This is a genomic window from Methylomonas sp. 2BW1-5-20 (genome assembly GCF_052474515.1).
This window is the reverse complement of sequence record NZ_CP184127.1, coordinates 4765921-4823591: the sequence shown is the minus strand read 5'-3', so window position 1 is coordinate 4823591 and position 57671 is coordinate 4765921. Positions and strand designations below refer to the sequence as shown.

General features: G+C 51.9%; 59 protein-coding genes and 1 tRNA gene (2 of these 60 only partly in view). 37 read left to right on the top strand and 23 right to left on the bottom strand.

The window, feature by feature from the left end:
- Positions 1-2098 carry the 5' portion of a hypothetical protein gene (locus ACH50O_RS22180; RefSeq protein ID WP_446809925.1) on the bottom strand. Its footprint begins 1379 nt before the window's first position, so the window shows 2098 of its 3477 coding nt (coding positions 1-2098); the start codon lies at positions 2096-2098; its stop codon lies beyond the left edge, outside the window.
- 563 nt (positions 2099-2661) lie between these two features.
- On the opposite strand from ACH50O_RS22180, the gene ACH50O_RS22175 reads away from it, so the two are divergent.
- From ACH50O_RS22175 to ACH50O_RS22145, 7 genes are all read left to right on the top strand, one after another.
- The gene (locus tag ACH50O_RS22175; RefSeq protein WP_446809924.1) at positions 2662-3336 is read left to right on the top strand and encodes a thiopurine S-methyltransferase; all 675 of its coding nucleotides are present in this window, start codon (positions 2662-2664) and stop codon (positions 3334-3336) included.
- Positions 3337-3799: 463 nt separating this feature from the next.
- A complete protein-coding gene (locus ACH50O_RS22170) occupies positions 3800-4315 on the top strand; it encodes an RNA polymerase sigma factor (RefSeq protein ID WP_446809923.1) in 516 nt (171 codons plus the stop codon).
- Between the two features lie 12 nt (positions 4316-4327).
- A complete protein-coding gene (locus ACH50O_RS22165; RefSeq protein ID WP_446809922.1) occupies positions 4328-5284 on the top strand; it encodes a FecR family protein in 957 nt (318 codons plus the stop codon).
- 126 nt (positions 5285-5410) lie between these two features.
- Positions 5411-7753, top strand: a complete 2343-nt coding sequence (locus ACH50O_RS22160; RefSeq protein WP_446809921.1) for a TonB-dependent receptor domain-containing protein — start codon at positions 5411-5413, stop codon at positions 7751-7753.
- A 12-nt stretch (positions 7754-7765) separates the two neighbouring features.
- A complete protein-coding gene (locus ACH50O_RS22155) occupies positions 7766-8968 on the top strand; it encodes a PepSY-associated TM helix domain-containing protein (protein WP_446809920.1) in 1203 nt (400 codons plus the stop codon).
- A 118-nt stretch (positions 8969-9086) separates the two neighbouring features.
- Positions 9087-9989, top strand: a complete 903-nt coding sequence (locus tag ACH50O_RS22150; RefSeq protein WP_446809919.1) for a cation diffusion facilitator family transporter — start codon at positions 9087-9089, stop codon at positions 9987-9989.
- A 48-nt stretch (positions 9990-10037) separates the two neighbouring features.
- Positions 10038-11363 (top strand): D-alanyl-D-alanine carboxypeptidase family protein, encoded by a 1326-nt coding sequence (locus ACH50O_RS22145; RefSeq protein ID WP_446809918.1) that lies wholly within the window; start codon positions 10038-10040, stop codon positions 11361-11363.
- Positions 11364-11371: 8 nt separating this feature from the next.
- On the opposite strand, the gene ACH50O_RS22140 is transcribed toward ACH50O_RS22145, so the two are convergent.
- Positions 11372-11578 (bottom strand): SlyX family protein, encoded by a 207-nt coding sequence (locus tag ACH50O_RS22140; RefSeq protein WP_446809917.1) that lies wholly within the window; start codon positions 11576-11578, stop codon positions 11372-11374.
- A 131-nt stretch (positions 11579-11709) separates the two neighbouring features.
- Between ACH50O_RS22140 and ACH50O_RS22135 the strand changes: the two genes are divergently transcribed.
- From ACH50O_RS22135 to ACH50O_RS22120, 4 genes are read left to right on the top strand one after another with little or no spacing between them, the layout of a single operon-like run.
- The gene (locus ACH50O_RS22135) at positions 11710-12012 is read left to right on the top strand and encodes a DUF6763 family protein (protein ID WP_446809916.1); all 303 of its coding nucleotides are present in this window, start codon (positions 11710-11712) and stop codon (positions 12010-12012) included.
- An 8-nt stretch (positions 12013-12020) separates the two neighbouring features.
- Positions 12021-12869, top strand: coding sequence for an ATPase (locus tag ACH50O_RS22130; protein ID WP_446809915.1), 849 nt, complete (start codon positions 12021-12023; stop codon positions 12867-12869).
- A 13-nt stretch (positions 12870-12882) separates the two neighbouring features.
- Positions 12883-13947, top strand: a complete 1065-nt coding sequence (gene metA / locus ACH50O_RS22125) for a homoserine O-succinyltransferase MetA (RefSeq protein WP_446809914.1) — start codon at positions 12883-12885, stop codon at positions 13945-13947.
- On the top strand, positions 13947-14411 hold the full coding sequence (locus ACH50O_RS22120) for a nucleoside deaminase (RefSeq protein ID WP_446809913.1): 465 nt from the start codon (positions 13947-13949) through the stop codon (positions 14409-14411). Before metA ends, ACH50O_RS22120 begins: the two co-directional genes overlap by 1 nt.
- On the opposite strand, the gene ACH50O_RS22115 is transcribed toward ACH50O_RS22120, so the two are convergent.
- The gene (locus ACH50O_RS22115; protein ID WP_446809912.1) at positions 14405-14851 is read right to left on the bottom strand and encodes a hypothetical protein; all 447 of its coding nucleotides are present in this window, start codon (positions 14849-14851) and stop codon (positions 14405-14407) included. The two genes, ACH50O_RS22120 and ACH50O_RS22115, sit on opposite strands and share 7 nt — an antisense overlap.
- 206 nt (positions 14852-15057) lie before the next feature.
- Between ACH50O_RS22115 and hslV the strand changes: the two genes are divergently transcribed.
- The 10 genes from hslV to ACH50O_RS22065 all read left to right on the top strand — a co-directional run bounded on the left by hslV (position 15058) and on the right by ACH50O_RS22065 (position 25693).
- Positions 15058-15618, top strand: coding sequence for an ATP-dependent protease subunit HslV (hslV, locus tag ACH50O_RS22110; protein ID WP_020483114.1), 561 nt, complete (start codon positions 15058-15060; stop codon positions 15616-15618).
- A 4-nt stretch (positions 15619-15622) separates the two neighbouring features.
- The gene (hslU, locus tag ACH50O_RS22105; protein WP_446809911.1) at positions 15623-16942 is read left to right on the top strand and encodes an ATP-dependent protease ATPase subunit HslU; all 1320 of its coding nucleotides are present in this window, start codon (positions 15623-15625) and stop codon (positions 16940-16942) included.
- Between the two features lies 1 nt (position 16943).
- Complete coding sequence (locus tag ACH50O_RS22100; protein WP_446809910.1) at positions 16944-17333, top strand: gamma-butyrobetaine hydroxylase-like domain-containing protein; 390 nt, start codon at positions 16944-16946, stop codon at positions 17331-17333.
- Between the two features lie 8 nt (positions 17334-17341).
- Positions 17342-18091, top strand: a complete 750-nt coding sequence (ubiE, locus tag ACH50O_RS22095) for a bifunctional demethylmenaquinone methyltransferase/2-methoxy-6-polyprenyl-1,4-benzoquinol methylase UbiE (protein WP_446809909.1) — start codon at positions 17342-17344, stop codon at positions 18089-18091.
- Positions 18092-18101: 10 nt separating this feature from the next.
- Complete coding sequence (locus tag ACH50O_RS22090; RefSeq protein WP_446809908.1) at positions 18102-18728, top strand: ubiquinone biosynthesis accessory factor UbiJ; 627 nt, start codon at positions 18102-18104, stop codon at positions 18726-18728.
- A gap of 14 nt (positions 18729-18742) precedes the next feature.
- Positions 18743-20311 carry a ubiquinone biosynthesis regulatory protein kinase UbiB gene (gene ubiB / locus ACH50O_RS22085; protein ID WP_446809907.1) on the top strand — a complete coding sequence of 523 codons (1569 nt, stop codon included), beginning with the start codon at positions 18743-18745 and terminating at the stop codon, positions 20309-20311.
- A gap of 546 nt (positions 20312-20857) precedes the next feature.
- A complete protein-coding gene (locus ACH50O_RS22080) occupies positions 20858-21037 on the top strand; it encodes a hypothetical protein (protein WP_446809906.1) in 180 nt (59 codons plus the stop codon).
- A 223-nt stretch (positions 21038-21260) separates the two neighbouring features.
- Positions 21261-23054 carry a hypothetical protein gene (locus tag ACH50O_RS22075; protein ID WP_446809905.1) on the top strand — a complete coding sequence of 598 codons (1794 nt, stop codon included), beginning with the start codon at positions 21261-21263 and terminating at the stop codon, positions 23052-23054.
- Between the two features lie 250 nt (positions 23055-23304).
- Positions 23305-24891 carry an AAA family ATPase gene (locus ACH50O_RS22070; RefSeq protein WP_446812178.1) on the top strand — a complete coding sequence of 529 codons (1587 nt, stop codon included), beginning with the start codon at positions 23305-23307 and terminating at the stop codon, positions 24889-24891.
- 10 nt (positions 24892-24901) lie between these two features.
- On the top strand, positions 24902-25693 hold the full coding sequence (locus ACH50O_RS22065) for a general secretion pathway protein GspB (protein WP_446809904.1): 792 nt from the start codon (positions 24902-24904) through the stop codon (positions 25691-25693).
- Positions 25694-25708: 15 nt separating this feature from the next.
- Here ACH50O_RS22065 and ACH50O_RS22060 read toward each other — a convergent pair whose 3' ends face one another.
- Together ACH50O_RS22060 and ACH50O_RS22055 are read right to left on the bottom strand one after the other, a co-directional pair.
- A complete protein-coding gene (locus ACH50O_RS22060; RefSeq protein WP_446809903.1) occupies positions 25709-27205 on the bottom strand; it encodes a DcaP family trimeric outer membrane transporter in 1497 nt (498 codons plus the stop codon).
- A 3-nt stretch (positions 27206-27208) separates the two neighbouring features.
- Complete coding sequence (locus ACH50O_RS22055) at positions 27209-27685, bottom strand: cytochrome c (protein ID WP_446809902.1); 477 nt, start codon at positions 27683-27685, stop codon at positions 27209-27211.
- A 176-nt stretch (positions 27686-27861) separates the two neighbouring features.
- Here ACH50O_RS22055 and glnE point away from each other — a divergent pair, with 176 nt between their 5' ends.
- The 4 genes from glnE to ACH50O_RS22035 all read left to right on the top strand — a co-directional run bounded on the left by glnE (position 27862) and on the right by ACH50O_RS22035 (position 34164).
- Positions 27862-30732 (top strand): bifunctional [glutamate--ammonia ligase]-adenylyl-L-tyrosine phosphorylase/[glutamate--ammonia-ligase] adenylyltransferase, encoded by a 2871-nt coding sequence (gene glnE, locus ACH50O_RS22050; RefSeq protein WP_446809901.1) that lies wholly within the window; start codon positions 27862-27864, stop codon positions 30730-30732.
- Between the two features lie 73 nt (positions 30733-30805).
- Positions 30806-31438: a ribonuclease T2 family protein gene (locus tag ACH50O_RS22045; protein WP_446809900.1), complete on the top strand. Its 633-nt coding sequence runs from the start codon at positions 30806-30808 to the stop codon at positions 31436-31438.
- 319 nt (positions 31439-31757) lie between these two features.
- On the top strand, positions 31758-33287 hold the full coding sequence (locus tag ACH50O_RS22040) for a hypothetical protein (RefSeq protein WP_446809899.1): 1530 nt from the start codon (positions 31758-31760) through the stop codon (positions 33285-33287).
- Between the two features lie 448 nt (positions 33288-33735).
- A complete protein-coding gene (locus ACH50O_RS22035) occupies positions 33736-34164 on the top strand; it encodes a hypothetical protein (protein ID WP_446809898.1) in 429 nt (142 codons plus the stop codon).
- A 444-nt stretch (positions 34165-34608) separates the two neighbouring features.
- Here the strand turns inward: ACH50O_RS22035 and ACH50O_RS22030 are convergent, their stop codons facing one another.
- The 10 genes from ACH50O_RS22030 to ACH50O_RS21985 all read right to left on the bottom strand — a co-directional run bounded on the left by ACH50O_RS22030 (position 34609) and on the right by ACH50O_RS21985 (position 43435).
- Positions 34609-35571, bottom strand: coding sequence for a hypothetical protein (locus ACH50O_RS22030; protein ID WP_446809897.1), 963 nt, complete (start codon positions 35569-35571; stop codon positions 34609-34611).
- Positions 35564-36328 (bottom strand): 4Fe4S-binding leucine-rich repeat protein, encoded by a 765-nt coding sequence (locus ACH50O_RS22025; protein WP_446809896.1) that lies wholly within the window; start codon positions 36326-36328, stop codon positions 35564-35566. The genes ACH50O_RS22030 and ACH50O_RS22025 overlap by 8 nt, the downstream gene beginning before the upstream one ends.
- Before the next feature lie 9 nt (positions 36329-36337).
- Positions 36338-36604: a DUF6129 family protein gene (locus ACH50O_RS22020; protein WP_446809895.1), complete on the bottom strand. Its 267-nt coding sequence runs from the start codon at positions 36602-36604 to the stop codon at positions 36338-36340.
- 2 nt (positions 36605-36606) lie between these two features.
- Complete coding sequence (gene nifX, locus ACH50O_RS22015) at positions 36607-37299, bottom strand: nitrogen fixation protein NifX (RefSeq protein ID WP_446809894.1); 693 nt, start codon at positions 37297-37299, stop codon at positions 36607-36609.
- A 4-nt stretch (positions 37300-37303) separates the two neighbouring features.
- Positions 37304-37504 (bottom strand): 4Fe-4S binding protein, encoded by a 201-nt coding sequence (locus tag ACH50O_RS22010; protein ID WP_020483289.1) that lies wholly within the window; start codon positions 37502-37504, stop codon positions 37304-37306.
- A gap of 3 nt (positions 37505-37507) precedes the next feature.
- Entirely contained in the window at positions 37508-37729 is a 222-nt protein-coding gene (gene nifT / locus ACH50O_RS22005; protein WP_446809893.1) for a putative nitrogen fixation protein NifT, read from the bottom strand.
- A gap of 113 nt (positions 37730-37842) precedes the next feature.
- On the bottom strand, positions 37843-39414 hold the full coding sequence (gene nifK / locus ACH50O_RS22000) for a nitrogenase molybdenum-iron protein subunit beta (RefSeq protein ID WP_446809892.1): 1572 nt from the start codon (positions 39412-39414) through the stop codon (positions 37843-37845).
- A 148-nt stretch (positions 39415-39562) separates the two neighbouring features.
- A complete protein-coding gene (gene nifD / locus ACH50O_RS21995; protein WP_446809891.1) occupies positions 39563-41044 on the bottom strand; it encodes a nitrogenase molybdenum-iron protein alpha chain in 1482 nt (493 codons plus the stop codon).
- Positions 41045-41146: 102 nt separating this feature from the next.
- Positions 41147-42031: a nitrogenase iron protein gene (gene nifH / locus ACH50O_RS21990; protein ID WP_446809890.1), complete on the bottom strand. Its 885-nt coding sequence runs from the start codon at positions 42029-42031 to the stop codon at positions 41147-41149.
- A gap of 244 nt (positions 42032-42275) precedes the next feature.
- Positions 42276-43435 (bottom strand): IS3 family transposase gene (locus ACH50O_RS21985; RefSeq protein ID WP_446807918.1). Its coding sequence is split into 2 segments (ribosomal slippage): positions 42276-43162 and positions 43162-43435, totalling 1161 coding nucleotides; the frame shifts between segments, so codons are not numbered across the junction.
- A gap of 158 nt (positions 43436-43593) precedes the next feature.
- On the opposite strand from ACH50O_RS21985, the gene ACH50O_RS21980 reads away from it, so the two are divergent.
- Together ACH50O_RS21980 and ACH50O_RS21975 are read left to right on the top strand one after the other, a co-directional pair.
- Entirely contained in the window at positions 43594-44019 is a 426-nt protein-coding gene (locus ACH50O_RS21980) for a hypothetical protein (protein ID WP_446809889.1), read from the top strand.
- 616 nt (positions 44020-44635) lie between these two features.
- Positions 44636-45292, top strand: coding sequence for a hypothetical protein (locus tag ACH50O_RS21975; protein ID WP_446809888.1), 657 nt, complete (start codon positions 44636-44638; stop codon positions 45290-45292).
- 368 nt (positions 45293-45660) lie between these two features.
- On the opposite strand, the gene ACH50O_RS21970 is transcribed toward ACH50O_RS21975, so the two are convergent.
- Genes ACH50O_RS21970 through ACH50O_RS21960 form a run of 3 tightly spaced genes read right to left on the bottom strand, consistent with a single transcriptional unit; the run spans position 45661 to position 47053 of the window.
- The gene (locus ACH50O_RS21970) at positions 45661-45951 is read right to left on the bottom strand and encodes a hypothetical protein (protein ID WP_446809887.1); all 291 of its coding nucleotides are present in this window, start codon (positions 45949-45951) and stop codon (positions 45661-45663) included.
- Positions 45933-46577 (bottom strand): helix-turn-helix transcriptional regulator, encoded by a 645-nt coding sequence (locus tag ACH50O_RS21965; RefSeq protein WP_446809886.1) that lies wholly within the window; start codon positions 46575-46577, stop codon positions 45933-45935. Before ACH50O_RS21965 ends, ACH50O_RS21970 begins: the two co-directional genes overlap by 19 nt.
- Complete coding sequence (locus tag ACH50O_RS21960; protein WP_446809885.1) at positions 46559-47053, bottom strand: hypothetical protein; 495 nt, start codon at positions 47051-47053, stop codon at positions 46559-46561. Before ACH50O_RS21960 ends, ACH50O_RS21965 begins: the two co-directional genes overlap by 19 nt.
- 374 nt (positions 47054-47427) lie before the next feature.
- Here ACH50O_RS21960 and ACH50O_RS21955 point away from each other — a divergent pair, with 374 nt between their 5' ends.
- The 4 genes from ACH50O_RS21955 to ACH50O_RS21940 all read left to right on the top strand — a co-directional run bounded on the left by ACH50O_RS21955 (position 47428) and on the right by ACH50O_RS21940 (position 50905).
- Positions 47428-47826 carry a hypothetical protein gene (locus tag ACH50O_RS21955; protein ID WP_446809884.1) on the top strand — a complete coding sequence of 133 codons (399 nt, stop codon included), beginning with the start codon at positions 47428-47430 and terminating at the stop codon, positions 47824-47826.
- Positions 47826-48899 (top strand): phage/plasmid replication domain-containing protein, encoded by a 1074-nt coding sequence (locus ACH50O_RS21950; RefSeq protein WP_446809883.1) that lies wholly within the window; start codon positions 47826-47828, stop codon positions 48897-48899. The genes ACH50O_RS21955 and ACH50O_RS21950 overlap by 1 nt, the downstream gene beginning before the upstream one ends.
- Positions 48899-49105 carry a hypothetical protein gene (locus tag ACH50O_RS21945; protein WP_446809882.1) on the top strand — a complete coding sequence of 69 codons (207 nt, stop codon included), beginning with the start codon at positions 48899-48901 and terminating at the stop codon, positions 49103-49105. Before ACH50O_RS21950 ends, ACH50O_RS21945 begins: the two co-directional genes overlap by 1 nt.
- Positions 49106-49288: 183 nt before the next feature.
- On the top strand, positions 49289-50905 hold the full coding sequence (locus tag ACH50O_RS21940; RefSeq protein WP_446812177.1) for a recombinase family protein: 1617 nt from the start codon (positions 49289-49291) through the stop codon (positions 50903-50905).
- Here the strand turns inward: ACH50O_RS21940 and ACH50O_RS21935 are convergent.
- The 5 genes from ACH50O_RS21935 to flgA form a co-directional block, all read right to left on the bottom strand.
- Positions 50864-50940, bottom strand: a tRNA-Arg gene (locus tag ACH50O_RS21935). The two genes, ACH50O_RS21940 and ACH50O_RS21935, sit on opposite strands and share 42 nt — an antisense overlap.
- 32 nt (positions 50941-50972) lie before the next feature.
- Positions 50973-51623, bottom strand: coding sequence for a flagellar brake protein (locus tag ACH50O_RS21930; protein WP_446809881.1), 651 nt, complete (start codon positions 51621-51623; stop codon positions 50973-50975).
- A 162-nt stretch (positions 51624-51785) separates the two neighbouring features.
- Positions 51786-52280 (bottom strand): flagella synthesis protein FlgN, encoded by a 495-nt coding sequence (locus ACH50O_RS21925; protein ID WP_446809880.1) that lies wholly within the window; start codon positions 52278-52280, stop codon positions 51786-51788.
- A gap of 4 nt (positions 52281-52284) precedes the next feature.
- On the bottom strand, positions 52285-52590 hold the full coding sequence (gene flgM / locus ACH50O_RS21920; RefSeq protein WP_446809879.1) for a flagellar biosynthesis anti-sigma factor FlgM: 306 nt from the start codon (positions 52588-52590) through the stop codon (positions 52285-52287).
- A 69-nt stretch (positions 52591-52659) separates the two neighbouring features.
- Entirely contained in the window at positions 52660-53349 is a 690-nt protein-coding gene (flgA, locus tag ACH50O_RS21915; RefSeq protein WP_446809878.1) for a flagellar basal body P-ring formation chaperone FlgA, read from the bottom strand.
- A 118-nt stretch (positions 53350-53467) separates the two neighbouring features.
- Between flgA and ACH50O_RS21910 the strand changes: the two genes are divergently transcribed.
- The 6 genes from ACH50O_RS21910 to flgE all read left to right on the top strand — a co-directional run.
- Positions 53468-54400 (top strand): chemotaxis protein CheV, encoded by a 933-nt coding sequence (locus ACH50O_RS21910; protein ID WP_446809877.1) that lies wholly within the window; start codon positions 53468-53470, stop codon positions 54398-54400.
- 38 nt (positions 54401-54438) lie between these two features.
- Positions 54439-55305, top strand: a complete 867-nt coding sequence (locus ACH50O_RS21905) for a CheR family methyltransferase (RefSeq protein WP_446809876.1) — start codon at positions 54439-54441, stop codon at positions 55303-55305.
- Positions 55306-55481: 176 nt separating this feature from the next.
- Positions 55482-55877 (top strand): flagellar basal body rod protein FlgB, encoded by a 396-nt coding sequence (flgB, locus tag ACH50O_RS21900; RefSeq protein WP_446809875.1) that lies wholly within the window; start codon positions 55482-55484, stop codon positions 55875-55877.
- Positions 55878-55879: 2 nt separating this feature from the next.
- Positions 55880-56296 carry a flagellar basal body rod protein FlgC gene (gene flgC / locus ACH50O_RS21895; protein ID WP_446809874.1) on the top strand — a complete coding sequence of 139 codons (417 nt, stop codon included), beginning with the start codon at positions 55880-55882 and terminating at the stop codon, positions 56294-56296.
- A 7-nt stretch (positions 56297-56303) separates the two neighbouring features.
- Positions 56304-56984, top strand: a complete 681-nt coding sequence (locus ACH50O_RS21890) for a flagellar hook assembly protein FlgD (RefSeq protein WP_446809873.1) — start codon at positions 56304-56306, stop codon at positions 56982-56984.
- Positions 56985-56995: 11 nt separating this feature from the next.
- On the top strand, positions 56996-57671 hold the 5' portion of the coding sequence (gene flgE / locus ACH50O_RS21885; RefSeq protein WP_446809872.1) for a flagellar hook protein FlgE. 650 nt of this gene lie beyond the right edge of the window; 676 of the gene's 1326 nt are visible here — the first part of the coding sequence; the start codon lies at positions 56996-56998; the stop codon falls past the right edge of the window.

Sequence of the window (57671 nt, the reverse complement as noted above, 5' to 3'; positions counted from 1 at the left end):
GGAATAGCCGATATTCGCAGTTGCTGACCAGCTTCAGGCTCATTTCATAACCGTCGTCCGGTAGCCAGGCGCGTACCGCCGCCATAGGCACCACGACCGAGGCGCTGATATCGTCTTCCATCTGCACTTTCTCGCAGGCGATATAGTCTTGCCTCACCTTGAAAGTCCGCCAGCCGCCATCCAGATCGAAACCTACCCGTAGATACGTCGCAACAATCTTACGCTGATTCAATTTCAACTCATGGCCCGGCGCGCCGTCGATCACGTCCACCGATAAATTGTCGCGCCAGTTATTACCCCATTCCGGGCGGTAAAAGCGTTTGATCAAAAACACCAAAGCCAGAATGCTGGGTGGAATGGAGCGCAACCAATCGTTAAACTCTTTGGTGTGATTCGGAGAAGGCGTCAACAACTTGATCACCGAACCCAGACTGCGCTCCGAACTCAACACAGTCCGGCTGGGGCCGCGATCCTCGCGCTCAAAACCCGGCAAGAAGCGGCCGGTATAATCTTTATCGAAAATCGCCTGCACCCGATCCAGATCGTGCTGCAAATCGTCCACGAACAGCGGGCCGTAGATAGCAGCATCCTCGATGGATTTGGAAATTTCGGATTTACCACCGCCGGATACCGTGCAGGGCTTGTGGCAAAAAGTGCCTTCCGCGACGGTACCGATCAAGCGCCAGGATGGCGCGCCGGGATGCTTGCACATCTCAATTTTATAGCCGTTGGGCTGCACGTAAATTTTGCCTGGCTGCAAGCGAATGCTGTGGCTTTGACCGTTTCTGATCCAGGTAATTTTCTGTGTCGCCAGACTCATCCGCAGATCCTGCGGCACGTAGATAATTTCCGGAAAATGCCTATCCACCGCGTAACCTTCCGGATGCACGTCCATGATCGCGCCATAGTGATAGGTCATCTCGTCGAAATCGTAGCCCGGTTCACGGGTCAGGCTACCGATACCGAACTCATCGCCATGATTGATACGGCGAAACGCCAACGCGCCGCCGGCATGCTCCTCTTCCGCCAAGCCGAACAAATTCGCGGCATAGCTGATCTGGGTTTTCACTTCCTTTTTGCAATAGCCATAATAATTGTCGGCCAGCAAGGTGACGATCACGCCGCTACGGTCTCGGGCGGTCAGTTTGAAGGCCTGGCCTTCGTTATACAGTTCAGCCGGATCTTGCCAGCACATGCCGTCCGCGCGCTGGCGTTCGCTGGCTTCATCCCAATGCGGCAGACCCAGTTGTTTTTTGGTGAGTTTACTTAAATGCGGCGCCAGTATCACGCACCCGCTGTGACCGGACCAATGCTCCACATCCAGGGCCGCATCGCATTCCGGCAGAGCTGGATTGCCGCCGTTGCCAAAGATACTCTCGACGAAATCCAGATTGCTGACCAGATTGCCCGGCGCGAAGAAGCGAATTTCCATGGACTTTTCGGCGGCGACACCCGGAATTTCCGGACAAACCACCGGCCGCAGCAACAGCGACGCAAACATCCGCGCCGGTTTGGGCTGATGAGCGGTAAACGGTAGAATCATCAAATCGTCGGGCGGGTTCAAAGCCTCACCCAACATCAAGGCAAAAGTCAGTTTGGGCACCTGCTTCTTGTCGCCGGGAACAGGCAGCCCGCCTTCGGCAACATGAAATGAGCCTTGCGTAGTGCGCCGGTCGCTGGCCGGATTGTGCAAAATACCCTGCTTGACCCGGAAGCTGGAAACGATTTCGGACCGAAATTCGTCCTCTCCCAACGGCAGCGACAATTCGCGCGCCACCCCATGTTTATCCAGCTCGAAGGTCATGGTCGGTAAACTGGGGATTTTGGCAAAGCCGAGGTCGGCGCAATAGCGCTCCAGGAAGTCTTGAATACGTCTGTCGGCAGGGTAGAGGGAGGAACTGGCCAGCAACCGGCTTTTTTCCAGATAGCTGTTGAGCAAGTCCTGGGCGGTATCCATAAACTGCGCCGATGCGGTATCGATACACGTCGGCTGTCCGCATGAAGCCAGTTTCAAATTGATATAAAGATGCAACTGTTGCTTAACAGCTTGTTCGTCTTGCCCTTCCGGCCCGAGACCCAACGCCCTTAGCTTATCCATAACCCTCCCCCTCTAGTTTGAAGACACGATGCTTGCATAATATAGCAAACCCGTTATTTGGGGCAGCAGCGATGCTGGGCCCTCGCTTGAAACCGGCAAAAAGCCTCTATAACAACTTGATTTACAACATATTCAAATAGACAAAACTTTATTCCGGCGCAGTTTATCGCCGGTCACGACGATTCGCTTGCATTAGATACATCTTCCGTTATCGCTGATTTTCCCGCACTTGACTAACCTCCGTTTACGCCGGGGAATATGTCTGTTCATCGGAAAGGTTCGTCGGCGCAAGCAGCCGATTCGACTAAGGCGCAACGGTATTTAGATAGCGTTAAGTTATGCGGCCTCGGCAAGCGCTCTCTTTCTTGGATGCCGCCACGTCTGACGTGTTACTCTCTTCAATCGCGCCCAGCAAACCCAAACTTGGGGCGGCTGTCCCGCGACTGCCTTTTCGGCCTGCATAGCCTTTCCCTGGAAGTTTTGTACCCGACTTCAGTGTATACAGCGAACTCTATTCGGATCGCTATCTCACCTTTTAGCCGGATATAACAACAGGAGTAATCATGCGCAATCGAGACAATATACTGTGGCTGCAATGCTGGCGCGACCAACAAATCGATTTTCACCAGCAAACCGTCAATCGTTTTCTGACCCGCTTCTGGCCCACTCTCAATTTAGCTTTAGGTAGCCGAGTGTTTGTACCATTGTGCGGCAAAAGCCTGGACATGATCTGGCTTGCGGAACAGGGCCATCGAGTCGTCGGTGTGGAATTAAGTCAAATTGCGGTAGCGGCATTTTTCCGTGAGAACGGTTTAAAGCCCAATCGCCGGCAAGCCGGTCAATTTACGCTATGGCAACACGGTAGAATCAGCATTTTCTGCGGGGATTATTTCGCGCTGAGAGCATCCGACCTGGATGATATCGAGACGGTATATGACAGGGCTGCACTCACCGCACTGCCGGAAGACATACGCCAAGGCTACGTATCGCATTTACGAAAGATCACCGCGGAGAGTAGCCAAATATTTCTATTGACCACCGAGGATGCCGTGAAACACGAAACGCTGCTCCAATCGCAGGGTGTTAGCGAAGAGATTAAATCGCTTTACGCAAAGAATTTCCGAATCGACCTGACCCACATCGAAAGCGTATTGGAGCTCGATCCCGACGCGCCCGATCAACCGCCCGAACGAGCCGAATACAAACTATACCGCTTGTCCAACCGGTCGGCAGCTTAATAACCGGAAAATGCGTGCCGCCTGCCAATCCAGGCTTATGCCTAGGGAGTTTTCCCCAGCAGCTGACAGAGCCAGCCCAATCCGACGGCAAACAATTTACATGCAAAATTTAAACATCCCCTTCCACTGCCAAATTAAAAGCCATATCGGATTTTAAAATTGCTGGGACCATTGATCGATAAAGCCCGTGGCCTCCTCGGTATTCAATTCGTCTGGCAAGAGTTTTAGAACAGTTTCCCTCAACTCCTGCCATACCAATCTTCTTTAGAGAACGCACAATAGGCTAATTGCCCTATTGGCTGCGGCATATAACACAGTTTCCACGGAATAACGCGTCCCTTTCCTGCCGTTGAAACCTGCCTCGTGCCAGCAATAACGCAACTTCCACAACAGTACCCTAGCCATTGGCATATAGATTGCGGACGATTCCTACTTCCGACCCAGTAAACCCGGAGCTCGCCGTTTGTCAGCCATCGCCATTCATCACGATCAGATTGCCGAATTATTCCGCGAACATAAGGAATCCATCGTCAACTTTCTATTACAAAAGGTAAAGTGCCCTGATACCGCCCAGGATCTAAGTCAGGAAACGTATCTGCGCCTGTTGCGCAAGGACGATCTGGCACATACCGACAATCTTAGCGGCTATCTGTTCCGCACCGCCGAACGCTTGTCGATAGACTTTATCCGCCAGCATCAGCGCACCGCCGCAAAGTCGCAAATGCTAGACGACGAACTACTTTGTCCGCGTATCCAACCGGAAGACTTTGCCATTCTCAGCCAGCAGTGCGAACGTCTACTACATGCCATCGCCGGCCTACCCAGCCAATGTCGGCACATTTTACTGCTGCGTAAAATAGACGAACTAAGTTATACGGAGATTGCTGGGCAACTCGGCATTTCCGAGAAAACCGTGCAACGCCAATTAGTCAAAGCCATGTTGCACTGCCATCAGATGCTAATCGATCCGCAATCCTGAGCTGGCGAGCCAATGAAGACGTCAGACCTACCGCAACGGCAACAGATTCTAAAACAGGCTGCTCAATGGTTTGTGGAATTGCAATCCGAATACTGCGACAACAAAAGGCGTCAAGCATTCGAACTATGGCTCTCGCGGAATCCGGCGCATAGTCAGGCTTACGATGAAGTGGCGGGCCTATGGGGCAATCTGGACACGCTAAAAACCCGTAAGGTCCCAGGCCTGGAGGCTGCGCGCTCGGCTCGGCCCCGCACCTGGCGAAACGGCAAAACCGTCGTTGGCAGCCTCCTGCTGATTGCAATTACGGCTGGCATCTGGCTGGACTACAGTGCAACGAGCGCGGTTTACCGAACCGGCATGGGCGAGCGGCAAACCGTGCTGCTTGCCGATGGCTCGCAACTGCAATTGAACACCGCGACGCAACTGAGCGTACGTCTATCCTGGTGGCGCCGCTCTGTCGAACTGCGACAAGGCGAAGCCATGTTCAACGTTGTTCACCAGGCTTGGCGGCCTTTTATCGTGCAAGCCGGCAATTTACAAATCGAAGACGTCGGCACCGTATTCAACGTACGCCACCAAGCCAGCGGCACCGCCGTATCGGTATTGGAAGGCGAAGTCGCCTTGTATACCGACCGAAGCTGGTTCGGGGAGAATTTGTTGGCCGGCTTTAGCCGTAAAATAGATCAAGACGGCCACTGGCAAAAACCGGAAAGCACCAACGCCGAACAAGTGGCGGCCTGGACCAACGGTCATCTGCTTTTCAATCACACCCCATTGGCTGAAGTGGTCACGGAATTAGAGCGCTACCACGCCGTGCGTTTTGTCTTCGCGGACCCGACGCTGGCCGGCCAAACCCTAAGCGGTAGTTTCAATACCGCCGACCTCAAGCCGTTTCTGCAGGCCTTGGAAAAAATCCTGCCGATCCGCGTGCAACGCCAACAGCAGACCATCGTGCTGTACGCCCGTTAATCCTTCGCTGCCTGCTCTGCTGTTAAAAAAATATGCAACAACATTGTCCAGTTTGACCGCCCTGTTTCGTTATTGGGGTATGGCTAGAGAAAAAACCTTGCCACCCACGACTAACCGGAGATAACCATGGATTGCAAACTCAAAACCACCCCCTTGAAAAAGCAGCGCCGGCATTTGCCGCTACTGGCTTTTGCCCTGACCGCTTCGCTCGACGCTTTGGCGACCGATACGACCGCGAGCATCGACCTTCCCGCACAAGCGCTGGCAACCACCCTGGACAACTTAGCCAAGTCCACCAACACTAAGCTGATTTATGCCGACTCGGTAGTGCAAGGCTTACAGGCCGAGGCATTGAAAGGCAACTTCACCGTGCAGCAGGCCTTGGAAAAAGTGCTTAACCGGAACGGCTTGCAATACGAACAAGTCGGCGAAGGCGTCATTGCGGTGAAAAAAGCGCCCGCCCCCAAGCCAAAAGCCGTTAAGGACGATTCGATTTTCGAATTGGGCGCGGTTACCGTCAGCGATCAAGCCGAGAGTGTTAAATTAACCGGCAAGGACATCGCCACTTCGGTAGACATCATGTACGCAGACAAGATCGCCGACCAAAACGTGTTGACGGCCTACGACTTGTTCCACCGCATGCCCGGCGTCCAGGTTACTCAATTCGGCCAAGGCATCACCACCGGAAAAATGTCGTTTCGCGGCTTCAATGGCGAAGGCAGGGTAAACGCGGTCAAATTATTGATAGACGGCGTGCCCAGCAACACCAACAGCGGCGACACCTATTTCATCGACTCGCTGTTTCCGCTGGACATCGAGTCGATTGAAGTGGTGCGAGGTACCAACGACGCCCGCTACGGCCTGCACTCCTTCGCCGGCAACATCAGCATGAACACCACCACCGGCGGCAATTACGTCAAGGGCCGGGTCGGTTACGGCAGCTTCAATACCCACGACATCCAATCCGGACTGGGCTACGAAAAAGACGGTTTCTCACAAAACTATCAAATATCCTACCGTGCCAGCGACGGTTACCGCGACCACAGCGACACCGACAAAAACAGCTTTTCCGGCAAATGGTTTTATACGCCGGACGACCAACAGTACAAAATAGGTTTAATCGCCCGCTGGAGCGAAGCCGGCGCCCAAGAACCGGGCTATATGACTTACCAGGAACAGTTACTTAATCAAACCCAAACCTTCGCCCGAAATGCCACAGACGGCGGCAAACGTACCGTTGGCCAAGTCAGCACCCATTTAGACGTCAACGTTAGCAAGACTTTATTCTGGTCGTCCAAAGTTTACGGCAACTTGTTCGACGACCAACGTTACGTGACTTACGGGCCCAACGCGGCACAGCAAGAACGCGACCGCGACGAAATCCAGTACGGGGCGATGACCTCGCTCACCTACCATCCGGTCGTCAGTTGGCTGGACGACTTTTCAGTGGAAACCGGATTCGACTTCCAACAACAGCAAAACAAGTACCTGCGTTATTTGAGCGATAGCAGGGTTCGCCGTAGCAGCGGTTTGCGTAACGACGAGAAGTGGGACTTCTTGAACTACGGTGGCTACATCCAGGCCGTGATCAAGCCCTTCAAATGGCTGAAACTGACACCGGGTTACCGTGCCGACATCATCGACGGCAGCTTCTTCAACTACCGCCCGGGCGCGACCTTCGGCTCTTATCCGTTGAACGATTACGGTACGGTTTCGCAGCCGAAAATCGGTGCGGTGATTACGCCGATCGAAGGCTACAGTCTTTACGGCAACTGGGGCCGCACCTTCCAGGTCGGCCTGGGTCAGGCGACCTTTATCGGCCGCAACCAAGCGAATATCGGTCCGTCCTTGAACGATGGCTGGGAGGTTGGGGTGAAGCTGAAACCGGTGGATTGGGCCGAAGGCCGGATCGCTTATTGGGCGCAAGACGCCAGCAACGAAATCAGCCGCAACCTAGCCAGCGTCGATTCGACGATGATCGGTGCCACCCAGCGCCAGGGTGTGGACATTGAAGTCAAGGTCTACCCGACTGACAAAGTCGGCGTTTGGGCCTCTTATTCCTTGCAGGAGGCTAAAGTCAGCAATCCTCCGGCAATCGCGGCCGGCACGATGGAGTACACCGCCGGCAATCAGGTAGTCAATACCCCAAATTACTTGTTCTCGGCCGGCATCGACTACCAAATCCTGCCACAATTGCGTTCGTCGCTATGGACCAGCGGCCAGGGCGACTACTTTGTCGATCAAGCCAACCAACGCGGCAAATACGGGGAATACGCCCTGCTCAACCTCGATTTAGGCTATCAGGTGACCAAGGAAGTGGAATTGCAATTTCAGGCCAAAAACCTGACCGATGCTCGCCGGGAATATGTTTGGTACGACGAAACCTTCGGCGCCACCGCCCAACCTTTCTTCTCGCCAGGCGACGGCATCGCGTTCTACGGCGCCGTCAACGTCAAGTTCGACTACTAAGCCCGCATCACCATGAAATCGACGGCCAGCAAAAAACCGGCTAGACGCCAATTTTGGCTGGCCGCACATCTGTATCTAGGCTTATCGTTGGGACTGGTCATCGCGGTGGTCGGTCTGACCGGCAGCCTGCTGGTGTTTTATATCGATCTGGACGAGTGGCTTAATCCGCAGCTGATCATTTCCGAACCAAGCGCCCAACGGCTAAGCTACGAGGATATTTTCCAGGCCTTACGCCGAGCCGAACCCGCACGGCAACGCGGCTGGCGCCTGGAAATTCCCGACGATCCAAGGCGCGCAATCACCGCCCGCTACTATAAACCGCAAGAAACAGAACATCACGGCTTTGCGCCGCTGATGGTATCCGTCGATCCATATTCGGGTGCTGTACTCGCCGACCGTTTCTGGGGCAAGTTTGCGATGACCTGGCTCTACGATTTGCATTACAAATTGTTGCTGGACGAAACCGGTAAGATTTTGCTGGCTATCGTTGGCGGTTTGTTGCTGATTTCCTTGGTCACCGGCGTTTATCTGTGGTGGCCGCCGTTGCACAAATTGAAAAATGCCCTGAGCCTAAAACGCCATGCCAGCCGCGAACGCTTGAATTACGATTTACATAAACTGGCTGGCATCTACAGCTTGATCGTGATGTTGGTTTTGGCCCTAACCGGGATTGCGTTGGAGATTCCGCAATACGTTAATCCACTGCTGGGTCATTTCTCGCCATTGCAGGCATCGCCCAAACCACTATCCGTCCCTCCCCAAACCCATCAAGCCCGCATCAGCCTAGATCAAGCCGTGGCAGCCGGCCAAGCCGTCTTTCCGCTAGCGCGCTTGTGCTGGATCGAAACGCCGGATGGCACCGGCGGCAGCTACCGCATCAATCTGCGCCAAGCCGGCGAACCCAGCCAGCGCTTCCCCAAAACCAATGTCTGGGTGGATCAATATTCCGGCCAGGTGTTGGCGGTCAGTAATCCCGATGAGCTTGGCGGCTCGGACACTGTCATCAACTGGCTGCACCCGCTGCACACCGGCGAAGCCTTAGGCTTGACCGGCCGGTTGCTGGTTTTGTTTTCCGGATTGCTCTGCCCGGTATTGTTTATCACCGGCGTCATACGCTGGCTGCAAAAACGCCGCGGCCGGGAAATGCGTCATCGGTGGCAAACGCAACTTAGCGCCAAAAATCCACAACCATCGCCTAATCTGTTGAAGCGCTAAGTATTTGCGGCAAATCCAGCCGGCTAATCTAGAATTGGCATAGTGATCAAGTCTGTTTGCGGCAGAATTTTCCGCAAACGGACCCTCCCTTGTGTTCAATTTATTCGGCGCCATACTCATGTCCCATAGCAATTCCACCTCAGCAATTATTTACGCATTCGCCGCCAATCTGGGCATCGCTTTAACAAAAAGTGGCGCGGCGGTCTGGACCGGTTCCGGCTCGCTGCTGGCGGAAGCCATTCACTCCTTTGCCGATTGCGGCAATCAGGTGTTGCTGTTTATCGGCATGAAACGCTCGGCCCGGACAGCAACCCAACGCCACCCAATGGGCTACGGCCGGGAGTCGTATATCTGGTCGATGATGGTGGCGATAACGCTGTTCTCGGTAGGCGGTCTGTTTTCGATACATGAAGGTTGGTTGCGCTATCACGAACCGCAAGCCGTGGAAAACGCCGGCATCGCTTTAGCGATATTGGCTATAGCCGTGGTTTTGGAGGGTTTTTCGTTGCGCGCGGCTTTGGGGGCAATGACAAGCGAACGCGGCGAAGGCGGACTCTGGCAATGGTTTAAAGAAACCCAGTCCAGCGAATTGATGGTGGTGATAGGGGAAGATTTGGCCGCGCTGCTTGGCCTAATGATAGCCGCGGCGATGCTGGGTTTGACTATGCTTACCGGCAATTCGCTTTACGACGCAATGGGTTCGATGTTGATCGGCGCATTTTTGGTGGTCGTAGCGGTGTTAATCGGCCGCGAAGTACATTCCTTGCTGCTCGGCGAAGCCGATATCCGGATTAGCGACGCGGTTCAAAGTTACCTGGAAGATCAAGGCTGTGTCAGCCGCGTATTGAATATTTGGGCTGTTAGCCATGGAAACCAAGTGATGCTGGCAATTAAAGCCGAATTACTGGCGGACTTAAGCGTCGGCGAAGCTGTTGAATTAATTAATGGAATGGAAAAACAGATCAAAATCGATCATCCCCGCGTCAATTGGGTCTTTTTCGAAATCGATAATTCTGATTAAATAATACAGTCAAATGTTTAGGCCACATATCTGGAGCAAAGTACTAACTTGAGCACCCTACCGAAAATCCGTTTAGCGCTACTTTCTCTAGCCTGCCTGATGTTGCAAAGCCCCTCGGCAACCGCGCGGTACGCCGCGATTGTAATCGATGCCGACACCGGCCGCGTGGTCCACGAAACCGAATCGACCCAACGCTGGTATCCGGCGTCATTGACCAAGGTCATGACCATCTACCTGACGCTTTCCGCATTGGAAAATGGCCGCCTTCGACTGACAGACACCTTGTTCGCGTCTAAACACGCGGCTTCGCAACCGCCGTCCAAACTGGGTTTGCGCACCGGCCAGAGCCTGACGGTGGAACAAGCCATCATGGCGGTGACCACCCGCTCCGCCAATGATGCCGCAGTAGTATTGGCGGAAAAACTGGGCGGTTCGGAAAGCAATTTTGCGACGATGATGACCCAGCAAGCCCGTACTTTGGGCATGTATAACAGTTCGTTCGAGAACGCCAGCGGCCTGCCGGACGACGGTCAAATCAGCAGTGCCCGCGACCTGGCCTTATTATCGGCTGCCTTGATTCGCGACTTTCCGCAACACTATCATTATTTCTCGGCGACGGAATTTAACTACAAAGGTCGGGTAATGCCCAACACCAACCGCATCCTGAAAAGCTATCCGGATGCCGATGGTCTGAAAACCGGTTTTACCTGCGGCTCCGGCTACAACCTGATCGCCTCGGCCAAACGCAACGGTCACCGCTTGATCGGTGTGTTATTGGGGGCGCACAGCAGTGGCGAACGTTTCGAGCAAATGGGCAACCTATTAGACATGGGCTTTGCCAATAGCGAAAAAGGCCTGTTCGGGGAACATATTTCGCAATTGAAGGATTACAGCGCCCTGCCGCCGCCGTTTCAATTGTCATCCAACCGCTGCGCCGGCAGCGCTGAGCAAATGGGTGCGGACTCCGGCAGCAGCCGTTACGAACCGATTAGAATCAATGCGCCTTATAACAGCCGGCGTGAAAAGCTGACGCAGTTGGCGCAAGCCAAACCGCAAAACCGCGCTAACGCATGGACGGTCAGCATGGGTAGTTATCCGCGAAAAATCGACGCGGACGTTAATTTACAGCGCGCACGTAACGCTCTCGGCGCGTTAGCTAAAACCGGACGTGCCGGCATCGTCAAAACCAAGACTAAAGGCAGCACGGCTTGGCGCGCGCAATGGAGCGGTTTGCAACAGGACGACAGCGAGGATTTTTGCCGCCGCCTGCGCGCCAAACATATGGATTGCAGCGCATCGCCGCAACCCCGGCAAACCTTGGCGTCCGCCAGCCCATCCAAGCCTTTACGCCGCAACAGCCACCGCAAATCGTAAGTTTCAAATCAGTAATGGGGCGGCCGTTCTTCGACGGCCCCAATTTGGCGATCATCCAGCGCCAGACTTTTGATTTTATCGTGCAGTAATTTACAGGTTTCTTCCAGTTTGCCGATTTGCTTTTGCTGGTCGGCCACCACCTGATTCAAGGCCTGAATTAAATCCTCCTGATAGGCTTGTTTAATCTCCAATTCGATAAATCTGTCTTCGCTCATAACCCCGGCCGGATAATATTCAAATTTGCCATTCTAATCGAAAATTCCGGTAGTTTTGCCCCCATGTACTCGCACAGCTTCTATAAACTCGCTATCATTGCCGAGTACATCAACATAGCGAGGATGCAACGATGACCACTATTGCAGACCCAGTCATAGGCCGCTGGTATAAAGACCTGGAAAGTAATCTCACCTTTAAAGTTGTCGCGATCGAAGGCAACGACGAATCGGTGGAAGTTCAGTTCGCCAACGGTGATCTGGGCGAATACGACAACGAATCCTGGTACAGCTCCACTATCGATTACATCGAAGATCCGGAGGATTGGAGCGCGCCGTTCGACGAGCTGGAAGCCGACGATCTGGGCTATACGGACCCTGATCGCCATGCCCGCCCGGACGCGGAAGATTTGGACATTAGCGATTTGTTGGACTGAGATTTTTTATGAAAATGACCCCGCAACAATTTCTGGACTGGGAATCCAAAAGCATCACCCTGCTGGCCATGTCCGGCGCAGGCAAAACCACTCTCTCGGCCAAACTGCCCAGGGATAAATGGTTTCATTACTCCGGCGACTATCGCATAGGCACCAAATACCTGGAAGAACCGATTCTGGACAACATCAAGCAGCAAGCCATGGGCGTACCGTTTTTACGCGACTTGCTGAAATCCGACTCGATCTATATTTGCAGCAATATCACGGTAGAGAATCTGGCGCCGGTATCCAGCTTTCTCGGCAAAATCGGCGATCCGGCCAAGGGCGGCCTTTCGCTAAACGAATTCAAACGCCGCCAGGCGCTACATCATCAAGCGGAAATCGCCGCGATGAACGACGTGCCGGACTTCATCCACAAAGCCGAAGACATATACGGCTACAAGCATTTCATTAACGACGCCGGCGGTAGCGTTTGTGAACTGGATTGCCCAGAGGTGCTGGAAAACCTGGCTAAACACACGCTGATCGTCTACATCAAAATTCCACCCGCCTTGGAACAGACCATTATCGACCGCGCCAAGAAAGACCCGAAACCCTTATATTACCGGCCGGAATTCGTCGATGAAAAACTGACGCAATTCATGCGCGCGCGAGGTTACGGCTCGACCGACCAAATTCCACCGGACGAGTTTGTCAGCTGGGTGTTTCCGGAATTGTTCAAAGCACGGGTACCGCGCTACGAAGCGATTGCCGCCCAATACGGCTATACCATCAATGCCGACGAAACCGCCAAAGTTAATAATGAAGACGACTTTATGCGTCTGATTGCCGAGGCGATTGCCCGGCAACAACCTTGAGACCGTTCTTGCAATGCCGCTAGTTGCTCATACCGCTTTACCCACTTTTCAGCGCCTGCGCGAAGAAGGCGAGGAAATTCTCAGCCCGGACCGCGCCAGCCATCAATCGATCAGAGAATTACACATCGGCTTGCTGAACATCATGCCGGATGCTGCGCTGGAAGCCACGGAGCGTCAGTTTTTCCGGCTGGTCGGCGCCTGCAACCAGATCGCGCAATTCCATGTGCATCCGTTTACGATAGAAGGTCTGGAAAGAAGTCCGGAGGCCTGGGCGCATATTCACCAATATTACGAATCGTTCGAGCAAATCAAGCAAGACGGCCTGGATGCATTGATTATCAGCGGCGCCAACGTCACCCACGATCATTTGCAGGAAGAGGATTTTTGGTTGCCCTTGACCGAAGTGTTCGAATGGGCCACGCAAAACGTCACCTCGGTGCTGTGCTCATGCCTCGCTACGCATGCCTTAATTCAACATTGTTACGGGGTGGAGCGCACTCGCCTGCCCGCCAAACGTTGGGGCGTGTTTTCGCACAGAGTCGTCGACAGACAGCACCCTCTGGTATCGGAAATCAATACCCGCTTCGACGTGCCGCATTCGCGTTTCAACGAAGTATTTCAGCGCGATATGGAAAAACACGGATTGAAAGTATTGGTGGTCAGCGAAACTGCCGGCGTGCATCTCGCAGTCAGTCCGGATGGTTTTCGCATCGTGTTCTTCCAGGGCCATCCGGAATACGACGACATTAGCCTGCTTAAGGAATATAAGCGCGAGGTGCTACGCTATTACCACGGCGAACGCGATGATTACCCACCCTATCCCGAACATTATTTCGATAGCGAAGTACAACGTCTGCTAGCCGACTATGCGGTGCATGTGAAAGCCGCCAAACACGGCGCCAGACCACTGAAAGCCATGCCGGAAGGCCAAATCATCGAGCACCTGGACATCACCTGGCGAGATTCGGCCAAGGCGGTATTCAATAACTGGCTGGGCAAAGTCTATCAAATCACCAACGAAGATCGCCGCTTACCGTTTATGCAAGGCATCGATCCCAATAATCCGCTGAATTTATAGTGCATCAAGACTTTCTGAACCAAGCTATCGCGTTGGCTTGCGACAACATCAACAATGGCGGCGGACCGTTCGGCGCCATTGTGGTTAAAGGCGATGAAATTATTGCCGGCAGCGGGAATCGGGTCACGCCGGATCTGGACCCTACCGCTCATGCCGAGATCGTCGCCATTCGGCTGGCCTGCCAAAAACTGGGCGATTTTCAATTAAGCGATTGCACGCTCTACACCAGTTGCGAGCCTTGCCCGATGTGTCTGGGCGCCATCTATTGGGCAAGACTGAAAGCGGTATATTACGCCTGCGACCGGTTCGACGCCGCTAAAGCCGGGTTCGACGACGGTTTTATTTATACCGAAATCGACAAACCCGCTCAGCAACGCCGGATCGCCATGCGACAACTAGCGCTCGATACCGCTAATCGTCCCTTCGAGCTATGGCAAATTAAGAATGACAAAATTCGCTATTGACCCGTAGCAGGCTTTACGGCTGGTTTGGCCACTTCCTCACCCTTGATTTTCACCAGCCAGCCATCCTGCCCCAGACAACCGCTCTCTAATTTACTTTCCGCCGATTTGGCGGTAACGTGGATACGGGCAAAACCGGGAGTCAACTGCGGCAGTTTCGCGGACACAAAGTAAAAGGTTTTTTTATCCACCACATTGACTTTCATTTTTTCGCCGCGGGCTTCGGCGGTGACCGTCAATGGATCGGCATTGTGGGAAATGTGAAAGGCAATATCGGCACCGGCATCGACCTCGGCTTTTTGCTCGGGCACGAAATCTCGAAATTTCGGTCGTTTACACTCCTTCAATCTCTCTTCTTCTTCCGGCGACAAGGCCAACGCCGCAGTTGAAAAAACCATTGCCCATAGTAATAGCGCACCTCTCCAGCGATTTGACAATTTCATGACTACCCTCTTGTTGTTATTGTAGTGTTGGACGTGCCGGTCAATACAGCACACCCTTAAAATACCAGCACTTTCAACTTTAATCAGTTTTCGTGCGTTGTTCAATCTTTGCCCCTTTCGCCCACAAGTCCAGCGGTTTTAAACTTCTACCCCAACGCCGCCGAGAACATGTAAAATCGCCGCCTTTCCCTTTTTCATTCACAGACATGACGAATTTCAGAGGCACCACCATTCTTTCCGTCAGACGCGGCGACAAAGTCGTGATCGGCGGCGATGGCCAAGTCACCCTGGGTAACACCGTGATGAAGGGCAATGCCCGTAAAGTCAGACGCTTGTATCACGACAAAGTGATCGCAGGATTCGCCGGCGCCACCGCCGATGCCTTCACCCTGTTCGAACATTTCGAGGGCAAGCTGGAAAAGCATCGCGGCAATCTGACCCGCGCCGCCGTGGAAATGGCCAAAGATTGGCGTACCGACCGCGCCTTGCGCAAATTGGAAGCCTTGTTGATCATCGCCGATAGTAAAACCTCGCTGGTCATTTCCGGCACCGGCGACGTCATCGAACCGGAATACGATTTTATCGCGATAGGCTCCGGCGGCGCTTTTGCGCAAAGCGCCGCCCGCGCCTTGCTGGAAAACACCGAACTGAGCGCCCGCGAGATCGTCGAAAAGTCCCTGGGCATTGCCGCCGACATTTGCATCTACACCAACCACAATCTGCGCATCGAAGAATTAGACGCCGAACCACAACCGGCACAAGAGTAAAACCATGAGTCAAATGACCCCCAGAGAAATCGTCAGCGAACTGGACAAACACATCGTCGGCCAAGCCGCCGCCAAACGTTCCGTCGCCATAGCCCTGCGCAACCGCTGGCGCCGCAGCCAGGTTGCCGCTGAACTGCGCGACGAAATCACCCCGAAAAATATCTTGATGATAGGCCCCACCGGCGTCGGCAAAACCGAAATCGCCCGCCGTTTGGCCCGCTTGGCCAATGCGCCGTTCATTAAAATCGAAGCCACCAAATTTACCGAAGTGGGTTATGTGGGCCGCGATGTGGAATCGATTATTCGCGACTTGATCGATACCGCCGTGAAAACCACCCGCATCTCGGCGATGGAACGCGTGCAAAACCGCGCCGCCGATGCCGCCGAAGAAAAAGTACTGGATATTTTACTGCCGCGCGCCGAAGGCGGCATGCTCTCGGAATCCGAGGAATCGACTCGGCAGAAAATGCGCAAAAAGTTGCGCGAAGGCGACTTGAACGACAAGGAAATTCAAATCGACGTCAGCGCGCCGGCGGTAGGCGTGGAAATCATGGCGCCGCCGGGCATGGAAGAAATGACCAGCCAGTTGCAAGGCATGTTTCAAAACCTGGGCAGCGGCCGCACTAAAACCCGCAAATTAAAAATCAAGGATGCCTTGAAGCAGTTGCAGGAAGAAGAAGCCGGCAAACTGGTCAACGAAGAAGAAATCAAGCAAACCGCGCTGGAAGCCGTCGAACAGCACGGCATCGTGTTTCTCGACGAAATCGACAAGATCTGCAAACGCTCGGAAATGGGCGGCGGCGAAGTGTCCCGCGAAGGCGTGCAGCGCGATTTGTTACCGCTGGTGGAAGGCAGTACCGTCACCACCAAATACGGCATGATCAAGACCGATCATATTTTGTTTATCGCTTCCGGCGCGTTTCATTTGACCAAACCGTCAGATCTGATTCCTGAACTACAGGGCCGCTTCCCGATTCGGGTGGAATTGAATGCCTTGAGCGCGGACGACTTCGTGCGGATTCTGACCGAACCGGACGCTTCGCTGACCGAGCAATATCAGGCTCTGCTGAAAACCGAAGGCGTCGAGGTGCAATTCAGCGCCGACGGCATCAAACGTATCGCCGAGCTAGGCTGGCAAGTCAACGAAAAAACCGAAAACATCGGCGCCCGCAGACTGCACACCATCCTGGAAAAGCTGCTGGAAGACATTTCCTTCGATGCGCCGGACCTGGTCGAAAAGTTCATTAACATTGATGCCGCCTATGTGGATGCGCATTTGATGGAACTCGCCGACGACGAAGACCTTAGCCGTTACATCTTATAAAATGCGCGTACAAATCACCCCCACTCATCGAGTCCCAACCGAAATCAAGCTGCACAAAGTTTCGGCGATATTGGAAATTCATTTTGACGACGAGAGCATTTACGAACTGCCCAGCGAGTATCTGCGTGTATTTACCCAATCGGCGGAAGCGGTCGGGCATGGCCCCGGCCAGGAAACCCTGCAAATCGGCAAAGAGGATGTGACGATTACCGACATCCAGCCAGTGGGCAATTACGCCATCAAACTGGTGTTTAGCGACGGTCACGACACCGGCATTTACAGCTGGGATTTGCTGTACAAGCTGGGCTCCGATTTCCCGCTGCTGTGGTCGAATTATCTGGAAGAACTGAAAGCCGCCGGCCTGAGCCGCCGCTCGCCTCTACACAATTAAAGAACATCATGACAAACGACAATACTACCCACTTTGGTTTCAAACAGGTTCCCAAACAGGAAAAAGTAGCGCTGGTGCGCGGCGTGTTTGACTCGGTCGCCAGTCAATACGACGTAATGAACGATCTGATGTCCATGGGCATCCACCGCATCTGGAAACGAGTGGCGGTGCAACTGGCCAATGTTCGCGCAGGCGACAGCGTGTTGGATCTGGCCGGCGGCACCGGCGACTTGACCAAACTGTACGAAAAACGCGTCGGCAAATCCGGCCAAGTGGTCTTGGCGGACATTAACGCCGCGATGCTGCGTACCGGCCGCGACCGGCTGATTGATCATGGCCTGAGCGGCAATATTCGTTATGCGCAAGTCAACGCAGAATGTCTGCCGTTTGCGGACAACACCTTTGACTGCGTGACCATCGGTTTTGGCTTGCGCAACGTCACCGATAAGGACGCGGCCTTGCGCTCCATGTACCGGGTGTTAAAACCCGGCGGCAGGGTCATCGTGCTGGAGTTTTCGCATCCCATCGACCCGATTACCGAAAAAGTCTACGACTTTTACTCGTTTAATCTATTACCGAAAATTGGCGCGATTGTGGCCAAGGACGAAGACAGCTACCGCTATCTGGCAGAGTCGATCCGCATGCATCCCAAGCAGGACGAGTTAAAGCAAATGATGGAAAACGCCGGCCTGGAGCGTTGCGAGTATTTCAATATGACACAGGGCATCGTTGCCGTACACCGCGGCTATAAGTTTTAACTGGTAGCCGATGATTAAGCCGCTTTTTATTGCCACCCTGGAAGGCGCGCTGAATCGCTATTTAGCGCTGGACGATCACATCGAACAATACCTGACGCCGATGGTCGGCAAGGTCATCGCCTTGCATGTTACATCCCTCAATAGCAGCATCTATCTCTGCCCTAGCGAGCAAGGCATGCAAATTTTGGAAAGCTATCCGGGCGCAGCCGATGCCACGCTGAGCGGTTCTCTGTCGGCACTGGGCTTGATGGGCTTGAGTGCCACGCCCATGCGTTCCTTGTTTAAAGGCGAAGTACGCATCGAAGGCGATACCCAACTGGCGCGCCGCCTGCAGCGTCTGTTCGAAAAACTGGACATCAACCTGGAAAGCAAAATCGCCCGCTACACCGGCGATGCCTTTGCCCAGCGCTTGGCTAAGCTGTTTCGCGGCAGCCGTGACTGGACTCAGCACACCCTGACGACCTTTCGCTTAAATCTGGAAGAATTCCTGCAGGAAGAAACCCGCGAACTGCCGGCCAAGTCGGAAGCCGAGTTATTTTTCCGAGAAATCGACACTTGCCGTAGTGATTGCGACCGACTCAGCGCCCGCCTCGACCGCCTGGAAGCCTCGACCCACTCCATATCCGAGCCTCAATAACAAGGACCTGCACCGTGATTCGCCCGAAAATTCTGATGCGCCTCATCCACATCAACTGGGTGATGATGTTCCATGGCCTGGATGAAATTGTTCTAAAAACACACTTACTTCGGCCGATTCGTTATATCGCGTTCTTGTCGCCGAACTATTGGACCAGCAAAGCTCGCGAACCGCGCGGCGTGCGTATCCGCAAGACTCTGGAAGATCTAGGGCCGATTTACGTCAAATTCGGTCAAACCCTATCGACCCGCAAGGACTTGCTGCCGGAAGACATCGCCGAAGAGCTGGTCAAACTGCAAGACAAGGTGCCGCCGTTTTCCGCCGAAACCGCCCGTAAAATCATCGAACAACAACTGGGGCAATCGATAGAAGAAGCCTTTGCCGAATTCGATCCGCAACCGCTGGCCTCGGCTTCGGTCGCGCAAGTACATACCGCGACCTTGAACAGCGGCGAGAAAGTCATCGTAAAGGTGCTGCGCCCGGACATCGAAGACAAAATCCATTCCGACGTCGGCTTGTTGTACGAACTGGCGCGCCTGGCCGAACGCTTCTGGAGCGATGCGCGCCGGCTACGGGCGATGGAAATCGTCGCCGAGTTCGAAAAAACCATACTTGACGAACTCGATCTGGTGCGGGAAGCCTCGAATGCCAGCGCCATCCGTGCCAATTTTAAAAACTCCGAAATGCTCTACATCCCGGAGATCCACTGGCCGCTGACCCGGCGTAAAGTGCTGGTAATGGAGCGGATCTACGGCGTGCCGGTCGGCGACATCGAGGCCTTGCGCAAAGGCAATGCGGATTTCAAAAAGCTGGCCGAACGTGGCGTGGAGATTTTTTTCACCCAGGTATTCCGCGACAATTTCTTCCACGCCGACATGCATCCGGGCAATATTTTCGTGCAATTGCCGGATAAATACTTGGCGGTTGATTTCGGCATCGTCGGCAGCCTGTCCAGCTCCGACCAGCGTTACCTAGCCGAAAACTTCCTGGCGTTTTTTAACCACGATTATCGCCGAGTCGCGCAGATGCATATCGAATCCGGCTGGGTACCGGCTTCGACCCGAGTGGAAGAATTCGAAGCCGCGATCCGCAGCGTTTGCGAGCCGATTTTCGAAAAGCCGTTAAAAGACATTTCCTTTGGCTTGCTGCTGCTGAGACTATTCCAGACCGCCCGCCGCTTCGACATGGTAGTACAACCGCAACTGGTATTACTGCAAAAAACCCTGCTGAATATCGAAGGCCTGGGCCGTCAGCTCTATCCCGATCTGGATCTGTGGCAAACCGCTAAGCCCTTCCTGGAAAACTGGTTCAAGCAACGGGTCGGACCAACGAAAAAGATCAAGGAGCTGTTCGCCAAATTCCCGGAAATCACGGAACAAATCCCCGAAATGCCCGGATTGGTATTCCAAGCCCTGCAAAGCGCCGCGCACATGGAACAGCAAATGCAGCAACAGCAAAAAGACATGCTGGAACTGCGAAAACAACTTAGACGCAACAACACCCGCACCTTGCGCGCCATCTTGGGTGCTGCGGCATTGATTGCGGCAGCGTTAGTCCTACAATCGCCGCTGCTACACGGCTAACCCCCTACGCTCTACCGGGTGTTTCTCCGCACGACCGGCACCCAGGTAAATCTTAGAAATACCGGTGTGGATTATCCAATCCGCTAACTAGGCGGGGGACGTGAGGACTGTCCTTGCAAATGCGGTAGTTTCAAAATTAACCGTCGAATTACTTGTTAGCCAGAGACACAGTAAATTTGGTACGGAAGCAACTCGCGAATCAGGCAAGGTTTCCACCCGGTGGTTTTAAGCGCATTACCCGGCCACACCACGCAATCACTCATCGGAACACACGAAACCGAACGCGTTTCATCTCGCAACAACCCAGACAATTGCACGATATATCGTAAGCATGACGAATTACGGTAGCCAAAATCTGCGCTCAGCATATGGTCAGCAGGCTTAAACGTTGACTCATCCAAAAATACTTTTTATATAACAGTCACTTAAAAATACTTCAAACTTTCAAGCATCAATTGGCACCGGTATTGCCATATCTAAATCGCCAGTCCCGGAGACCGTTGCCGGACTACCGAACTATCAGACAACCAAAAATAGGTACTCGCGATGAAAACACAACCGAAAGCCCAGCATTGCTGCCGTTGCGGCACCCGTCTTTCACGCTGCGAAAAATTATATCTGGAAGGGGATTTATGCGCGCTGTGCGACCAGATCCGCAGCGAAGCGCTCGATATTTGGTCTACGCCGCAAGCAAAACGCATAAGGAGTGCACGGCGCGTGGCCTGACCGTTACGAGAATAGCCGCACAGGCTTTTAGCTAGGCGCTTACCTCTATTCGTCGCCGAATTATTGCGCCCGTGAGGTCTCGCGCCGCCGGAAATACAAAAGACGGTTACGGCTTTATTCGTTTCAAACCCATCAGCGACACTACCGCCCGCTAGCCCAATCCGGGCAAATGCGCTTGAGCGGTGCGCAAAAACTAGAACAACCACTATTAGGAGACTATGCCATGTATAACAGTAACTTTTTTACAACCGCCATTGCCGCGTTCAAGTGTTACGCTGCGACAGCCTTACTATTCGCGCTCAGCGTGTTTCTGGTAACCCTGAACGCTCCTGCTGCCACGGCCGGCACGCTGCCCGAACAACTCAAATGCAAGGACGGCGAAGAATTCAGCAACGGCTTTTGCTACAAACCCTGCGACTCCGGGTATGAAGGCGTCGGCCCGGTATGCTGGCAAAAATGCCCGTCCGGCTACACCAATCTAGGGGTTTTCTGCGACATGCCGCCGATCACCAAAGAAAGCTACGGCCGCGGTGCCGGTAAAATTAAAAACGGCTGCCCCAACGGCAAAGTCAACGAAGACGGTCTGTGTTACACGCCCTGCCCGAGCGGCTGGAAAGGCGTCGGCCCGGTGTGCTGGAAAGGCATCAAATCTCAAACTCGCGGCGCTGGCAGCGTGCCCAACAGTTGCCCGTCCGGCACCGAGGCCGACGGCGCACTGTGCTATCCCACTTGCAAAACGGGCTACGACGGCGTCGGCCCGGTGTGCTGGCAAAGATGTCCCAACGGCTATACCAACAGCGGCGTGTTTTGCAGCAAAACCCTTACCAAGGCCAGTTACGGACGCGGCGCCGGCTATGCGGCAAGCAATATTTGCTCGGGCAAGAACCGCAAATACGACACCAACTACACCTCGCAGCTCAGCCAGTTCACAGACACTAAACGCTTTACGCTGCTGATCGCCTCCGACCCGCAAATGCCCTGGTGGATGGAAGGCCGCGATCCCGATTGCAACTCCGCCTATTGCGTATTGGCAAAATCGAAACAAGTTAACGGCGAGCAGGTTAAAGCGATGAACAACATCACCAACACCAGCTGGTTCGCTAACAGCAACACCGGCAAAGGCCAGTGGCCGAACGCCACCAACATCACCTACGGCGGCGCGCTCAGCCAACCGCTGGCGCTGATCATGAACGGCGACCTGACCGCATACTGGCACGCCGACGAAGCGAAACTCTACCGCCAGTACTACGAAACCGACTATACAGCAGGCAGCGTAGCCGACGACTACAAAAAGCCGGACAGCGACCCCAGTCTGAAATTGCCTATCTTCCCCGGTCTGGGCAACCACGACTACCAAAACAACCTGAACGACTGCTACGGCATGACGGCGGATTCCAACCACTGTGCGAAATCGGCGGTCAACTACATCAAGGACATGGTCTACTGCGACGAGGTCGGTAACTTCATCAATACCCTGGTCAGCCGCTTCGACGACAAAAGCCTGGCTTACTCTTGGGACATCGGCAACTTCCACTTCGTGCAGCTGCACAATTACCCAAGCTATACCGCCAAGGAAGTCGACATCGAATCGGCTATCGAATGGCTGAAAAACGACTTGGTCAGCGCTACGGCGGACGGCAAAAAAATCGTGCTGAACATGCACGACTACGACGCCGTCGCGGAAAACGCCGATTTCAAAAATGCGATCAAGGGTCACAGCATCGTCGCCCTGTTTGCCGGCCACAAGCACGAAAAAACCGGCTGGCTGGGCAATGTGACTAACACCGACGCCGCCGGCAAAAGCTACGAGTTCCCTTACTTCTTCAGCGGCTCGTCGGACTACCAAACCTTTTTGCTGGTGGAATTTACCGACACCTACATGAACGTCGGCGTCATCAGCAGCAAGGACGGCAGACCGGTATTCGTCGGCGACGGCTTCGAACTGGATCCGGCCACCGACCCGAAACGGCCACGCAGACTGCCTATCGAACTGCCGGCCACCTTTGTGTTCGAGTAATCCTCCCTTAGCTGTAGCCAGCCTCGGGCGACCGCCAACCGGCGGTCGCCCTTTTTTATGTTGGTAGCGAAGCGGCAAGCCTGACGGCTCCCCGATGCGGGCGACGGGCTGGATGCTGCAAACTCAAACAATATTACACGCCACCGATAGGCCTTTCCCGCTTCCGCTTGGCATCCATTCAGACTTTTAAGTGCAATTTGCACCGGTTTGAATTAGCATCGTGCGACCATTTTCTTGGAACGCCAGAATCTTGTATCAGCAATACTTCAATTTCAGCGAATTGCCTTTTTCGATCTCGCCCGATCCGCATTTCATGTACATGAGCGAACGGCATCAGGAAGGCTTGGCGCATTTGCTGTACGGCATCAATAGGGGCGGCGGTTTCGTCGCCTTGACCGGCGAGGTGGGTACCGGAAAAACTACGCTGTGTCACTGTTTACTGCAGCAACTGCCGGATAACGTCGATATCGCCCTGATATTGAACCCCAAGTTGACGGCTCTGGAACTGCTGGCGACGATCTGCGACGAGTTGAACATAGGCCATGACGGTATCACGGCAAAACAGCTGATCGATGCCATCAATCAGTATCTACTGGCCGCATATGCCAAAGACCGGCGCACGGTGTTATTGATCGACGAAGCACAGAACCTGAGCCTGGAAGTACTGGAGCAAATTCGACTCCTGACCAATCTGGAAACCAGCAAGGCCAAACTGCTGCAAATCATTCTGGTCGGCCAGCCGGAACTGAATGCCATGCTGTCTCGCCGGGAACTGCGTCAGCTCAATCAACGCATCACCGCGCGCTATCATTTGCTGCCGCTTTCTCTCGACGAAACGCGGGCCTATATCCGGCATCGGCTGCGGGTTTGCAACGGCAACCATCGTCTATTCAATCCGGCGGCAATACGCAAGGTTTACCAGTATTCGGCAGGCGTGCCGCGCTTGATCAACATTCTGTGCGACCGGGCTCTATTGGGAGCCTACGCGACCAACGCCGGGTGGATTACTCCGCCAATTGTTCGCCGAGCGGCTCGGGAAGTGATGGCCACGGCCGGGTCGAAGCCGCGAAGATATGCGGCGATGGCTTTGATTTTAACGCTTGGCGCCGTGCTGGGGTTTGATCTGTGGCGTCCGGTATTCACCTTGCTCCAGCCGGTCAAGTTCGCCGCACCACAGAAATCCGTTACGCCGAATCCGATGGCCTCCGAAGTTCCAAGCCCGGCTTTCAATACACAGCTGGACCACTCCGGGCTAACATTGGAAGGCGCGCTGGCTGAAGCGCTGCGAGTTTGGCGGGAAGCGGTGCCTGCCGATAAGCCGCTGGATTGCAATGTCATCGCGTCCATAGGGTTGAATTGCTTGTCCGGGCGGGGTAGCTGGCAAGAATTGCTGAGCCTCGATCGCCCGGCCATTTTGACATTTCCCGGCCTGGCCAAAGACAAACGCTATGCGCTGTTAATCGGGATAGACAATGATCGTGCCGTGATTCGCCTCAAGGAAATAGTGCAAATTCCGCTTACCGAACTATTGACGCTATGGGACGGCAATTATCTGCTGCTGTGGCGACCGCCGGTTCCTGACGTCACGGAAATTGCGCAACCGCAGAAATCCGCCGGTGTGCAATGGCTGCGCGAACAGCTCGGTCAAGTCATCGAAAATCCGGCCGGCGCCGCCGATCCACAAGTTTTCGATGAAGCGCTCAAAGGGCTGTTGATGGCTTTCCAACGCCGGCAGCACCTGACTGCCGACGGCATAGCCGGCGCCCGCACTCTGATACATCTGGATAACCAAAACGGAGCCGCTGCTTCGCCCCATTTGACGACAACCAGGCGCTAGGATATTGATTATGTCTTACATTTTAAATGCACTGCGCAAATCCGAACGAGAACGCCAAGCGATGCAGCCCGACACGGTGACCAGTCGCATTGCTATCCAGCACACGCCGGAGCGGCAAAGCCTGACTAAGATTATCGCGGTGCTGGTAATTTTAAACTTGGCGATCCTGACCTATTTTCTGGGCATCGCACCGCACATACCGGAAGACGGCGAACAAACGCCCGCCAAGATTGAAAAGCCGGCTCAGCTCATTGCCAGCCCGCCGCCGTTGGGCGACGACCAGTCCAGCCCGGCAAAGTTTGCTCCAAACCCAAAAACCCAGCCATCCCGGAATCAGGCCCAGGCTACCGACAACATCGCCGCCGGCAAGAAACAACCGGTTGAGCCGACTAAACCAGCCGTTACGCCGGCACAGCCGGTCAAGCCTACGGCGGTAATCGCCAAACCGGTGCTGGATACCAACCCCGTGGCCGAGCCGGAACAGCAGACAATTCCGGTTCCGCAAATCGTCGCCAACTCGGAGCAACCCGCAGTGAAAAAACCGGAGCCGGTCGCAACAACAAGGCCGCAGAACGAGCTTCCCACATTGGAAGACTTGCCGCCGGACGTGCGCCAGTCGCTGCCCGCTCTTCCGATCAATGTCTTTAGCTATTCATCGACGCCCGCCGAGCGGTTCGTGATGATAGACATGGTCAAATATGTCCCCGGCCAGACCATCAAGAATACGTTAGAACTGAAGGAAATAGCGGAGGATGGCATTATCGTCCGCTACGAGGGCCGTGTGTTCAAAATCAGACGCTAAGCAACTCGCACCCGCTTAGAAACTGTATTTCGCCGAAAATTGCACCCGTTGCAATACACCATCCCGGCCGTCGATCAACTCACGCGTCGCATACGTGTATTCCAAGCCCAGCATGGCCTGACTGACCGGACTCCAAAGCAGATTGGCGTGCACCGACTGCACTTGCCGACTCAAAACCGCATTGGCATACGCCGGGTAATCGACCTGAGCAAAGCCATAAGTCACGCTGGAGCGCCATTGTTTATCCCACCAATGTTGATAAGACAGCATGCCGCCGTAGGCATCCACCAAGTTAATCGCCCCATGGTTATCCAGCGCCGCGTCGGCGAAGGTATTGTTGGTGGACACGTAACGCGCGTCGCCTTTGCCGTAATGCGCCATAAAGCGGATATTATCCAAGCCAAGGGTATTAATCCGTCCCGCCAAATTGACGCCGCCGCCCCAATCGGCTTGCCGATAGCCCGTCGTACCATTGGTATAGCGCAACTGTCTACCGACCGCAGCCAAGGATACATTACCCCAATCGGGATTAAGATTTAGCCGCGCCACCATATCCGGATAACGGTCGGCGTTAGGCGTGATGTAATAAGCCGAGTCCAGATTGGGATTGGCGCTTTTACTGGAAGACGCTTCCAGCGCACTGTCAACCCATAAGCGGCTGCGCGGCGCCTCAAACGCCAGTTGCCATTCCATAGGCATATCCAGCCAGTTAAACGGTTGGTTCCAGCGCACCAAAGGTTGGCGCAGGCTGGTAATCGCGCCGGCCGAACCACCCACATCCAATGTATCCGGCAACGCAGCTACATTAAGAAAGGTAGTCCATGTTTGCCCCGCCAGAAAACGACCGATGGAACCGTAGGCATGGCGTAAGCGCGGCGTGTAGGTATAGGTTGCCGGATCGCCGTAAAAGTCAAACTCCAGATAGGTGTTGATGTCGCCCCAGTCGCTAGTCGGCGTAAACGATTTGAACCACAAACGGCTTTCCTTGGCATGAAAAGCGATCTGCCCACGTTCGCCAGCCGCACCGACCGGAATTTGCGACATAACCAATTGCTGATCGCCCAGCCTATCGCGTCCGGCGCTGACGCTATTGAACAAGGTATCCATTTTCACAAACCCGCCCAAACCGACCGACGTATCGGTTCCGGGAATTTTAAATGTCCCTTTCACGTCGCCGACCGTCACCGCCGGCTTCTCCTTGGTTTTATCGTTACCGGCTACCAAGTTGGCGGGTGCGACCGCCGCCGATGGCGCCACAGCAACTGCCTGCCCGGCGGCATTTACGGCCTGCTTGCCGGCCGCGACTTGCTCGGCGCGATAATGTTGTAACTCCTGCTCCAACTGTTCTATTCTGGAATTGGAGCGATCAACTTGGCTCTGCAACTGCGTGACTTGCTGACTCAAGGTTTTCAGCAAAGTCTTGATGTCCTCATCGGCTGCCCGCACTGGGAATGTCAGCAAACAGCAGCACAATATCGGAAATACTTTGGAAAAGAGCGGCAACGGCTTCATAGTCTAACTCCCAAGCTTTCTGAATAAGGCGTGGCAAGAGGTGCACGTGGTGTTGATTTCATGCAAGCCGTCCGGGATAGCGTCGATATGATTTTGCTCGGCGAGCGCCTGCAACTGTTGTGCCTCTTCCCGCAGCTTGTTGGCTAAGGCCAAAAACGCGGTTTGTTCACTGGCGTTTAGCTGCAAACCGGGCATGCTGGCAATAATCGTCCCGACGTTGGCAGACAAATTTCGCGCGGCCTCGCCGATTTGCCGAGAGTATTTGCGGCGCTCGACGTCCAATTGCTGCTCGGTCATAAACCGCTCCTGCATCAAACTGTCCATCCGGGCCATCAATTCGCGCAATTGATTGTCGCGTACCGCGTGCAAGGCCGGCTGACCAGTCTGGCTGCGCCCGCCCTCGATATGCGCATGCTGATTACCGGAACTGGAACAAGCGCTGAATATCAAGACTACTGCCAACAAATATAGGTTTTTCATGGGTTGCCCCCTGTGCGATCAAGCTTTAAGTAATATCCCGACACGACCGATCGCCGCAGCAAGATCAGGTTTAAGTGTACCTTATAACTGTAGGGATATTTTTTCGATCGCCATCTAGGGTAGCGTTCGGAGTTTAGGTATCATGCTGCTTCCGTTTTACCGTCAGGATACCGTCTATGTCGCTTCTCGATTCGTTGTCACAACAAACGGTGCATTTGCCGGATGAACTGCAAAACTTGGCCGTCGACTTTTGTACGCAACTCGAAGAAAAGCTTAGCCCGGAACAATTTGAGATTTTCGACAACAGCGTATTTTCCGCTTCGGTACTGAAAGTCTGTAGCTGCAGCCAATTTATTAGTGAAAGCTGGCTCCGCAATCCCGACCTGATATCTGACCTGGTGACATCGGCCGATCTATTCGCCCCTTTGCGCCGCGCCGATTACGCCGCCGCATTGCAACAAATTGGCGCAGACGGCGAACCGGCGCTAGCCAAACAACTGCGCTTGTTCCGCCGCCGGGAAATGGTGAGAATCGCCTGGCGCGATCTGGCGGGCTGGTCCGACCTGGACGAAACGCTGGCCGACCTGACGGCACTGGCGGAGGCCTGCATTCAAACCGCGCTGGATTTTTTATACCGCCAGGCATGCCAGCGTTGGGGAACGCCGACGTTGACGGACGGTACGCCGTTCAATATCGTGGTACTGGGCATGGGCAAGCTCGGCGCCTGGGAACTGAATTATTCCTCCGACATCGACCTGATCTTCGCCTACGCCGAGGACGGCGTGCTGACCGAGAAAAAAGAAATCAGTTACGGCGAATTCTTTACCCGCATCTGCCGCTCGCTGGTCAAAATGCTGGACGAGATCACCGTGGACGGTTTTGTGTTTCGGACCGACGTGCGCTTGCGGCCGTTCGGCGATAGCGGGCCCTTGATCATGAATTTCGAAGGCATGGAACATTATTATCTGACTCAAGCCAGGGAATGGGAGCGCTATGCGATGATCAAGGCCCGGCAAGTGGCCGGCGATTTCCACACTGGCAAACAGTTGGCCGCACTGATCAAACCGTTTGTATACCGGCGTTATCTGGATTATGGCGCGTTCGAGGAATTGCGTTCGCTAAAATTCCAGATCGCGCAAGAACTGAAACGCCGCGACCGCGCCGACAATGTCAAGCTCGGTCCCGGCGGCATCCGCGAAGTGGAATTCATCGGCCAGGCCTTTCAGTTAATACGCGGCGGCCAGGACATCGCATTGCAACAACGCGAAATTCAAACCGTTCTCAGCGTGCTGGAAGAACTGGAACTGATGGCCGCCGACGAAGTGGCCGCTTTGAAATTTGCCTATCGTTTTTTGCGGCGAGTGGAAAATCACATCCAGCAATATCAGGATAAACAGACTCACGACCTACCCGGCCATCCGCTGGTGCAACGGATTTTGGCGTATTCCTTGGACTTCGAGGATTGGAGTGCTTTCAAGGCCGAACTGGATCAGGTGCGGGAATCGGTCCAGGACATTTTCGAACAAGTATTTTCACTCAGCGAACAGGACAACAAGCAGCAAAGCGCCCGCTTGATCTGGACCAGTTGCGCGGACAACGAATTGGCACTGGAAGCGCTGGCCGACTACGGTTTTAGCAATCCACAGACGATTCAGAAAGCCATCATCGATTTTAAAGAGTCGCATGCCGTCAAACGCATGACCAGCAAGGGTGCCGGCGTCCTGGACCGGCTAATGCCGCAGCTGATAGAACAAGTGCCTAACGGCGAAAATGCTGACGCCACGCTACTACGCATCCTGGATTTGTTCGAAGCGGTGGCTGGACGCAATGTTTATCTGGCTTTATTGGCCGAGAACCCGGACGCGTTGAACCAGTTAATCAAACTGGCGGCGGCCAGCCCGTGGATTTGCGAGTATCTCTCGTTGTATCCGATTTTATTCGACGAGTTGCTGGATACCCGCTCTCTTTACGAGCCCTTGCAAAAACAGGCCTTGCGCGAAGACTTGCAAAGAACGCTGGCCCGCGTCGATACTCAAGACGGCGAGCAATTGATGATTGCGCTACGCCAGTTCAAACACCTCAATGTGTTACGGGTGGCGGCCGCCGACATTATGGGCGTCATTCCGGTGATGATCGTCAGCGATTATCTGACCTGGATCGCCGAAATCATTCTCGAGCAAGTATTGCAGTGCGCTTGGCAAATGCTGACCGGCAAACACGGCAATCCTCCCGGCACCGGCCCCAATCCGCAAAATTTCGCGATCGTAGCCTTCGGTAAATTCGGCGGTATCGAACTGGGTTACGGTTCCGATCTGGATTTGGTGTTTTTATACGCCTGCGCCGACGGCGATGCCCAAACCAACGGCGAAAAACCGATCAACGCCGGCCAGTTTTATCTGCGTCTAGGCCAAAAAATTCGGCATATTTTGGATACGAAAATGTTGTCCGGCATATTGTACGAAGCGGACTTGCGCTTGCGGCCCAACGGCGACTCGGGCTTGCTGATCACGCATATCGATCATTACGAAGCCTATCTGCAAAAAGAAGCCTGGACCTGGGAACACCAAGCCCTGGTGCGCGGCCGTTTCGTCACGGGCGACGAGACCTTAAAGCACAGCTACGAAGCCATACGCCAACGGATTTTAGCGCTACCGCGCGAGCTCGAAGCCTTGAAAACCGAAGTAAGAGAGATGCGGGAAAAAATGCGCGACAATCTGGCGCCAAAAAGCCCCGACGTATTCGACCTCAAGCAAAGCCTGGGCGGCATCGCCGATATCGAGTTTATCGTGCAATTCGGCGTCTTGGCCGAAACCGCGCGTAATCCGGCCCTGGCGACTTACACCGACAACGTACGTCTGCTGGAAGCCCTGCAACTACACGGCTTTATCGCCGCCACCGATGCCGAACTGTTAAAACGGGCCTATTGCGCTTATCGCGATTACGGACATCATCAAGTCCTGCAAGGCCTCAGCGTTACCGCCCACGGCGACGAATTCCACGAATTACGCGCGGAAGTGGAACGGATTTGGGCTAAGTTTATGTTGTGATACTGTTAGACCAATCACCGGGCGGTCATCCCTAGGGTACAAGTACAATCGCCTACCCTGAACTGGAGCATTTATGAAAGTATGGTTACTGCTGTTTTTGACAGCTTTTTCGCTCGGCGCGGCCGCCAACGGCAAGCCGGGCAAATTCGACGGTTATGTGCTGACCTTGTCCTGGTCGCCGACATATTGCGAAGAGCAGCCGCAAGACCGGGAACAATGCGGCAAAAAACTGGGATTGGTACTGCACGGCCTATGGCCGCAATACAAGGTCGGCTATCCGAGTTTTTGCACCCTGGAAGCCTATACGCCGAACCACGCTCAAGCCTTTCCGGACCTGTATCCGTCGGAATTTCTGTTCGAACATGAGTGGGAAAAACATGGCACCTGTTCCGGATTGACTCAGGCCGGCTATTTTCAATTATCGCAAGCGCTGAAGAGCAAGGTTGCGGTGCCGGACGCCTATCGACACCCGCAAAAGCCTTTTAGAACCACGGCGGACGAATTGAAAAAAGCCTTCGCCGACAACAACCCGTGGTTGAAAGAGTCTACTATCGCCCCGTTCTGTAGCGGCGGCGGACGGTTTTTCAAGGAAATGTTCGTGTGCCTGGATAAAAACGGCGCCGCCGCCGAGTGCGGGGTGGATGTGGTGAAGAGTGCGGCGAAGTCTTGCGGACAAAAGGATTTTTTGGTCCGGAATATTAAATAGTGCTTTGTGTCACGGGTGCGGCGGGTGTTTTAATATGTCCGTTCTCGGGGTGCGGCCGGATACTTTTTACCCGCCATTAGACAAGACACGCGTACAGCGCTGAACTCGTCCGGCTCTTCGGCTCGCATCGGCATACACTTTTTGGTGCGGCAATGCGGGAACTTGTGCCGGAAATCGGGAGACTTATCTGCGCTATCAATAAGCGCCGACCGATGACGGTACTTATGGCGCGTGATACGGCTATCGCCGTTGCCGCGCCGATAACGACACTTACGGCTTTTTACCCGAACCCAAACCTCAATATAAATACGTTGGATAAATGACTATCGAATCCCTGATTAACTTTGCGATTCTGCTTCTCGGTGCCGCAGCCGCCGCGTTTTTGGCCTACCGCTCCTTTCAAAAACGCCGGATTCAACTGGGTGCGGAACCGACCCTGCCGCAGTACTTTATCCGGCGCAGCACTTACTGGACCGGGATCGCCCTTTACTGCACCCTAATGGCAGTCTTATTCTGCTTGCTGACTTGGCAGTGGTTACCGCTGGAGCCCCTGGTAACGCTGATCGTCAGCCATTTACGCGCCGGCGAGTTGGTAAATCTGCTCTACGGTCTGGACGGTAATAAACTGTTGCCGCTGATCGCCGCCGGCATCATGTTGTTTTTCATCGCCTGGGAAAGCCAATTTAATCCCTTGCTGATCTTACGGGACAGCATTCACGATGCGTTTGCGATTCCGACCAAAGCGGTCGAGGTTTACAACGCGCTGATCAAATCCCGGCTATCGGCTGCGGACGATAAAATCAAAGCCCAAATTGCCGATCGCCTGTTGGTACAAAGCATAGATGCCGGCGATTTCGATAAAGCCGGTGCCACGGTGGAATACAAATGGGCGCATAACAGTCTGCTGTTCAACCAAATCCAGCATTACGCCGACCAATCATCGTATCGGCGCCTGTTCAGCGAACCCTCGCTGAAATGGGGCGAAATCTGCATTTCCTATAATGCTATGTCGGAAAAAGTGAATATTTGGAAAGAAGCCGAGCCGCATTACACCAAGACCGTCAACTTGTTGAAAGACTTGGATAAATTGACCGGCCTGCTCTGCCGCTTGCTGGCGGCGGCGGTGGTATTCGGCAGCCCCAGCGAGAACGATATGTGGGCGACTGTGAAGCAACTCGGCGGTAATGTCCATGAAGCGCGCTTGAAGCACACTTATAAATACGTGCTGATATTTGCCGCCGCTACGGCCTTCGGCGTGATTTTGGGGCGCGAAGTATCGGTGGCTTTACACAACGTATTTCTGTTTCCGGATAAGCCCTTGCCGCACTTCAGCTATACCACCTTACGCTGGATCGCTTATTCGATCGTGATTTATGTGCTGCCGATTTCCTTAGTCTTCATATTGCGCAGTATCGCCTTCCGGCACCAACAGGAACCCGCCGACCATTATTACGGCTTCTACATGTCCATCATGTTAGTCGGCTTCGTGGTCAGTACCACGATATCGACCTTCATCCTGGAGCTGACTTTCTATCACCGAGACGACTTCAATTTCCTGGACAGCTTCCTAGACCATGCGCGCTGGGGGATTATGCCGGCCCTGATCAGCGGTTTCGTGGCTTACAGGATGGACACGCCGGCCAGCGAAACCGAAGCCTTGAGCAAAACCATCCTTTCCGCAGTACTGCGTTTTCTGGCCTGGGGCGGGATTGCGATTATTTTCATGCTGTATGCGACGGATGATTTGGCTATTGAGAAGCTGAATCTGCGGTTTACCTTGGTGGGGACGGCGTTTTTTGTTTCCGGATTGTTGGGGGCGGCGGCGCGGTTTAAGACAGTCAGCGATTAAAGTTGGATTTGTCGGGTGGGCGCGGAGTTGAAGTTTATGTGTCGCTGACGCGACGGATGTTTTAGATGTCGGTTCTCGGACCGACGGCCGAGATACTTTCTTTTGCGTGGCCAAAAGAAAGTATCCAAAGAAAAAGCCACCCGGATGCCGCTTTACTCCTGCGCACCGAAGCTTTTATCGAGGGTCGGCTGAAGGGGCTTCCCAGCCCCTCCGCCGACGCACCGCATCCATGCGCTGCCCCTTCGGGCTGATCTCGATAAAAGCTTCGGTGCTCGGCGCGGCATACGGGAGAAACCCCCGCACTAAATGCGGTAACTTATTATTTACGAAGTTTTGTGGGGCGCATTAGCGATGGTGTAATGCGCCGAATGATTAAAAGCCAACATACGGCGCAATACGGCTACGCCTATTGACGCCCTACGTATTGCAACTTACGGCCTTGAAGCTTATGACACACGTCGTCGGCAAAGTTGAAGCGGCCTCACACCAACTCGATTGGGCTATTCGCCTGCTAATTGATTACGGCGCGCCAATTCCTGCTATCACACTTGCAGGCGCCGCGGAGGAAATTATCGGCAAAGCGCTTGGGGACATATCTGCGCATGAAATGCTTGTTCAAAGCTTTATTGAATCGCATGACCTAGAACGAAAAATCGTTTCGCGGCACCATCTCAATAAGGCTCGAAATTGGCTTAAGCATTGGACTCCTTCGGAAGAGCCTGAATACGAGAGTTTTGATTTGTTAAATGAAGCAATTCAGGGTATTGCTCGAGGTCTCAGCAACTTACTGAAATATAATCAGTCATTACCAAGCGAAGGGCTGCGCTTTATTGAATGGATTAAAAACCTAACTGATCACTACGAATCTCCCTATTGACATTACCAAATTTAAAGCATTTTGGCATGAGGTTTTCAACAAAATACGCTTTGCGCGGCGAGGTTTGTAATCCTGTCAGCTTACGTTTTTTTACCTGACGACTTTTAGATCAAAAGGCTTGTTGATTTTGAGATAGGAACGGTTTTGATCCTGTATGCCGCGCCGAGCACCGGAGCTTTTGAACGGAATAGCCCGTTAGGGGCGCCGCAGGGGCAGGAAGCCCCTTTCGGCAACCCGGTTCAAAAGCTCCGGAGCGCAGGGAATAAGCGGCATCCGGGTGTCTTTTCTTTTGGATACTTTTCTTTGGAAAAGCAAAGAAAAGTATCGCAGTTGTCGGTCCGCGAACCGACATTCAAAAAAACCGTCGCGTTAGCGACACGTCAGACACAAAAGCCATTACCGCATGGGCACAAAAAACGGTGCCCACCCTACGCCAAACAAGAGTCAAACGTTATACGGCGTAGCAATCCAATCCCTAAGCACCGCCTCGTCCCGCTCCGGCAAATACGCAAAATCCCCGGAGATGTCTTTGTAGACTGCGTCGGCACTGTGAGTGGACACCAGCTTGCCTTTGACCATGTAGAAGAACCAGGCAAACGGGTAGCCGGCCTGACGGTCGAAACGGCTTAGTACATTGCTTAAGGCACTGCCTTTTTTGCCGGAAAAATCTTCCAGATGCGGCAGGTTGTGTTTGTGGGTGTTGATAATTTCCACGTTGACGATTTGTTCGCCAAAGCGGCCGGTGTGGCGGTAGGGACGGATGATCCAGTCGTCGCACATCCGACTTTTCTGGCCGGCACTGCTGCGGTTCCAGTCGTCCATGAAACGTTGTACCGGATGTTCGCCGGGATGGCGTTCGTTAATGACTTCCATGAACAGCTTTACATCGGTTTTGCGCCGATAGGTATATCTAGAATGCCCGAAGCCGAAGCTCTCGATGCAAAAAGGTTGTAGGGGGTCGATAAATTCTTCCAGATCGTCGGGCGGATTAGCTTCGTCCACCAGCATCCGATCCGACACTTCGTGGGTTTTGTCGATTTCGATCAGCGTGAAATCTTCGGCTTTTTCGCCGGTCTGTACCACAAAATACAAGGTTTTGCCGGTTTGCTTGGTGGCGATCAGTTTTTGTTCCAGCGTGTAATCGATCAGGGTCTGCAGGTTTTGCCCGCATTCCAGATAGGTGCGTTCCACCCATTCGATCAGATCATTGGCGATGCGTTTGCCGCCCATATCCACCACGCCGCCTAGCCGGTACCACTCGTCACCTGTCAATGCCAAATGGATAGGCTGGTCTGGGATCAGCGCCTGTAATTTACTCAGCAGCAAATCGTCGGTCTGTCCGGGGATGATTTTTTTACAGCAATCGGTAATGTCTTGTCCGGCAAGATTGAGTCGTGATTCAGTCATGATCGGCTTTAGGGCTAGAGATTGAATTCAGGCGTTGCTGTACCAATTCGCGGACGTCGGGTTCCGGGTCGTCGGCAAGCGCGGCCAGGTTGGCTGGATCGACCTTTAATGCCGCAGTGTAGCGCACCACCCAGTCGCTGTCGCTTAGCAGCATGGTAGCATCTTCCGGCGACATGCGTTCGGCGACAATACGCCGCACGTCCGGCGAGCGGTCGTTGGCCATCAACCCCAGACTGACTTCCGGCAACCTTTCGGCCACGCGCTTGCGTACTTGCAAGTCTTCGTCCTTAATAAAGCGGAACAAGCGGCCGGGCGCCAAGCGCTTTGCCACCATCAAACGCACGATGTAGTCGGGATCGTTGGCCAGCAATTCCAAATGCTCCAGATCGATACGATCGGCGACCGTCATCCGTACTTCGCGGTCCGGGTCGTCGATCAGGGCCTGTAGTTGCTGGGCCGGCAGCCGAAAAGCCACGGCACGGCGCACGACTTCGTCCTCGTCTTCGATTAGCGGCAACAGAGTTTTTAGGGGGGCGTAACGCACGGCAATCGCCCGCCGCTCCCAGAATTTGTCTTGCAAATAGTGAACGGCATAAGCCGGATTGACCCGGAAGAAGCGGTCGATCTGCCGGCCGCTATTGATGAACACACAGGTATCGCCGGGCATGCAGCGGCCCATCAGCAGGGTTTTCCCGCGGAATGGGCAGAGGCTGCAATCGGCGACAGGTAGGGTAACAGGGCTGTCTTGATCCGCCATGTTATCGCCTTATTCGCTGATAACTTCTGCTATCACAATACCGGAGGCATTTTCGTAGTTGTCAGTAATCCGTAGACAATGTTCCCGGCCGTCGACCAGATATAGATTAAAGCCCGCGCCTTCCCATAATGGATCGTTGTTGGGCAGATCGTCGTCCATGCAATAGGTGAAATGCACGCCCGGATATTCACCTCTTAGCGCGCTCACGACGGTCTCGTTCAAATCTTGGCCGTTAATTTTTTCAGCTATGGTTTGTAATTGTTCTGGACTAATCATCGTTAGGATTCCTGTTCGAAACAAACGCGTTGCAGAGGCTGGATGCCCATCGATTTGGCTAGCCACGGAGGCGGGGCATGCGCTAAAACGATTTGCAGTTGCTTGACGATTTGAGTGATGGCTTCGCCCTGATCGGCTTTGACCGGGTGAATGCCGTATTTAATAATCTTCGCCGCAGCCGGCCCACCTATGGAAGCAATATACAGCACCCGGCAGTCGGCAATGAGCTCCGCGCGGTAAACGTTCTTGTCATCGTGTTTTCGTTGCGCATCGAGATCTATACTGCGCACATCGATTAAACGGGCATCCGCAGCGGCAATCTGATAAATCAAAAATTGCCGGCAAGAACCAAAATGACCGCTGATCGTTTGCGGATCGTCGCTACCGATCGCGATGCGTATCGAACTGCTCGGTTCGGTTAGCCGGGCGCCATCGGCCGCTTGCGCCTTGGTCTCATCGTTTTGCAGAATGCGCAAGGATTCGAGGATGCTGTCGGCATCGGCAACAATCCCGAAATTATTCAGCGCTTGTTGGAATTGGGCCTTGCCAAGTTCGGCAAGACTACTGTCATTCAAGACCGGCCCGGTGCAGGCGCGCAACACGGAGATAAAAAGCTTGGGCGGGGTATCGGGTAGGGCGCGAGCCGCTAACCCGATGCGCAAGGCCAGTTCCCTGGTTAAGGTCGACTGGCTCATGGCTTTAAGCCACTAAAGGCAAAATGCAGTTGTCGATTGGGCAAACCTTAACGCATTGCGGTTCGTCGTAATCGCCATTGCACTCGGTGCAGGTTTTTTTGTTGATTTCAAACACGATAGCCCCTTCCTTGATGGAGTCGGTAGGGCAGACCGGCAGACAATCGCCGCAGGATATGCATTCTTCGGCAACAATATACAGAGACATGATTTATTCCTCCGATAAACGTTTAGCTTGCAAAGTCGTGGGAATTTTAGGCGGAGGAGACAGCGGATCAAAGTAATATTTCGAACCGTCGCCAAGCACGACTTCGCCGCCCCATTTTTCGGGACTATCGAACTCCAGCGATTCGATGGTTTCTTCCAGGTCTTTTTTGGCTATGTAGAACAGCAATTTGCCGTCTTCGCGTTTCCTGAGCATGACGCTAGGCATTGGGATTCTCCAGACAAGTGTAGGTCGGGTTAAGCCTTCGCCGTAACCCGACACGATGTGGTTGACTAGCTTAAAGAAGCGATGGGCGCCGGAGTCCGGCGCCCACCCTACGATTAACGGATCAAATCGTAGTTGTAGTCGGTGGTTCCCATGCCTTTGGTTTCTTTATCCAGCTGTTCCAGCAAGGCGTTGACGATGGTGGTCAGCAGATACATACCGCCTTCGTAACCCAAGGTTGTCATCCGGTGCAGATGGTGACGATCGAAGATTGGGAAGCCGATGCGGATCAACGGTACTTCGAACTCTTCGCCTTTGTAGAAGGTGTCGCGTTGGATAAATTTGCCGTAGGAGTTGCCGATCATGAAGTCCGGTTTGTTGGTGAACATCAATGAACGGAAGTGCCACAAGTCCTTGCCAATATGTACAGTCGCGGTTTGACCGTAAGGCGAGGCTTTCAACACTTCTTCAACTGCTTTTTTGTAACGTTTGTTCGCGTGGTTGACTAACACGTCCGTTACCTCGGCGCCCATTTCCAGCAGGAATTTGGTCATACCCAAAGCAAAGTCCGCGTCGCCGTACAAGGCGAATTTTTTGCCGTGTAGCCAAGCGTGTGAGTCGGTCATCATGTCGACATAACGGCCGCGTTCCACTTCCAGCGATTTTGGAATCGGTTTGCCGGTCAGTTCGGAGATTTTCATCAGGAACTGGTCGGTCCATTCCAGGCCCATCGGAATGTTCAGCTTAGGCGCGTCGTGTTTCCAAGTGGTTTCGACGAATTTTTTGGTTTTTTCCAACTGCCAAGGTTGCAGCAACACGGTGGTAATCGCGTTTGGTGCATCTTTAACTTCGTCGATGGTGGTGCCACCGGCATACATGTTGAAGTGGCCGTCGGCTGGGGTGTCCAGTACTTCGGTAGGATCGCTCAACAAGGTGTGATCGACACCCATTTCGTTCAACATCCGGTGAATTACGCGGAAGTTGCCCAAATAGGTTTCAAAACCGGGTACCAGGTTGATTTTACCGTTGGAACCGACTTCTTTGCCTTCCATATAGTTCAGCGTGAAGTAACGGGCAATCCCTTCGAACATATTATCCCAACCGGTGGTATGGCTACCGACGAAGCTAGGGGTATGAGCGAACGGTACTGGGTAGTCTTGATCGACGTGACCTTCTTTTTTCGCGTTGTTGATAAACGCGTTCAAGTCGTCACCGATAACTTCCGCCATACAGGTGGTCGATACCGCAATCATGGTTGGTTTGTACAGGGCCTTGGCGTTTTCCAAACCGGCGAACATGTTTTTCTGACCACCAAATACCGCCGCGTCTTCAGTCATAGAGTCGGAAACGCAAGAGATAGGCTCTTTGAAATGACGGTTGAAGTAAGTCCGGAAGTAAGCCACACAACCTTGTGAACCGTGCACATAAGGCATGGTTTTTTCAAAGCCCAGTGCGCACAGTACCGCACCCAGAGGTTGGCAAGCTTTCGCAGGGTTGACGGTAATCGCTTCGCGTTGGAAGTTCAGTTCTTGGTATTCCTTGGTTGTGGTCCATTGGAATACTTCGTCTATCGTGTCTTGCGGATGACGTTCTTCGTATTGTTCACGTTTGTTAGCCAGATTTTCCTTGTATTCGTCGGTTCTGAATAAAGGATAACTTGGTTGAATATTGTCGACATTTTGGCTCATGATAATCTCCTAACGCGCCACTAATCTGTGGTCCGGCGTTGATTGGATTTTGCCGGGAATGAAATCCCGACCGATATTTGGTTCCTGGCAAGGCGGGCGGTTTGCCCACCTTTCCGGGAATTTAGGCGGGCGAAGCCCAACCTACGGATTACGCAACCGCTTTAACTGGTTCGCTCTCGGTAGCCTCGGTTTTCCAAGGTGCTTTGAAGCTTTTCCAGCAAGGATTGTTGATGGTCATGTCCATATCACGGGCGAAGATGGCAAAACCGTCGTAGCCGTGATAAGGGCCTGAGTAATCCCAGGAGTGCATTTGGCGGAAAGGCACGCCCATTTTTTGGAAAATGTATTTTTCCTTGATACCGGAGCCGACCAAATCAGGTTGAACTCTTTTCACGAACTCTTCGAATTCGTAGCCGGTGACGTCGTCGTACAACAAGGTGGCATTGCCCATTTCCTTGATGGTACGGTCGTAGTCGTCGTTGTGACCGAACTCGTAACCGGTACCGACCACTTCCATGCCCAAATCTTCGTAGGCACCGATCACGTGGCGAGGACGCAAGCCGCCGATGTACAACATCACGCGTTTGCCTTCCAGGCGTGGTTTGTACTTGGCGATTACCGCTTCGTATTCCGCTTCATAACGCTTGATGACGCGTTCCGCACCTTCTTTGATGGTGTCGTCGAAGTGAGCGGCGATTCTGCGCAAAGACTCGGCGATTTTGGTCGGACCGAAGAAGTTGTACTCGATCCAAGGGATGTTGTACTTTTCTTCCATGTGGCGCGCGATGTAGTTCATCGAACGGTAGCAGTGAATCAGGTTCAGTTTCACTTTTGGGGTTTTTTCGATCTCGGCAATAGTACCGTCGCCAGACCATTGCGCGACAACGCGCAGACCCATTTCTTCCAACAAAGTACGTGATGCCCAAGCGTCACCACCGATGTTGTAGTCGCCGATGACGGCTACATCGTATGGAGTGGTTGGGAAGCTTTCGTCGCCGTCGCGGTTTTCCAATACCCAGTCGCGGATTGCGTCGTTAGCGATATGGTGACCCAGCGATTGCGAAACACCGCGGAAGCCTTCGCAACGAACCGGCACGATGGTTTTGTTGTACTCTTTGTTTTTAACTTTGGAAACCGCTTCGATATCGTCGCCGATCAGACCGATTGGGCACTCGGATTGAATCGAGATACCTTTGTTGAGCGGGAATAAGGTTTCGATTTCGTCGATACATTTAGCCAGCTTTTTGTCGCCGCCGAATACGATGTCTTTTTCGGTAAAATCCGAGGTAAAGTTCATCGTACCGAAGGTGTTGACACCTGTAGTACCCACGTAATAGTTACGGCGACCGGCGCGGGAATATTGTCCGCAGCCAACCGGGCCGTGAGAAATATGAATCATGTCCTTAATAGGACCCCATACCACCCCTTTGGAACCGGCATACGCACAACCACGAATGGTCATGACGCCTGGCAGGGATTTACGGTTGGATGTAATACACTTGTTTGATTTTTCCAAGCTTTGATCGTTAATGGCCAAATGTTTGGCACGATCGGCTTTGGCTTTTTCGGGATAGACTTCCAGCACTTCTTGAATAAGCGCTTCGGTCTCTTCTCTTGTCATGGCTGCCATGATGAAATCCTCCTGGTAGTCGTGGGTAATCCCCCACAGACCTGTTAGGAACAATGCGAAAGCAAGTTGGGCCAGCTAACGCCAACCCAACTTACATACTGATTAAGCGCTGGCTTCTGCCGCCGCGGTTACACCGACGACGCTTTCATCCACTTCTTCCATGACGCCAAATTCCATCAACAGGTCTTCCAATTCGTCCATAGTGATTGGAGTAGGAATAACCAAGTTTGTGTTGTTGATGATTTTGTTCGCCAGGTCGCGGTACTCTTGCGCTTGTTTGGCTTCTGGTTCGTACTCGATAACTGTCATACGGCGGATTTCAGCGCGTTGTACAACGTTGTCGCGTGGTACGAAATGGATCATGTGAGTGCCCATTTTTCTGGCCAATTCCATGATTAGTTCGTCTTCACGAGCGGTTTGACGTGAGTTGCAGATCAAACCGGCCAAACGTACGCCGCCTGAATTGGCGTATTTCACGATACCTTTAGCGATGTTGTTGGCAGCATACATAGCCATCATCTCGCCTGAGCAAACGATGTAAATTTCTTGCGCTTTGTTTTCACGAATTGGCATCGCGAAACCGCCGCACACAACGTCACCCAATACATCGTAGAATACGAAGTCTAGGTCGTCAGTGTAAGCACCTTCTTCTTCCAAGAAGTTGATCGCAGTGATAACACCACGGCCTGCGCAACCAACGCCAGGCTCTGGACCGCCGGACTCAACGCATTTAATGTCGCGGTAACCGACTTTCAATACGTCTTCCAATTCCAAATCTTCCACGCTGCCGGCGTCAGCTGCCATTTGCATGATAGAGTTTTGCGCTTTCGCATGCAGGATCAAACGAGTAGAATCGGCTTTAGGGTCGCAGCCGACGATCATTACTTTTTTGCCAAGCTCAGCCAAGCCAGCAACCAGGTTTTGCGTGGTGGTAGATTTACCAATACCACCTTTACCGTAAATAGCACATTGACGTAATCTCGCCATGATCTTCTCCTCTTGAGTAGGTGTTGTTAATAACAACCTGATATCAGCAATGGTCGTGCCAAAACAAAATTACAACCTAACACATTGAAATATATGATAAATAATCTTTGTCACCGGAATTTTAAGTGGTGAGGTTAACAACATTGTTTGTAGCGGGTGTTATTTAACTAACACAAATCGCGGGGTTTTTAGGAAGCCTGTCGTATCGGCAACATGATCTTGCCCGGATTTGACGGACACTCAACTAAGCGACTTTTTTAGCTTCAAAATTTTCCGGGCTGATATAGCCTAATTTGGAGTGAAGCCTTTTTCGATTGTAATACACTTCGATATATTCAAACACTTGGTACTTGGCGGCTGATCGGGTTAAAAACCGTTCGCCATGAATCGCCTCGACTTTAAAACTGTGGTTCCAGCTTTCCATGGCGGCGTTGTCATAGCAATCGCCTTTCTTGCTCATGCTGCAAATCAATTGGTGTTTGGTGAAAAGCTTCTGGTAGGCGGCAGAGCAATACTGGCTGCCTCGATCCGAATGGACAATGACGCCTTTAGGCATTCGGTGACGCCATAACGCCATGATCAGGGCATCACAAACCAACGTTGCCGTCATCCGTTCGGAAATGGCCCAACCGATCACTCGACGTGAATAAAGCTCAAGTACCACCGCTAAATACAGCCAACCTTCTTCCGTCCAAATATAGGTGATATCCGATACCCATTTTTGATCGGGGCCGTCTGCCGTGAAGTTTTGTTCCAACCGATTCGGGGCGACCGGTAACGAGTGGTTGCTGTTCGTTGTGGCTTTGTATTTCTTAGCCGCCTTCGCTCTCCAGCCATGGCTTCGCATGATCCTGGCTACCCGGTGTCGGCCTGCTGATTTTCCTTCGTCTTGTAGTCGCTGTGTAATTCTGGGTGAACCAGGACGGCCTTTCTCATCCTCAAAAATACGTTTAATCTCATTGGCTAGCCATTTATTCGCTTCGCCTCTATCGGAAAGTGGCCTGCACTTCCAGTCGTAGTAGCCACTCCGTGAGACCGTTAACAGGCGGCACATGAGTCCCACAGGGAATTGATCTTCATTAGCTTTGATCATGGCGTACTTCACTTGGGCTGTTTGGCAAAGTACGCTGCCGCCTTTTTTAAAAAGGCGACTTCCTCTTCCAGGCGGGTGTTTTCTCGTTTAAGCCGCGCCATTTCGGCCTGCTGTAGCTTTTGATCTTCGAAGGGCTGTCCTGTTTGGCGACGCTTGGCTCGCCAGTTGTACAGCATCGATTCGGCGAGCCCTAAATCTTTGGCCGCCTTTGGGATGCCATCCTTGTCGGCACGCTCCAGGGCTTGTTCTTTAAACTGCGCGGTATATTTGTTGCGGACAACGGGGATCTTTGATTCGTTTTGGGCTTTCATGATTTTCCTCGGGGTTAGAGATTACTCTCTTAGCCGAGTGTCCGATAGATCAGGGCAAGATCAACATATCTCCTTCCCGCGCAAGGTTCAGTCAGTTGTTTGGTTCCGGCCGATTTAAATAGAACAGATTAGGGCGTTGGTCGAACAAAGCAAATTGATTGAACGGCAGTGTATGGCGACCGCTCGCACAAGCAAACCGTTTGAGCTTTGAGGTGGTTGTAAGGTTGAACGAAACGGATTTGATGACAGGTAACGCGCGAAACCTAGCTAAGTGTACATCCCATTTTCAGGGGCGGGGGCGGGCGCTGATATTTATAGCTCGCGGCATGGCCGACAAGCAGAACAAATCGCGAATCTATTTTTTTGCCAGCATAACATCGCTAGATCTGGCACTGATTGTCACTATTAAACAGGCTAAGGCGAAGACCATCATCATGAGTCAGCATCATGCCTACCCGATGAGATCAAAAATTATAAGTTTCCAGAAGTCCGTATGGAATTGTCCAAGCAAAACGGCGAACTGCTTGCAGATGTATAAATGTCAACAATTTGATTTTATTCAAAATACAAATGGTCTTCGCTAGTAAAAATATTTACACAATAGCCAATTGAGAACATAGCCGACTCTTTACGCAAACAGAGATCAATCCACATTCTATTTCCCAGCCATCAACGCCCATGAATGCGTTTCTGGGTTGTCGCTATATTCTTGCGGATGCCGTCTTGGCTTAACCAACTAGGCGTTTGACTTATTAAGCCTATTTCATAGAGATAGTTAGGGCTTAATTGAAAAGCGTCGCGGGCCGGTTTAAAAGCGCTTGGCTTTTTGTTTTTGCTAATCATGGTATTCCCCCAAAATACAGTTCATTCACAGTAATCGGCTATGTTTTGCCAGATTACTCAATATTGATAGAGCAAAGAAAATGCCATTTCGCCGCTACTCACTAGTTCCGATGCGAACGGCACGATAGAAACCTGTACGCCGGGTTATTTGGCAGCAAAAATACTGTCATTCGCGTCAGCCTAATGACAGTATTGGTCACAAACCGGTTTTAATCCCCTCAATACAGTGTAAGCATCACTAATTCCGCGACAAACCAATTCAACAACTGTCCCTTCGTGCTTGTACCTTAGAACAATCGACCGAAATCAAGCTATAGCTGAGAATCGCGTCTCATTTTTCACTTTTAGGGACTATGTATGACATTTAGAAGCAGGGCCAGCCTTTTATTAGCCGGTATTGTTACGCTGACGGCGAACATTTTCGCACCGATAGCAAATGCGTCCACAACAACCAACCTCGGTTCGTTGAGTCTGCCGTTCGGCATCGTTGCTAGCGATAACAGTCTTGCCGGAAACTCCGCCTTCAGCGACCTTTGGACATTTACCTTGGGAACAAGTGCTGTACTGGTGGATTCCGAGGTCTCGTCAACCATTACAGAAACCAGCACAATCCCGGGCTATTCAGGTTCATCCGTTAATGGTGTTCAGCTGTCGTCCGTTCAATTGTTTAGCGGAACAGATACATCTGGAACTTTAATTACGCAGACCATTAGTAGCGTAGTCAGCTCGGCCCCCTACTACCCATTTACTTTCACTACATTGATTTCGAGAACCACGGACACTTACAACCTATTCTTGAATAATATTAGCTTGTCTGCTGGCACCTATACGCTAGCAGTAAATGGACAGGTTTTTGGTAACACCCCAGGGACTTTTTCCGGCAATTTGTCTTTGATTGCCAACACCGTCGCTACACCTTCAGCGCCTGTACCGATGCCGGCTGCGGTTTGGTTATTCAGCAGTGGCTTGGGTTTTCTTGCACTCAGAACCCGTCGTAAAAGGTTGGACAACTGAAGCAATCGGTTTCGGCAAGAATGATTAAGCCGGGTAACACCGGCTTTTTTATTGCCGTTTATTCGGACTTTTTATTCCGAAATGGGATGAACTAAGAGTTGCCATAATTCGTGAACTTATTTATATAGGCATAAAATGGTCACGAAAGGCGAGTTAGGAAACTCGGAAACTATAGGCTTTTGAATTTTATGGCGTGCCATAGACGATGAATCTGGGCACTGGTCAGAGGCGATGAGCCTGAACTCTTTTACATTGGAAGTGGATTATTGCCAATGATCGCCACCTGTGTGATAGGGTATAGAAGTCTACTTTCCGGCCAATAAAAAACCCGCATCAGCGGGTTTTTTATTATGAATTATCTCTATAATCTAGAGCGCTTTAAACTGCTCTTGAAGAGTTGTAGCACCTTTTAATAGCTCAGCTTTAATGTTTGCATTCTCATGAATTGTTGTTTGGATAATAGATAATGATTCGAGCAGGGAGTTAGTAGGAAGTACCAATGTAATTGTTGGCGTGACTGCCTGCGGACCGCTCTCCATGCCGAGAGTTAATTTTGAAACGGCAGGCCCCATTGCAAAGTTTATAATCTTGTCAGCGTAAAATAACTGTGTTGATCCTTCAGCAAGTATTGCGTGATTTTCTATATCGCGTTCTGACATATTGAGACTCTTGTTTCTAGAATATTAGTTTCAGTGTTTTTTCTTGGCAAAGCTTGGCGAAAACTTTCAATTAAATTTTGGCTTGCATTACAAACATTTATTCTCGTATTGCTGGCGATATTCAGCCCTATATAAAAGGTTTTATGATCGCCATTCAATAGATCATTAGCAACTTCCCTTGGTGATTGGATAGTCAAGTGGATTGGATATTGGTTCCCATAATGACTTTTAAGCTTCTCTAGTTGAGAATACCGATGCTCTGTCTCAAGGACACTAAGCATGGAGTCATTTTCAAAACTCTCAGCTTTAAGGGCTCTAGGTGATAGATCATCATGTTCTAATAAAAATGTACTAAAGCTTTCGAATTTAACTGATAGTGCAACGTCGAACACACTGCTTAACTTCAATAGTGTTCTGATGGATAATTTTCCATAACTAGGGTCTTCCATTCTTGCCACAGTTGATTGGCCTTTAACACCTAGTTTTTCCGCAAGATCTCCTTGAGACCATTCCCTTTCTAACCGCAATATACGAATCTGGTGAGCTAGTCCGTGTGCCAAATGCGATTTGACGAACGCATCTCGAAACCCTTTTTTCTTTAATCGACTTATTTTTGCGCTATACATACCTGATCTCCGTCGAATTTGATGCATTTTGCTATAGCGGTACCATTTTCAATTTGCTGCCGTCTACGATTAGCTGTCTCACACCAGCTTTTTGGGGTGATGCTGCCACCTTTTTCGGTGGTCCAAATCAGAATGGTGAATTCATCACTCCCCGGCCCAAAGTAACCTATTGGCCTTTGCTGCACATTATTCGCCTTGAATCTAATTTCGAAAAAATCCTTAAATGTCTGGCACTTGCTCATTTTGTGAGCATGAGGTCTTCTCCAATGCTGTCTTTCCATAGACCGCAAATAATCCAATGCCGTTTCAAATTCTGCTTTCAGTTCGTCTGTTCCGCTGTCATAACAGTCTTGAACGTCGCTTTTTAATTTAAGGTCAGCATAGCATTTTATTTTATACCTAAATTGGAAGCACGTATCACATTTTTGTGATTGCTTGATCTTGTTTGTGAAAAGAAGCTCGCTATTTAGGGCCATACGCCTCGTTCCATTTCCTATTTGATCCTTTAACGTTTGTTAGGTTCGGCATTTTGTGAATTGCTATTGAATCCCTCCGTTCATGTAACACGGGGGGCTACAGATACATTCTAGCAAAAACCCTCACGAGCACTACCCATCAAAACCTTACAGCACTTTTTATTTCTCCTCCCTTTAATCCCTCGGAAGTACAGAAAGCTTTAGACGGATGCAGAAATCCATAGGAGGGACCCGCCGGGGCAGCGAAGCGGTAGCCCCAGAGGCGGGAGGTCCCTGTGGAGTTCTGCATCCCACCGCAAATTCAAGTTGACACAGTAAAAATTCATAATGTAAAGTTCTCTCGAAATTCACAACGAAACTTATGTAGGTTTTATATGAAAACTTCTTATTTGACTAGCCTCTGGGACACTCCAGATAACTCACGCCTAACCGCCAAACAGTTCTCTTTGAGATTGCCTGTTCATGTATCGGCAAAAATCGCGGCCTTGTGCGAAATGTACCCAAACAAAACCAGAACACAAATCATCGGTGATTTACTGACCTCGGCATTAGAAGAGCTTGAGAAATCGTTGCCAACGAAGGCGGATTTCGAGCCTGTCGAGCGTGATCCCGACGGTCAACTAATTTTCGAGGACATTGGCCTGAGAAGCCGTTTTAGGCGCTTATCTAATAGCTATTACCAAGCGTTGGAAAAAGAGATTGGTAATGAAGACGCTCCGCCTTTATTTGAGCTGCCGTTGTACATTTCCGAAGATGGAATTAGCTTCAAATAATGACTAGCTGCTTACTGTCCGGCCTAGATACTGTTGAATGCGCCTATTACTTGGTGCCGGGCCGGGTATGCTCGCTGGACTTTGCCCGCCTGACGCTGGAAAAAGAAACCCTTCGCCAGAATAAAAGCCGCGATCCCAAGCTGATCAACCTGGGTGGTATTGAATTTATGCTCCATCCTTACGGCAGTAATTCAGGTTATCCGTTTGTAATATCCAATCAGGATTTCACGATTGCCTTTGGCGAATTCAATACACCAGCCTTTTTTGTAAAATTCCGAAGCTTTGCGCTGTGGCATCAAGGCGCATTCGCTTTGCATCAAATTTTTCTGAGCTGGGCCTTGTCCTTGGGCTTTGTGCAGCAAAGACCGGAAAGTTTGTCGCGGGTCGATTTCACCTTCGATTATGCGTTGCCGGCAATCGATTTCGATGAAGATCACTTCGTTTCCCTATCGAAGAAGGACAACCGCTACCGCTCAGATCAACAAATTCAAACCTTGCAATTCGGCAAGGGCGATGTGGTGCTTAGGGTTTATGACAAACTCGCAGAGATTGAGGAGCAAAGTCAGAAAACCTGGTTTCATGACCTATGGAATACCGAAAGCGAAAAGGTCTGGCGGATAGAATGGCAAATCAGGAAGCCGGTTTTGAAGCGCTTTAGCATAAAGACTTTTCAAGACTTGCAAGACGGTTCCGGCGACATTCTTCGCTACCTGGCAAACGACCACGACAGCCTGAGAGTGCCGACATCTGACAGCAATCGGGCTCGCTGGCCGCTACATCCTTTGTGGCAAGACTTAATACAACAAATCGGCCACTTCAAAGCTCAAGGCGTTTATCGCTCTATTGATCCCCAGTTGATTCTGGATGAACGATTAACTCGAATTGCCATTAGCTTATATGGCTATTCAAAACGGGTGGCGGCCATTGATTGCGTGCAAAACGGCAAACCGATGATCAGTATTGATGAGGCCGTAAAGCGCATCGCCGAGAAAATGGACTTGATCCACGACCCGCGCACTTGGTGCAATGATGTGGAAAAACGTATCAATGAAATCAGGTTGGGCCAATGGTAATGCTCGACACCATCAAAAAATTGATTGATGCTCGGAAAAACAAGACGCTGTTATTGGCGCAAACGGCGTTACCGGAACACCAGTATTCGGCATTTCGAAAATTGTTTCTCGATGAATTCGGCAAAAGTGGTTTGGAATCGGATTTGGAAAGGCTATTCAACGAGAAGTCAGCACACACCAGAAAGACAAGGCATGGGCAGGAATAGATTACGCGAAAAAGGAGGTGTGCGATGAGTGACTCCGGCTAACCTTTTCGATCTCTCTATACAATTCAACCCGGAAACGGACGAAGTCCGAGAAGATGAACTAAAACACATCCTCGACTATCTCCCCGAAATTTATCAAGAACTTGCCCGCCAAGCGGACATTACACCAGAGGAGTAAACAAGATGGCCGTTGCTCTCTATGCTCGCGTCTCGACCACCCGCCAGGCTGAAAACGATTTATCGATTCCTGATCAGTTAAAGCAAATACGGGAATGGTGCGGCGCCAATGGTTATGCCGTGGCGCAAGAGTATGTTGAGCCGGGCGCTTCGGCCACCGATGACAAACGCCCGGTTTTTCAGCAGATGATACGGGAAGCAACCTTAAACCCATCGCCGTTTGAAGCGGTGATCGTTCACAGTCAATCGCGCTTTTTCAGAAACTCGATTGATTTTGGCTTGTATGAGCGCAAGCTCAATCAAGCCGGTGTGCGGCTAATTTCCATTACACAGCCGACTAGCGACGATTCTTCCGGCGATATGGTGCGGAAAATTTTCAGCGTCTTCGATGAATTTCAAAGTAAGGAAACCTCAAAGCATACTGCGCGCTCCATGCTGGAAAATGCTCGACAAGGTTTTTTCAATGGTGCGCATCCGCCATTTGGTTATCGCGCCGTCGAAACCGAAGTCACCGGCAATCGTGGCCGCAAGAAAAAGCGGCTAGCCATTGATGAAACCGAAGCCGAAATCGTTCGGCGAATTTTCAAGCTGTATATCCACGGTCATCAAGGCAATCCGTTGGGGATGAAAGCTATTGCCACACTATTAAATCAGCAAGGCGTCTCGATGCGAGGTCGCCCCTGGCGCACACAAAAGCTGCAAGACCTGTTATCCGATAGCCTCTATATGGGCGAGTATTATTACAACCAATTCGACTCAAAAAAGCAGAAACCTAAACCACAGGATGAATGGATCAAAATCAGCGTCGATCCGATTGTTGACGAACCAACCTTCGCACGCGCCCGGCGCGCACGCGAGGAGCGAGCACCGGGCCGCGTCTCGCCAAGGTTGGTGAGTTCGCCCATTCTATTAAGCGGATTGCTGATCTGTGCGGAATGCGGTTCTGGCATGTCATTGATGACCGGCAAAAGCGGCCAATATCGCTATTACAAATGTACCAATCAGCGAGATAAAGGCAAAGACCGTTGCAGTACACCGAATGTCCCAATGGAAAAACTGGATGATTTAGTTTTAACACGTCTAGCAAACCATATCTGCAAGCCAGACCGGGTGAAGTCGATGCTGACGGACTTGCAAAAATTGCGCAAACAGGCCAATGCTCAAAGTAATCAGCACTTGGAAGCGCTAAAAAAACAAATAACAACCAATGACCTGAAAACCGCCAATCTTTATCAGGCGATTGAAGAGGGCTTGCCTTGGGATCACAGCACTCAAGACCGGATGCACAAGCTCAAAGCGGAAAGAGAAAACCTGTTGATTGAAATATCATCGATACGTCGGAATCAATCGATACCGAGCACCACCATTAATCAAAAACAAATCGATGGGTTCTGCCAAGCCTTAAAAGCTAGGCTGCTCGATAAAAGCTCAGGCTTTGGGAAAGGCTATCTGAAACTATTGGTGGATGAAGTCAGGATCGACGGCAAGCATGCCATCATGCAAGGCAGTTACGAAAATATAGCTTATGCGGTGGGCAGTTCTAAAGAAGCTGGCGAAGAGGTGCCCACTTTCATGCGTCAATGGCGTCCCGGAGACGATTCGAACGTCCGACCTGTCCCTTAGGAGGGGACCGCTCTATCCTGCTGAGCTACCGGGACCGTGAGTTGCGATTTTACCACAAGGCATAAGGCTAGGCTTTCTGTTTTCTAATCTCTACCCGTTCAAGCGAAGTGATGAAATAAGATAGCTTGGATTGGCTTTTTGCAGAGAGATTTTCAAAAAGCCCACCGATTTGCACTTTGGCGGAGGCTGCAGACACCGGCTTGACAAAGCGCACCGAGAGGTCGAAATCCATTACATAATCTTCAAAGGTAATTTGACAGTTTTTTATCGTATCACCACGCTGCACCCTCGCTCTATTCACCGGCACGGTGATGCCGGCACCTCCTCTGGACAAATCGAACAGACTGCCGCCAACCGAAATACCGGTACGCTGCACCACCCCGGAAAACGGGATATCTATGCTGCTTATTTCCAGGCGCGGGGTGCGCCGACGCTGAGGATAGAAAACGCGCTCGGGCAGCGGCGCCTTGTAATAATTGATGCCGCGCGAATGACCGACTTCAATATCGGTCAAATTAAAGGATAAGTGTATGCCTTTATGGAAGGTGGAAAGCTTCAATAAGCGACTAAGCAACAGTAAATCATTGCCGTGCTTAGGCATGAGCTCATCCAAAATGATGGTTTTTTTATCCAGCTTGACTGCGAGTATCGAGGAACTAAAGTCCTCCCCCTCCACCTGGACCGTACATAGCGGGGAGCTATTTTCAATGTCACCCAACAACTTGGCGATCTTATCGGGATCGGTAATAAAGTTAGGATTCTCAAAACTTAACAGCTCATCATCGTCGGTCTGAGCATGTTCCGCCGGCAGCGGTTTTGAAAAAAAATGCCTGAGTTTTCGCAGCATGAAGGCGACCTGTCTTATTATTCGACGCTCAGTCTACACCGAAATTAATGTATGCGAAAACAGCTCGTTACGGGCAACGCCATCCGGACCGTAGGTAGCGGTTAATGGCGACTTGCCTCTTAAAATTTGTAGCGATCGTTGAGTATGCCGGCTTAGCAGAGCGATGCTAGCACCATTTTGCTCGTTGATAGCGCGACATGTTTGGGAGAGTCTGACGATGCGATTCCAACAACTCCAGGATTCGGAAATGTTGATGCCGGCAGCCTTGGCTTTGACAAGATAATTTTTAATTCCGTCGTTACTCACCACCAACTGCTCGGTGGCGAGCACCTGCCCTAATTGCTTGGTAAATAGCTCAAGCTGGGCAACTAGATCTTTTTTGTGCGAAGCAAGAGCCGAAATCGCATCCGCATCGGCTTTTTGCTTTAGATTCACGGCTTCCGCACTGAGTAAATCGTGCAGATTTTGCGTTGCTTTTAAGCCGTTATTCAATAATTTTTCGGTGATTTGATAAGTTTTCTCTATCATGACGTCATGTGCTATCGGTTAATTGACCCTCAAATTGCAACATTTTCTCGGCAACGCGTTCGGCGTTGACTTGATAGTTGCCGGCCTGCACGGCGGCTTTTATGGCCGCGACACGGTCTTCGTTCACCACGGGGGCGGCACTGCTCGCAGCTGTCGCCAATTTAATATCCTGCGCGGCCGCAGTGATTTCGACAGTATCGGTAGAGACGCCATTAACAGGTTTCTCTTTAAGCTCTGCCGAGTCTTTGATCGCTGATTTTGCCGGTAGCGGTGTGCTAACAGGTTTGCCGGTAATTGATTCGATAGCCATGGCGAAAATCCTAAATGAGTTTTATCTGAAGCATTTAGCGGCATCATCATAAATTCCTTTAATGCTTTATCAAAAATAAACCGATACCTGACCGGCATCGACCACGGTAGCCTGTATCACCCGCTGTGAAGACAAGTTTTTGACTTTAATCTTCTGCCCTTTGGCGCCATCGGCCATAGCGGTGCCGACGGCGCTAATTAACACCCCGGACTTGCCGGATTGGATATTAACGCGCTCGCCCCGCCTTACCATGGTCAAATCGGTAAAATGCTGTTTACTTAACACGCTTCCGGCAGGAATATTGCGCACCGCCTGTTTCTCAACAACATCGTCCAATTCAGTCAAATATCCTTGCTGTATCAAACCCACATCGCGAGTCTCCTTGCTCAAATACTCAGCACGAGTCACATCACCGCGTCGCAAAGACCGGTTGAGCACCAATACCTCTTTAAACGATTTCACCGTCACCATACTGTAAATCGTCCAACCTTTTTCGCCGTGACAACTTACACCCATCGTATTCCTGCCGGCCTTTAACTCACCGGATTGGGCAAACACCTGCAAAGGTTGTTCGCACTGCGGTAATTGCAACCGCGGATCGATTTGCACACCACCGATCTCATATTTGCCGCCGGGTTCAAGATTCGCGCCTATATACTGATTAACCGCATCCTGAATCAGCGGCACCGATTGCATCGGAGCCGCAAAGGCCATTTCGGAAGCCAGCAACAAAACACTCTGTAATTTTATGATCTTCATCGCAATCGCCGTATTTTTGACTTTTGCAGAAAATACAGCACGAAACATACCAGTAATTTTCTAAAGTAAAAAAAAGTAAAGTCGCTATAATTGCAAACAGCATATTTCAGGGGGTTTTATGGCCGGAGTCTTAGACGGAGTCGATCAGCGCACTAAACTGGCGGGACACAACAGATTCGAACTATTGTTGTTTAAACTGGTTAGCAAACAACGCTTTGGAATTAACGTATTCAAAGTCCAAGAAGTCATTCAATGCCCGCCCCTCACCCAAATCCCTAACTCCCATTCAGTGATTTGCGGGGTCGCCCACCTTCGCGGCAAAACCATTCCGGTACTGGACTTATCAATGGCGATCGGCATGCGTCCGCTATCGCGCGATGCCGGCTGTTATGTCATCGTCACTGAATATAACCGTTCGATCCAAGGCTTTCTGGTGGGCTCGGTAGATCGGATCATCAACATCGGCTGGGAACAAGTCAAAGCCCCTCCCACCGGCACCGGCAAGGAGAGCTATCTAACCGCCGTTACGGAAATCGAGGGCGAATTAATCGAAGTAATCGATGTCGAAAAAGTCATGAAAGAAGTCATCGGCGGCAGGGAAGAGGCTTCCGCCGAAGTGATAGACAGCGAAATAGTCAGCAAGAACGACCATATTTTGGTGGTCGACGATTCGTCGGTGGCGAGAAATCAAGTAAAACGCGTCTGCCAACAAATTGGTATCGAATGCACGTTGCTCAAGGATGGCCAGGAAGCCTGGGATCATTTGTCCGCATTGGTTGCGGAAGGCGTCGACATTCAGGATCGCTATTCGATGGTCATTTCCGATGTGGAAATGCCGCGCATGGACGGCTACACCTTGGCCACCAAAATTAAAGCCGATCCCAATATGAAGCAAATCTATTTGATCCTACACACCTCATTAAGCGGCGTGTTTAACACCGCCATGGTGCAAAAAGTCGGCGCTAACGAGTTCCTGGCCAAGTTCGACCCGGACTCCTTGATGAACTCGATTCAAAATCAGCTCAAGGTTTACCATGCCGCGCATACCTGATCGAAGCACCTCTCTCCGCCTAACTCCGCAAACCAAATATGTTGAATTTGGCTGATCCGGGTAAATCGACCGGAAAGATTATCGACATTTCCGCCGCAGAGTATCAAGCCATACAACAATTCCTCAGTCAAAACTGCGGCATCGAATTGGGCGACAGCAAACAATATCTGGTGAAAAGCCGTTTATTGCCATTGCTGAATAAACTGGAATATTCCAGCTTCGGCGAACTGGCCAGCGGTCTGCAATCCGCTTCGTTTTCCTCGCAAAAATTGAAAAGCGCGGTAATAGACGCGATGACCACCAACGAAACCTTCTGGTTTCGCGATGAACGCCAATTCGCCGAGCTAAGAGAGAAGGTTCTCCCCAGCTTGCTGAACGCCAAAAACGGCAACGTCAGAATTTGGTCGGCCGCTTGCTCATCCGGCCAAGAACCATACTCAATCGGCATCTGCGCGCTGGAAGCGATCAAAGCCACGACAAAAGCGCGCTCGGTACAAATTATCGGCACCGACATCTCCGAAACCATACTCGAAGAAGCCAAGAAAGCGGTTTATTCGGAAGCCGCACTGTCCCGCGGCGTGGATCACACCACCAAGGCCCGCTATTTCCAAAAAAATTACGATGGCTACTTACTCGCTCCCGAAGTCAGCCAACTGGTACGCTTCCAACAATTCAATCTACTTAAATCATTCACGGCGCTGGGCCGTTTCGACCTGATCTTCTGCCGCAACGTATTGATCTATTTCTCGGACCAAGTCAAACGGGACATCCTGAGCCGCATGGCCGACAGCCTTGAACCCGGCGGTTATCTGTTTCTCAGTAGCACCGAAGCCATGCCCATAGGCTTAAACTCGTTTGAACTGGTCCGCTCCGGCTTAACCAACTATTTCAAAAAAGTCGCTTAAACCACCGTCAGTTTCTTGACGACCCCGAGAAGCGGCAGCATTTTGCCGCCCCTTCCGAAATACCTTTTTTTGACGCTTCATCCGCCGCCCAAAAACCCCATCTAACTGAAATAAAATAAGATTTATTTTATGGCACATTTACTGCTTTAAGGTTTAAAAACCCAAAGGTGGCAATTATGGCTATTAATTTCGATAGTGCCTTAGGCATACATCCGCAAGCGTTGGCGTTGCGTGAAAAGCGCAGCGAGATCCTGGCCTCTAATCTGGCCAACGCCGATACGCCAGACTACAAAGCTCGCGACCTCGATTTCAAATCGGTGTTTCAGCAAACCCTGGCCGGCCAAGGTGCGGAGCTTAAACGCAGCCAGCAAGGCCACATATCCAGCCGCAACGACGTACTCGGCGCCGAACTGCTTTACCGCAATCCGCAACAAGCTTCGCTGGACGGCAATACCGTCGAATCTCATATCGAGCAAGCCAAATACGCCGAAAATGCAGTGCAATACGAAGCCAGTCTGCGCTTTGTCAACGACGATTTTTCAGGGCTGATGACGGCCATTAGAGGAGAATAATCATGTCTTCATTTCGCATCTTCGATGTTGCCGGCAGCGGCATGAACGCGCAGAACCTCAGACTCAATCTGGTCGCCAGCAATATCTCCAATGCCAGCAGCATCAGCAGTAGTATCGACCAGGCATACAAGTCCCGGCAACCGGTATTTGCCGCCGAATTAAAAAACGCGATGGACAAAAACAGCACTGCCAGCGGTGTCAATGTCTTGGGGGTCGTCGAAAATCAGGCACCACCGGTGATGGAATACGCCCCCAACCATCCGTTGGCCGATGCCACCGGCTATATCTATAAACCCAATGTCAACACCGTGGAAGAAATGGCCAATATGATGTCGGCCACCCGCTCCTACGAAAACAATGTAGAAGTGTTGAACACTGCCAAAAACTTGATGTTACAGACCCTGAAAATGGGACGTTGAGGCTTATATGACCAGCGCAATAGACACATTTAACAGTCTCGGATTGGCAACCACCGATTCCAGCACCTCGAAAACCACGCAAAAACAGACATTGGGACAAGACCAGTTTCTGAAACTGCTGACCACGCAAATGACGCATCAGGATCCGATGAAACCCATGGATAACGGTGAGTTTCTCGGCCAAATGGCCCAGTTCAGTACCGTATCAGGCATCCAAGACCTGCAAGCATCCTTCAAGGATTTCGCCAGCTCGCTCAGCTCCGACCAAGCACTGCAAGCGGCAGGCCTGGTCGGCCGCCATGTTTCCGCGCCCTCAAGCGAAGCGTTGCTTGGCGCCGGCGGCAGCGTCACCGGCGATTTCGAAATGCCCAGCAGCTCGCCGAATGTCAGCGTCAAGATCATTGATCCGCAGACCGGCGCCACTATCCGCGAAATTGATATGGGCGCGCAAGCGGCCGGCACTACTAACTTCGAATGGGACGGTAAAGACAGCAACAATTTATTTGCCGACCCCGGCGTATACAAAATTCAAGCCTCGGCGCAAATTGACGGCGTCAATACGGCGCTTGCCACCAATATCACTTCGCTGGTGAAAAGCGTGACAATGGGCAGCGGCAGCACCGGACTTCAAGTCAATCTCGACGGCGTTGGCACCGTTAAATTCAGTCAAATTAAACAAATCTTGTAGGAATAGTCATCATGCCTTTTACAACAGCATTAAGCGGCTTAAACGCCGCATCCAACAATCTGGCGGTGACCGGCAATAACATTGCCAATGCCAACACCGTCGGCTTTAAAAAATCCCGATCCGAATTCGCGGACGTTTACGCCTCCAGTTTGGGGGGCGTCAGCAACACCACCCCCGGAGCCGGCGTCAAAGTCGCCAATGTTGCGCAACAGTTCAATCAAGGCAATTTACAGTTCACGGACAACAACCTGGATTTGGCAATCAGCGGCGAAGGCTTTTTTACCATGGCTAAAAGCCCGACCGAAACCAACGACTTGTCCTACACCCGCGCCGGCGAGTTTAAATTAAACAAGGACGGCTACCTGGTCAACAATCAGGGTAAGGCCTTACTGGTATATGCGCCCAACACCACCAAGGTAGAAGACGGTTTTAGTACAGGCGTGACCACACCGGTGCAAATTAATACGCTAACCGGCCTACCTTCCACTACCGATACCGTCAACATCCAGCTAAATCTGGATGCGCAAGCCAGCATAACCCCCGGAACCCTAACTTTTGACCCGAACGACAGCAATACCTATAACTCGCAGACTTCGACAACCGTTTACGACTCCCTAGGTTCGCCGCACATTTTAACCACCTATTACGTCAAACTGGATCCTTCCACGGCGCCGGTTACCGGCACCT

Bases quoted from the DNA above. Each gene is read 5' to 3' on its own strand.
- ACH50O_RS22175 (WP_446809924.1), top strand. From the start codon at position 2,662: ATGCGCAATCGAGACAATATACTGTGGCTGCAATGCTGGCGCGACCAA.
- ACH50O_RS22165 (WP_446809922.1), top strand. From the start codon at position 4,328: ATGAAGACGTCAGACCTACCGCAACGGCAACAGATTCTAAAACAGGCT.
- ACH50O_RS22160 (WP_446809921.1), top strand. From the start codon at position 5,411: ATGGATTGCAAACTCAAAACCACCCCCTTGAAAAAGCAGCGCCGGCAT.
- ACH50O_RS22155 (WP_446809920.1), top strand. From the start codon at position 7,766: ATGAAATCGACGGCCAGCAAAAAACCGGCTAGACGCCAATTTTGGCTG.
- ACH50O_RS22150 (WP_446809919.1), top strand. From the start codon at position 9,087: ATGTCCCATAGCAATTCCACCTCAGCAATTATTTACGCATTCGCCGCC.
- ACH50O_RS22140 (WP_446809917.1), bottom strand. From the start codon at position 11,578: ATGAGCGAAGACAGATTTATCGAATTGGAGATTAAACAAGCCTATCAG.
- ACH50O_RS22135 (WP_446809916.1), top strand. From the start codon at position 11,710: ATGACCACTATTGCAGACCCAGTCATAGGCCGCTGGTATAAAGACCTG.
- ACH50O_RS22130 (WP_446809915.1), top strand. From the start codon at position 12,021: ATGAAAATGACCCCGCAACAATTTCTGGACTGGGAATCCAAAAGCATC.
- metA (WP_446809914.1), top strand. From the start codon at position 12,883: ATGCCGCTAGTTGCTCATACCGCTTTACCCACTTTTCAGCGCCTGCGC.
- ACH50O_RS22115 (WP_446809912.1), bottom strand. From the start codon at position 14,851: ATGAAATTGTCAAATCGCTGGAGAGGTGCGCTATTACTATGGGCAATG.
- hslV (WP_020483114.1), top strand. From the start codon at position 15,058: ATGACGAATTTCAGAGGCACCACCATTCTTTCCGTCAGACGCGGCGAC.
- hslU (WP_446809911.1), top strand. From the start codon at position 15,623: ATGAGTCAAATGACCCCCAGAGAAATCGTCAGCGAACTGGACAAACAC.
- ACH50O_RS22100 (WP_446809910.1), top strand. From the start codon at position 16,944: ATGCGCGTACAAATCACCCCCACTCATCGAGTCCCAACCGAAATCAAG.
- ubiE (WP_446809909.1), top strand. From the start codon at position 17,342: ATGACAAACGACAATACTACCCACTTTGGTTTCAAACAGGTTCCCAAA.
- ACH50O_RS22090 (WP_446809908.1), top strand. From the start codon at position 18,102: ATGATTAAGCCGCTTTTTATTGCCACCCTGGAAGGCGCGCTGAATCGC.
- ACH50O_RS22080 (WP_446809906.1), top strand. From the start codon at position 20,858: ATGAAAACACAACCGAAAGCCCAGCATTGCTGCCGTTGCGGCACCCGT.
- ACH50O_RS22075 (WP_446809905.1), top strand. From the start codon at position 21,261: ATGTATAACAGTAACTTTTTTACAACCGCCATTGCCGCGTTCAAGTGT.
- ACH50O_RS22065 (WP_446809904.1), top strand. From the start codon at position 24,902: ATGTCTTACATTTTAAATGCACTGCGCAAATCCGAACGAGAACGCCAA.
- ACH50O_RS22060 (WP_446809903.1), bottom strand. From the start codon at position 27,205: ATGAAGCCGTTGCCGCTCTTTTCCAAAGTATTTCCGATATTGTGCTGC.
- ACH50O_RS22055 (WP_446809902.1), bottom strand. From the start codon at position 27,685: ATGAAAAACCTATATTTGTTGGCAGTAGTCTTGATATTCAGCGCTTGT.
- glnE (WP_446809901.1), top strand. From the start codon at position 27,862: ATGTCGCTTCTCGATTCGTTGTCACAACAAACGGTGCATTTGCCGGAT.
- ACH50O_RS22045 (WP_446809900.1), top strand. From the start codon at position 30,806: ATGAAAGTATGGTTACTGCTGTTTTTGACAGCTTTTTCGCTCGGCGCG.
- ACH50O_RS22040 (WP_446809899.1), top strand. From the start codon at position 31,758: ATGACTATCGAATCCCTGATTAACTTTGCGATTCTGCTTCTCGGTGCC.
- ACH50O_RS22035 (WP_446809898.1), top strand. From the start codon at position 33,736: ATGACACACGTCGTCGGCAAAGTTGAAGCGGCCTCACACCAACTCGAT.
- ACH50O_RS22030 (WP_446809897.1), bottom strand. From the start codon at position 35,571: ATGACTGAATCACGACTCAATCTTGCCGGACAAGACATTACCGATTGC.
- ACH50O_RS22025 (WP_446809896.1), bottom strand. From the start codon at position 36,328: ATGGCGGATCAAGACAGCCCTGTTACCCTACCTGTCGCCGATTGCAGC.
- ACH50O_RS22020 (WP_446809895.1), bottom strand. From the start codon at position 36,604: ATGATTAGTCCAGAACAATTACAAACCATAGCTGAAAAAATTAACGGC.
- nifX (WP_446809894.1), bottom strand. From the start codon at position 37,299: ATGAGCCAGTCGACCTTAACCAGGGAACTGGCCTTGCGCATCGGGTTA.
- ACH50O_RS22010 (WP_020483289.1), bottom strand. From the start codon at position 37,504: ATGTCTCTGTATATTGTTGCCGAAGAATGCATATCCTGCGGCGATTGT.
- nifT (WP_446809893.1), bottom strand. From the start codon at position 37,729: ATGCCTAGCGTCATGCTCAGGAAACGCGAAGACGGCAAATTGCTGTTC.
- nifK (WP_446809892.1), bottom strand. From the start codon at position 39,414: ATGAGCCAAAATGTCGACAATATTCAACCAAGTTATCCTTTATTCAGA.
- nifD (WP_446809891.1), bottom strand. From the start codon at position 41,044: ATGGCAGCCATGACAAGAGAAGAGACCGAAGCGCTTATTCAAGAAGTG.
- nifH (WP_446809890.1), bottom strand. From the start codon at position 42,031: ATGGCGAGATTACGTCAATGTGCTATTTACGGTAAAGGTGGTATTGGT.
- ACH50O_RS21975 (WP_446809888.1), top strand. From the start codon at position 44,636: ATGACATTTAGAAGCAGGGCCAGCCTTTTATTAGCCGGTATTGTTACG.
- ACH50O_RS21970 (WP_446809887.1), bottom strand. From the start codon at position 45,951: ATGTCAGAACGCGATATAGAAAATCACGCAATACTTGCTGAAGGATCA.
- ACH50O_RS21965 (WP_446809886.1), bottom strand. From the start codon at position 46,577: ATGTATAGCGCAAAAATAAGTCGATTAAAGAAAAAAGGGTTTCGAGAT.
- ACH50O_RS21960 (WP_446809885.1), bottom strand. From the start codon at position 47,053: ATGGCCCTAAATAGCGAGCTTCTTTTCACAAACAAGATCAAGCAATCA.
- ACH50O_RS21955 (WP_446809884.1), top strand. From the start codon at position 47,428: ATGAAAACTTCTTATTTGACTAGCCTCTGGGACACTCCAGATAACTCA.
- ACH50O_RS21950 (WP_446809883.1), top strand. From the start codon at position 47,826: ATGACTAGCTGCTTACTGTCCGGCCTAGATACTGTTGAATGCGCCTAT.
- ACH50O_RS21945 (WP_446809882.1), top strand. From the start codon at position 48,899: ATGCTCGACACCATCAAAAAATTGATTGATGCTCGGAAAAACAAGACG.
- ACH50O_RS21940 (WP_446812177.1), top strand. From the start codon at position 49,289: ATGGCCGTTGCTCTCTATGCTCGCGTCTCGACCACCCGCCAGGCTGAA.
- ACH50O_RS21925 (WP_446809880.1), bottom strand. From the start codon at position 52,280: ATGATAGAGAAAACTTATCAAATCACCGAAAAATTATTGAATAACGGC.
- flgM (WP_446809879.1), bottom strand. From the start codon at position 52,590: ATGGCTATCGAATCAATTACCGGCAAACCTGTTAGCACACCGCTACCG.
- flgA (WP_446809878.1), bottom strand. From the start codon at position 53,349: ATGAAGATCATAAAATTACAGAGTGTTTTGTTGCTGGCTTCCGAAATG.
- ACH50O_RS21910 (WP_446809877.1), top strand. From the start codon at position 53,468: ATGGCCGGAGTCTTAGACGGAGTCGATCAGCGCACTAAACTGGCGGGA.
- ACH50O_RS21905 (WP_446809876.1), top strand. From the start codon at position 54,439: ATGTTGAATTTGGCTGATCCGGGTAAATCGACCGGAAAGATTATCGAC.
- flgB (WP_446809875.1), top strand. From the start codon at position 55,482: ATGGCTATTAATTTCGATAGTGCCTTAGGCATACATCCGCAAGCGTTG.
- flgC (WP_446809874.1), top strand. From the start codon at position 55,880: ATGTCTTCATTTCGCATCTTCGATGTTGCCGGCAGCGGCATGAACGCG.
- ACH50O_RS21890 (WP_446809873.1), top strand. From the start codon at position 56,304: ATGACCAGCGCAATAGACACATTTAACAGTCTCGGATTGGCAACCACC.